Below are 57,671 nucleotides of genomic sequence, written 5' to 3' on the forward strand. Positions count from 1 at the left end.
TCGCGGCCGGTTGGACGGTCGCGGTGGCATCGACGTCGGCCGAGGAGTTCGGTACGGGCGGTGCTCGCGAACGCCGTGGGCGGACCGGCCGCCGCCCGGATCCCGGTGTTCGCCGGCGACATCGTGCCGGCGAAGAAGCCGGACCCGGCGATCTACCGGCTGACCGCCGACCGGCTCGGCCTGGACCCCGCGGCGACGCTCGTGGTCGAGGACTCCCGCAACGGGCTGCTCGCCGCGACCGGCGCCGGACTGCGCTGCCTGGTGACGGTCAACGGCTACACCCGCGACGAGGACTTCGGCGAGGCGGCGCTGGTGGTCTCGGAACTGGGCGACCCGGGCCGGCCTCCGGTCGAGGTGCTGGCGAACCGGAGCGAGGCCCGCCCGGGCGCCTACCTCACGCTCGCGGACCTGCGCGCCTGCCTGAAGGGACCGTCATGAGGGGGAACGCGTTGCCGGGCGCCGAGCTGGTGGTCCGCGCGATCGCCGAGACCGCGATCGAGAACGAGAAGTACTTCGGCGACCTCGACGCCGTCGTCGGCGACGGTGACCTCGGCTATTCGCTGGCCCGCGGGTTCGAGAAGGTCATCGACGGCTGGGACGGCATCGACCGCAGCGACGCCGGGACGTTCCTGAAGCGCAGCGGGATGATCATCGCCTCCCGAATCGGTGGCACGTCCGGGCCGCTCTGGGGCACCGCCTTCCTGCGCGCCGGGGCCGCCGCCGGATCGGCGGAGGATCTCTCCGGCGAGCAGGTGGTGGCGATGTTGCGGGCGGCCATCGAGGGGATCAAGGCGCGCGGGCAGTCGGACGTCGGCGACAAGACGTTGCTGGACGTCCTGGTGCCGATGACCGACCGCCTCGAGCGCGACTTCGCCGCCGGCGCCGGCGCCGGGGAGGCCCTGCGGGTGGCCGCGGTCGTCGCCCGGGAGGCGGCCGAGGCGACCAAGGAGATGGTCGCGAAGCGCGGGCGCGCGGCGTACACCGGCGAGCGCAGCAGAGGTTCGGTCGACGCGGGCGCCACCGCGGTCGCGGTCATCGTCGAGCGGATCAACCAGACCTGGCAGCAGCGAGGAGCGGCGTCATGAAGAAGTTCGTCAACGACCCGAAGAACTACGTGGCCGAGATGCTCGAAGGCGTCGCCCTGGCGAACCCGGGCACGCTCCGGTACGTCCCGGCCTACAACCTGATCATGCGTACGGACGCACCCCGCGACGACAAGGTGTCCATCGTGCAGGGCTCGGGATCGGGCCACGAACCGGCGCACGTCATGGTGGTCGGCCGCGGCATGCTCGACGCGGCCTGCCCCGGCGATGTCTTCGCCGCCCCGCCGATGGACTACGTGTACGAGACCGCGAAGCTGCTCGCGTCGCCGAAGGGCGTGCTGCTGCTGGTGAACAACTACACCGGCGACCGGATGGCGTTCGACATGGGCAAGGAGATGGCCGAGGCGGAGGGCGTACGCGCGGAGATCCTGACCGTCAACGACGACGTGGCCGTGCAGGACTCCACCTACACGGTCGGCCGGCGCGGTGTGGCCGGCAACTTCTTCGTGATCAAGGCCGTCGGCGCCGCCTCCGAGCAGGGCGCTGACCTGGACGAGGTGCTGCGGATCGGGCGCGAGGTCAACGACGTCACGCGCACCATGGGCGTCGCGCTGACCGCCTGCACGCCACCGGCGAAGGGCTCGCCGCTGTTCGAGCTGGGCGGCGACGAGATCGAGTTCGGGGTCGGCATCCACGGCGAGCCCGGCCGGGAACGCCGCACGATCAAGGACGCGGACGCGATCGTCGACGACATGCTGGCGGCCGTGGTCGGCGACCTGCCGTACTCCTCCGGCGACCGGGTCGCGCTGATGATCAACGGGCTGGGCGGCACGCCGATCAGCGAGCTGTACATCCTCTACCGGCACGCGCACCGGCAACTGGCCGGGCGCGGCATCACGGTCGGGCGCAGCTACGTCAACGAGTACTGCACGTCGCTGGACATGGCCGGCGCCTCGCTGACGCTGGTGCGGCTGGACGACGAGATCGACAGCCTGCTGGCGGCGCCGGCCGAGGCGGCCGTACGGGTCTTCTGAGCGACCTTCGCCGGCCCGGAACAGCCCCGTGGCTGCTCCGGGCCGGCGAAGGCTCGAGTGGGTCCGCGGCGTCAGGCCTTGATGTGGCTGGCCACCTCCACGGCGATCGCCAGCGCCTGCGCGCTCGTCAGCGGGGTGGCCTGCCGGGCCGCGCCATCGCCCGCGGCGCCGTAGTTGTTGTTCACGGTGATCCGGAGCGCGCGGCCGCCCGGCAGGGCCACCTCGGCGGTGTACACCCGCACCTTGTTGTCGAAGGCCTTGCTCAGCACGATCGTCGGCGCCCCGTTGGGCGCGACGCCCGCCGCACACTCGCTCCCCGAGGGCGGGCAGGTGCCGGCCTTGCGCTGCGGCGTGCCGTCCTCGCCGATGCCCTCGGCGGCATTGACGCCCAGGCGCAGGCTGCCCTTGCGGCCCTCGTTCAGCACGCCGCTGCCGCCGTGGAACAGTTCCTGGGACTTCTTCGAGGCCCCGTCCACCACCACGTACGACAGCTTCGGCGGCTGGTCGTCGGGCCCGGTCTGACCCGGGATCTCGGGATCGAAGATCCACCTGGCGCCGGGCGCCTCCTTCCGGAACGCCGCGTCGAGGGCCGCGCCCAGCCGCTTCGCCGACGCCGCGGCCGACTCCTCGTTGTTCGCGACGAGGACGAACCGGGTGTCCGGCGTGCCGCTGCCGGCCGGGGCCGACCCGCCGGCCACCGACGGTGGTGACGACGTGCCGGTGCCGGTGGTCATGTTGAGGCCGATCGCGGTGGTCACCGACAGTGCCACCACCGCCGTCGCCACCCCGGTGACCCGCCGGGCCATGCTCCGGCGCTTCTCCCGCCGTACGATGGCGGCCACGTCCACCGACGTGGGCGGAACGTCGCCGATCAGCTGGTCGAACAGTTGGGTTCCCATCTCTGCCTCCGTCTCAGTTGCCGGGCGACACGGCGGCCGCACGCAGCGTTTCCAGCCCGCGGGCTGACTGACTCTTGACCGTCCCGGCCGAAATGCGCAGGATGTCGGCGGTCTCCTCGACGGAATAGTCGAGGTAGAAGCGCAGCACCAGCACGGCGCGCTGCTTCGGGCCGAGCGCCTTCAGCAGCCGGGCCAGCGACTCCCGGTCAACGATCCGGTCCGGCACCGACCAGCCGACCTCGACCGGCTCCGACTGGGTCCACTCGCGGCGCGAGGCCCGCCGGGACTCGTCCAGCCAGGTCCGGCTGAGCACCCGCTGGGCGTACGCATCCCGGTTGTCCGCCGTGCGAACCTTGCGCCAGTTCCGGAACAGCTTGGTCACGGTGATCGACACCAGGTCGTCCGCGGTGTGCCAGTCCTGGCACAGCAGATACGCGGTTCGTCGCCACCGTTCCAGCCGTCCCGACACGTACGCGTGGAAGTCGTCCTCGTCGGCTCGCTCCACGTGCCACCCTCCTCGAAGTCATTGGACGGCTGTACGACGACAGCGCCCGCGCCCGAGGTTGCATGGCCGGAGAAATCCGTGTGCCGGCGCCGTCAGCGGACGGTGCGCCGCCCGGCCGGTCGCGCCGACCCGAAGGACGGCGGGCGGACCACCAGGTAGCACAGCACGGCGGCGACGATCAGCAGCACTGGCACCAGCCAGACCCACACGCTGGAGTCTTCCGGGGCCGGCGCCGCCGCCCTCGGCGCGGGCGCTGACGGGCCGGCCGCGGCGGCGAGCAACTCGGCCTTCGGCTGGTCGGCGGGCGCCTGCCAGCCGGGCGGCGCGGGGGTGGCGGCACCGCTGTAGGTGAACCGGAACTCCCCTTTGACCTGGTCGCCGTCGGAGGCCACGGTGTGGTACGCCACCACGTAGCTGCCGGGCGCCGGCCAGTGGGTCACGGCCACCTTGACCGGGAAGCCGGTGGGGTAGAGCTGCGGCTGCCACACGCCATCGGTGAGCTGGTATTCGGTGACCGGTTTGGCGAGCCGGACCGGCTCGGCGTTCGACCAACCGTTGTCGACCCGGACTCCGGTGGGCGCGGTGACGGTGAAGAACGCGAACGGTGCGGGTTTCTCGGTGAACGTCAGCGACACAGCCTCGACCGGGTCGGCCACCGCGCTGCCGTTCGCGGGGACGGTGACCACGAGCCCCCCGTGGGCCAGCGCGGGCGACGGTGCCGCCGCCGCCCCGGCGAACAGGCCCACCAGCAGGACAGCGACCCATCGACGCGCAACGGTACGGCCCATCGCCGAAGGTTAACTTCTTTCGCTCATGATGGACAGACTTTTGACGCGGCAGACAGAAGTCCCGGAATCGCGACCGTGAGATGATCACCTCGTGAGGCACCCGGGTTCCGGCGCGCTCGCGGACCTGACCGAGCGCTGGTTCGTCCGCCAGGGCGTCCCGTCGATGATCGAGGGGTACGGCTTCGTCAGCCACGTGCTGCCCCGGATGCTGCCGTCCCTGGCCTTCGTGGCGCTGGCCAGCCTGGGCTTCCTCGTCCCGCTGCGGGCCGCGGCTCCTGGCGCTGGATCCTGCTCGCCGGGGTGATCCTGGTGACCGTCGTCGTCCGCGTCGTCGTCGCCCTGTTCGTCCGCCGCCTGCCGCACTTCTCGCGGGTGACCACGATCGCGATCCTCGCCTCGTACGTCGCCATGCCGGTCGCCGTACCGCTGCTGCAGCTGGCCGTGGACGGCACCATCACACCGCCCGGTGGTCACGTCGTCGGCCTGCTGGGGTTCGTCATCTTCTTCGCGGTCGCGTTCGTCGCCACGCTGCTCGCGACCACCTACGGTCTCGGCACGCTGGTGCGCCGGGCGGTCCAGCACGCGGTCTACGACCTGCGCAACAGCGTGCGCCTGCTCGGCCGGGCGCTGCCCGTGCTGCTCTTCGTCACCCTCTTCCTGTTCTTCACCGGCGAGCTGTGGCAGGCCATGAACCGGCTCGACTGGTGGCGGCTCGCCCTGGTCGTCGCCCTGTTCGCCGCCGTCACCGTGCTGGCGGCCGCCGCCCGGCTGCGCGACGAGATCGGCCGGGTCGAGCAGGACCTCAGCGCGCCCCGGCTCGAGGCGGCGGGCCAGGGCACGCCGCTGGCCGAGGTCGCCGTCGCGGACATCGCGCCCGGCGGTCTGCTGCCCGCCGTGCCGCTCAACGGGCGCCAGGAACGCAACCTGCTGGTGATGCTCGCGACCCGCCAGCTCGTGCAGGCCGTGATCGTCGGAACCGCGCTGTTCACCTTCTTCCTCATCCTGGGCGTCATCGTGGTCACGCCCGAGACCGCGGAACAGTGGATCGGCGGCACGCCGGCCCGGTCCGGCCTGCTGCCCGGGGTGCCGGTCGCCCTGCTGCGCAACGCCACGCTGCTCGCCGGCTTCGGCAGCATGTACTTCGCGGTCACCTCGATGAGCGACGCGGACCACCGGCGGCAGTTCTTCGCCCCGATCATCGACGAGATCGAGCGCATCCTCGCGGTCCACGCGACCTACCTCGCGGTGCGCGAGGCAGACCGGCCTTGATGTGCGTCCATTCATCCTCCCGACACTGAGCGTTGTCGGGAGGCACACCTGAGTAGGCCACGGTGAGACCCGTGATGGGTTTCGTCCTGGGGGTTCTCTCGGTGGGTGCCGGGATACTCCTCGCCGCCTTCGACAGACCTCAGCCGCTCGACAAGACCCCCGTCAAGGACGGGGATTGCGGCGCATGCGCAGCCCGGCGAGGCTCCCGGCCAGCAGCGTGACGCCCGCGACCAGCAGCACGCCGCTGGCGCCGAGCGAGCCGTCGGTCACGTCGTACAGGAATTCCGGCACCACGAGGGTCGCCCCGACGACCCCGCCGGCCAGCACTACCCAGTCGCGGGTCCACGCGTACGCCGCGAAGCAGACCCCGGCCACCAGCGCCGTCAGGGCGTACCCGAGGAAGTTGGCGGCTTCGGCGCCGTCGGCCACGACCAGCTGCGCACCGATCAGTCCGAAGGTCACCGCGAGCGCGAGCGCGAAACGGCGTTCCGCGACCAGCCGCTGCCAGGCCAGCAGCGCCCAGACCGCGCCCAGTGCGAGCGTGCCGAGGCCGAGGGCGGCCACGTCGTCGCCCCCCAGCAGGTCCAGCAGCGTGGCGTACACCGCCCACGCCGCCACGGCGATGCCGAGCTGGCCCACCGCGCTGCGGGCGATCAGATACCCGACGATCACCACCGCGAGCCCGGTGACCGACGCCACGAACCCCGCGCTGTCCGCCGCCAGCTGACCGTCGGCCTGGGCGGCGCGCTCCAGGCTCACGTAGGCCGCGAAGCCGGCGGCAGCCGCGGCGCCGGTCAGCAGGGTGCTCGACAGCCGACGGCTGACGTTGTCCCCCGGCCGGTGGCGCCACCACGCGGAACCGCGCGGCGCCGCCCGCCAGCGGATCGCCAGACCACTGCCGCCGAGGATCGCGGCCATCGCGGCGAGGATCCAGAACCGTCCCACCCGGCCGAGAACCTCCCATTCCTCGCCGAGGAACAGGATGGTCGCCCCCACCACGAACGAGGCGCCGAGGTATCCGGCGATCTCGCCGAAGAGCCGTCCCAGACCTTGCGGTCGCGGCGGTCGTGGCGGCGCGGCGAGCTCCGCCAGGACCTCGCCGGCCTGCGAGCGGTCGAGCACGCCACGCTCGACCAGACGGTCGAGGGCGGCGCTCACCTGCCCCGGCGGCGGCACGGACGGGTCACTGGGCAGTTCCACCTTGGGCCTCCTTGAGATACCGCTGAACACCCACAGGCTGCACCGCGGCGACCGGGCCGACCAGAGTTCTCGTACTCAGACCCCACCGGAGCAGAATCACCACGCCACCCGCCGCGACGAGCAACTGGATCGGTGCGGGCGGGATCGTCTGGACCCTCAGGATGCTGGTCATCGCGGATCCTCCAACGGCGGTCGATCGGGCAGATGTCCGGGACTACGCGGCCCGGGCCGCGGGCGTCTCCAGGACCGAGCGGGTGACCAGCTTGGCGATCGCGGTGACCATCCGGCGGGGGCGCCGGGGCGTGAGGTGCGCGTTGAGGGAGTTGCCGAGGCCCGGCACGACGTACGCCCGGTCCCGGTCGAGGGCGACCAGCGCCGCGCGGACGACCGCTCGGGCGGGCATCAGCTTGCCGCCGAGGGCGGCCCGTTCGCCGACGGTGTCGAAGAAGGACGTCCGGGTCGGCCCCGGGCACAGCGCCAGGACGCGCACGCCGCGGCCGCGGTATTCCGATCGCAACGCGAGGCTGAAGTTCAGCACGAACGTCTTGCCCGCGCTGTAGGTGGCGAAGTAGGGCGAGGGCTGAAAGCCCGCCGTGGAGGCGACGTTGACGACCGCGCCGTGGCCCCGGGCGAGCATGCCGGGCACCAGCGCGCGGGTCAGGCCGACGAGGGCCACGACGTTGACCATGAGCTGCTCCCGGTCCCGACCGTCGGTGATCTCCTCGAACCGGCCGGCGGTGCCGAAGCCGGCGTTGTTGACCAGGAGGTCCACGGTCAGCCCGGCCGCGGCCACGGCCGCGCTGATCCGCGCCGGGGCGTCCGGCTCGGCGAGGTCCTGGGCGATGACCTTCACCTGTACGCCGTGGGTGGCGCGCAGGTGCTCGGCGTGCCGCCGCAACCGGTCCGCGGAGCGGGCCACGAGCACGAGGTGGTGCCCGCGCTCGGCGAGCTGGGTGGCGAACTCGGCGCCGAGTCCCGCGGACGCTCCGGTGACCAGGGCGGTGCGGTTCTGCTCCTGGGTTTCCATCAGCTTCTCCATCCGACTAGAGGTACGACGGAACAGTAGCGGTTAATCAGGTATCTGCAACAGAGGTGTAGCAGATAGCGGAAAAACGGCGACGGTCATGTACCGTCGAGGCTGACCCGGTACAGAGGAGAGCGCGATGACCACCAAGCCGTTGCGGGCCGACGCCGAGCGCAGCATGCGCGCGATCCTGGTTGCCGCCGAGCGGGTGCTCAGCGGCAACCCGGCCGCGTCGATGGAGCAGGTCGCCGAGGCGGCCGGGGTGGCCCGCACGACGATCCACCGGCGCTTCGCCAGCCGGCAGGCGCTGGTGGACGCCATGGCCACCACGGCGGTGCGGCAGCTGCTCGAGGCCATCGAGGCCGGCCGGCCGGAGACAGCGCCCCCGCTGGTGGCGTTGCACCAGATCACCGTCAACGTCCTGCGGACGAAGGTCAGCTGGCAGTTCGCGCTCGGGCAGCCGGCCGCCGCCGACTCGGTCGTCGCCGAGATGCAGCAGCGGGTGGCGCGGCGTTGCCTGGAGCTGTTCGGCCGGGTGCGGAGCCTCGGCGTGCTCGACGCGGAGGCCGATCTCGACTGGACCCGGCGGGTGTACTACGCGCTCATCGGCGAGTCCCTGCACGGCGACGACGCCGGGACCGACCCCGACGTCCTGGCCGGCCGGATCATCGACACGCTGCTGCGCGGCGCCGGACCGCGCCGGCCGGATTCCCCGCCGCCCGGCCGGTAGCGAGCAGCCCCGTGCTCACCACCGGGCGATGCTGAAAAGGCGCCGCATCCGTACTAACGCCGATGCGCATCCCGCGCCGCCGGCTTGTCAGCCGGCTATGTAGATCCCCGGCGCCCCGCCCACGAGTCTTTCGGCACGCGCCCGTAATCCCCACGGGCCGCAGGATGGGAGGACTCATGAGGTGGAGATCGGCGGTCCGGGTGCTCGGCGCGCTCTGGGTGGGCGCGGCCGGCGTGACGGCGGTGGCCCAGGCCCCGGCCGCGACGGCGAGCGCGGCCTGCACCGCGCCGGAAAGCGCCGTCTACACCCCGCCGGCCTCGGTCGGCGGCGCGCCCGGGACGGTGCTGGCCTGCCGGACCACGGCCCTGCCCGAGGTGCCCGGCGATATCGCGATGAACGCCTGGCAGATGCAGTACGTGTCGACGAACGTCGACGGCAAGCCGGTCGCCGTGTCCGGCTTGGTGGCGGTGCCGAAGGCCGCCTGGACCGGCCCCGGCACCCGGCCGGTCGTCTCGTTCCACTTCGGCACCCTGGGCCTCGGCTCGCAGTGCGCGTTCTCCAAGCAACTGGCCGGCGCCTATCAGGACGAGTATGAGGGCGACCAGATCGCGGCGATCCTGAAGGCCGGCTGGGCGGTGGCGGCCACCGACGACGTCGGCTACCTCACCGGCCAGACGCACACCTACGTGGTCGGCCGCAACGCGGGCCACGCCATGCTCGACGCGGTCCGGGCGGCGTTCCAGGTTCCCGGTTCCGGCCTGAGCGGCGGCACCAAGGTCGGCGTCTGGGGCTACTCGCAGGGCGGCGCGGCGTCGCTGTGGTCGGCTCAGCTGGCCGCCTCGTACGCTCCCGAGCTCAAGCTGGCCGGGGCGGCGGCCGGCGGCGTTCCCGCCGATCTGCGGGCGGTCGCGAAGGGCTCCGACGGCGGCCCGTTCGCCGGCTTCAGTGTGGACGCGACCATCGGGTTGCGCGCGGCGTACCCGAAGCTGCCGTTCGAGTCGGTGCTGAACGACCGGGGCCGGCAGCTGGCGACCGATCTCCGGGGCCTGTGCCTGGTCGGCACGGTCGCCCGGGGCGCCGGCGTCAAGGTCGAGGATCTCACCGTGGGCGGCCTGAACTACGACCAGCTGTTCAAGCTGGCCGGATCGGACGGCGTGACCTGGGGCGAGGTGGTGGACGCGCAGAAACTCGGCGTGGACATCGGGCCGGCGACCTCCACCGCGCGATTCCGGATCGGCTTCCCGGTGCTGCAGTACCACGGCCTGCTCGACGAGGTCATCCCGACGGACGTCGAGAACGCCGTGCGTACCGCGTACTGCCGGGCCGGGATCACCACCCGGCAGCGGACCTACCTGTCCGAGCATCTCCTGGCCGACAACCAGGCGATCGGCGACGTGGTCTCCTGGTTCACCGACCGCTTCGCCGGCCGGCCCGCGACGGGCAACTGCTGATGGCCGGGACCCGCAGGCGTGCCCTGTTGCTGCTGCCCGTCCTGCTCGCGACGGGAGCGGCCGTGGGTGTGGGCTCCGCGGCCCACGCCGCCGCCGTCAAGGTGGTGTCCGAGCGCTGGCTCGGCCCTCGCACGGTGGACCTGACGGTCGAGTCCCCCGCCAACAACCGGTCGCTACCGGTCCGCGTCATCGTGCCGGCGGGCTGGTCCCGCGACGCGACGCGCACGTGGCCGGTGCTGTATCTGCTGCACGGCGGCAACGACGACTACACCTCCTGGACCCGGGAGACCGACATCGAGCGGCTCAGCGCCGACGCGCAGGTGCTGATCGTGATGCCGGAGGCGGGGCGCGACGCCACGTACGTCGACTGGTTCCGGCCGGACGGCGGCCCGAACGCCGGGCTGTGGGAGACCTTCCATCTCACCGAGCTGTGGCAGGTGCTGCGTTCCGGCTACCGGGCGGGTGACGCCCGCGGCGTGGCGGGCATCTCGTCGGGCGGGACGGGCGCCATGACGTACGCGGGACGGCATCCGGGCACGTTCCGGGCCGCGGCCGCCTACAGCGCCCCGCTGAACCTCTTCGATCCGCTGCTGCGGACCGTGCTGCTGCGGACCGCCGCCGACAACGGGGACGACCCGAACGCCATGTGGGGCTCCCCGATCCTGCAGGCTGCCAACTGGCGGGCGCACAACCCGCTGGACCTCGCCCCGAACCTCAAGGGCACCAGCGTCTACCTGTCCAGCGGCAGCACCGGGCTGCCCGGCGACCTCGATCCGAACGGGTTCTGGAGCCCGGTGCAGTTCGGTGAGATCCCGGTCGGCCTGAGCACGTCCATGATGGCCCGGCGGCTGTCAGCCGCGGGCATCCCGGTCACCCTCCACAAGTATTTCAACGGCACCCACTCCTGGCCGTACTGGCAGCGGGAACTCCACACCTCCTGGCCGCAGCTGATGGGCGCGCTCGGCGTCGCCGTCGGCTGACCCCACGCGGCTGCTCCCGGCGCCCGGACCCGGCAGGGTCCGGGCGCCGATGAGTACGCCGAGCCAGACCAGCCCGGCGGCGGCGCACAGGCCCAGCCGGTATCCGCCGGCGAGGTCGCCGTGCGCCGCCACCACCACGCCGACGCCGGCGATGCCGAGCACGCCGGAGGCCTCCCGGGCGACGGCGAAGACCCCGCCCGCGACCCCCGCCTGCCCGGCGGGCGCGGCGGCCAGCACCACAGCCGCGAGCGGCACGGTCAGCGCCGAACCGAACCCGATCACAGCGAACGCCGCCAGCAGGACCGGGGTGACGGCGCTGGCGAGGGCGACCGTACCGATGCCGGCGCCGACCAGGAACAGACCCAGGGCGACCGTCCGCCGCGCGCCGTACCGCAGCACCAGCCGCGGGGCGAACGGCGCGCCCAGCGCGACCGCCGCGGCCACCGGCAGGAAGGCCAGGCCGGCGGCGGCGGGCGGGAAGCCGCGGACCTCCTGCAGATACACCGCGGTGTAGAAGTACACGCCGTTGACGCCCAGGCCCCACAGCACCTGCACGGCCACTCCGCCGCGGTACGCGGGCCGCGCGAACAGCCGCGGGTCGAGCACCGGAACGCGGCTGCGGCGCTCCGCGACCCGGAAGGCGCCCGCCGCGACGACCGCCACCAGGACCGCGGCCGGCACCGCGGGCGTGCCCCAGCCGTGCGCGGTGCCGCTGGTCAGCGCGAAGGTGACCGCGGTCAGCGCGATCGTGGCGGCGCAGACCCGGGCCAGGCCCAGGGTGGCCGGTCGGTGCCGGGCCGGTTCGCGCACCGCGTACCCGGCGGTGAGCATGGCGGCCAGCCCGACCGGCACGTTGAGCAGGAAGATCCACGACCAGTGCAGGTGCTCGCTCACCGCGCCGCCGACGACCGGGCCGGCGGCGAGCGCGACGGCGCCGGAGACGGTCCAGGCCGCCGCGCCGCGCAGGCGCTCCCGCTCGCCGGCCGCCGCCACGGCCGCGAGGGTCGCCGGCACCAGCAGTGCGGCACCGGCGCCCTGCGCGGCGCGGGCCACCAGGAGCGGGACCAGGTGGGCGGCCAGCCCGGCCGCCAGCGACGCGGCGGTGAACAGCGCGAGCCCGGCCAGGAGCACCCGGCGGATGCCGTACCGGTCGGTGAGCCGCCCGCCGGCCAGCAGCAGGCCCGCGTACGGCAGCATGTAGCCGGTCGCCACCCACTCCAGCGAGGGCAGCCCGACGCCGAGGTCGCGGGCGATCGAGGGCGCGGCGACGGTCACCACCGTGTTGTCCAGCATGGTGAGGAACGCGGTGGCCACGACGACGGCGAGGACCGCCCGGCTCCGGCGTCCGCCGGGCGCCCGGCTCACCCGATAGCGGCCGGCACGAGCGCGCTGGCCTCGCGGAACAGTCCCAGCCGGCGCTCGCCGATCTCCGCCCGGCGCACCGGATCGGACACCCCCAGCCCTGGCTCCGGCGCCAGGCAGAGCACGCCGACCTTGCCGAGATGCTCGTTGCGCTGCACCGTCCGCGTCGCCTCGCCCACCTCGGCGAGCGGGTACACCCGGGACAGAGTGGGCGTCAGCCGGCCGAGGCGCAGCAGCCGGTTGACCTCCCACGCCTCCTGATAGTTGGCGCCGTGGCTGCCGATGATCCGCTTGAGTCGCATCCACAGGTACCGGTTGTCGTACTGGTGCTCGTAGCCGCTGCTGGAGCCGCACGTCACCACGGTCCCGGCGGTGCGGGCCAGGTAGACCGACGCGCCGAAGGTCTCCGCGCCGGTGTACTCGAAGACGATGTGCGGATCCTCGCCGGCCGTCGCCCGGATCCGCTGGCCCAGCGCCCGCCAGGTGGCCGGGTCACGCATGCCGTCCGGGCCCGCCGGCAGCGTGTTCCGGTCGACCACATGGCGGCAGCCGAGCCGCTCCAGCAGCTCGGCCTTGGCCGGCGAGCCGACCACGGCCACCGGGATGCCGCCGCCGGCCAGCACCAGCTGGACGGCGTACCCGCCCAGGCCGCCGGCGGCGCCCCAGATCAACACCACGTCGCCCTGCTTCATCAGGGCGCCGCGCGGGCTCACCAGCATCCGGTACGCGGTCGAGGCGCACAGCGTGCTGGCGGCCGCCTCCTCCCAGGTCAGGTGCTCCGGCTTGGGCAGCAGCTGGCTCGCCTTGACGACGGCGAAATCGGCCAGCCCGCCGAAGTTCGTCTCGAACCCCCAGGCCCGCTGGTCCCCGGTCATCGCGTCCTGATGGGTAACCGGATCCTCACTGTCCACATAGGCCGGCGCGACCACCACCCGCTCGCCGACCGACCAGCGCCGCACGCCGGAACCCACCCGCACCACGACGCCGGCCGCGTCCGAGCCGATGACGTGGTACGGCTGGTCGTGCCGCGCACCCCACGGATCCTGGCGGCCCAGCCGGGCGAGGAAGGCGAAGGTGGGCACCGGCAGGAAGGTCGCCGACCAGACCGTGTTGAAGTTGATGCCGGAGGCCAGCACGGCGATCAGCACCTCGTCCGGGGCGAGCCGCGGCATCGGCACCTCGCCGACGTGCAGGGAACGACGGACGTCCGGGTCGTCGTCACCGGAGAAGATGCCGACGTCCTCCCGTCGCAGGTGCGCGGCGCGGATCCGCGCGGGCACCGGGCAGGCGAGCAGTTCCGCCGCTGACGCATCGGCCAGCACGGCTTCGGCGAGTTCGGACATGTGCGACTCCTTGCTCGGATGCGGAACGCCGGTCACAGCAGCCGGCGCAGGTCCGCCGCGATCGTGTCCACCGCGGGCGGGTCGAGGAGATTCAGGTGGTGCCCGGTGACCGGCACGATCCGCAGCTCGGCGCACCAGCGGTCCCAGCCACGGGCGGCGTCGGTGTGCTCATACCGCGGATCCCGCACCGCCCAGGGCGTCGGCAGGGTGCAGCGGTAGAGCGTCACCGGCCCGCGGTACGGCCCGGGCAGGTAGTCGTCGAGCGCCCGGGTGTCCAGGTGCGAATCGATCTGGTGGCGCAGCACGGCCGGCGGCAGGCGCTCGGTCAGGCCCACCCGGTCCATCTCCGCGAGGACGACCTCGAACTGCTCGTCACCGGGCAACCCGCGCAACCGGGCCGGTGCCACGTCGACGGGCACCCGGTAGGTTTCCCGCAGATAGCGCAGGAAGCCGAGGAACCGCTCGGTGAGCAGGTGCGCGGCCCGCTCGGCGGACACCGGCGCCGGGAGCCCGGCGTCGATGAGAACCAGCGCGTCCACCCGCTCGCCGGCGGCGACGAGCAGGCGCGCCGTCTCAAAGGCGAGCACGCCCCCGAACGACCAGCCCCCCAACCGGTACGGGCCGGCCGGGCACACCTCGCGGATCAGGCCGGCGTAGCGGGCGGCGCGCTCGGGCACCGACCCCCCTTCGCCGAACCGCTCCAGCCCGTACACCGGCTGGTCCGGGCCGAGCAGCTCGGCCAGCTGCCGGTACACGAAGGTGCTGCCGCCGGCGGGATGGGCCAGGAACAGCGGCGGGCGCCCGCCGCCGGCGACCCGCAGGGGGCGAACCGGGCCGCTCGCACCGACCTCGGCCTGCTCGGCCGCGCGCAGCGGCACGGCGAGGGCCCGCGGGGTGGGGTCGGCGAGCAGTTCGGCGAGTCGCACGTCGGCGCCGTAACCGGTCCGGGCCGCCTCGGCGATCCGGACCAGGTCCCCCTGCGGTACGACGGCACGCCAGCCGATGCCCGGCACGGCCCGGCCGAGGACGGTCTCGAACAGCCGGATCGCCGCCCGTTCCGCGGCGTCCCGGGCGTCGACCCCGCCGGCCTCGGCCGGCGCACCCTCGGCCGAAGCCGCCTCGGGCCGGGCATCCTGGGCCGGAGTCTTCTCGGGCCGGGCGTTCTTGGCCGGGGTCTTCTCGGGAGGGTCGCCGGCGACGAGAGGCGCCTCGGGCGGGGCGTTCTCGGCCAAGCGCGGGTGCGGAGGTTCTGTCCGGAATGGAACTCGCGGGGTGGGCGGGGTGTGGTCCGGTTCGTGGGTCGCCTGGTCGGTGGATCTTGTCGCGGGTGGCGTTGCCGGGTTGCTGCTCAGATCTTGGAGCGATGCGGTGCGCTCCGCACCCCAGCGCTCCAAGGTCTCGCCAGGCGGCGGGGGTATGAGCTGTTTGCGAGGTTTGGAGCCGGAGTGCGGGACCGGCTGCTCAGAATGTGGAAGTGATGCTCGATATGCGGGAGGGTGCCCATGAATTGGACGTGGTTCCCGAATGGAGAGACCGTCAGGGGCGGAAGTGGCGGGCCTCGTCGCGGGAGGCGATTCCGACGAGTCGCTCAGGACCTCCGGGTCGGGGGCCGCTTCGAGCGAGGCACTCTCGGATAGGGCCTCCTCGGAGGATGCCGCCGGAGGCGGGGACGGCGCGGTGCCGGGCGGGCGCTCGCCCGGGGCGATCCCGAGGGCGGCGGTCAGGGCTGTCGTCAGGTCGGCCAGCGTGGCGCCACGGACCAGGGCCGCGGTGGGCAGCGCGGCGCCGAGGTCCAGCTCGACCAGGCTCTTGATCCGGATCGCGGCGAGCGAGTCCAGGCCGGCGTCCACCAGCGGCGCGTCCGGCGAGGGCGCCTGCGGCATGCCGAGCACGGCCGCGACGTGGTGGGCGAGCCGATCGCCGATAGCGCGCACCGCCTCGGCCGGTGGGAGGGCCCGGATCCGTTCGGCGCCGGGCCACCCCGGCTTCCCGGCGGGCGGCCAGCCACCGCCGGATGCCACCGACGCCGCGGTCAGCCCGGCTGTCCCGGTCAGCGCGGCTGCCGCCGTCAGCCCAGGTCCTCCGGTCAGCCCAGGTCCCCCGGTCAGCCCAGGTCCCCCGGTCAGCCCAGGTCCCCCGGTCAGCCCAGGTGCCCCAGCCAGCGTGGCTGCCGCTCGCGATTCGGCTGCCGCGGTCAGCTCGGCGAAGAACGGCAGGCGGCCGGCCTCCGGGAAGACGGCCAGCGCCGCGGCCGGGTCGAAGTGCAGCGCCCCGACGGTGCACGGGGTGCGGGAGAGCAGCCCGGCCAGGGCCGCGATGCCCTCGTCCGGTTCGATCGGGTCCAGCCCGGGCAGGCGCACGCCCGCCGCGCCGCCGAGGCCCGACCAGGTGCCCCAGTTGATCGAGGTAGCGGGCACACCGTGCGCCCGCTGCCACCGGGCGAAGGCGTCCAGCCAGGCGTTCGCGGTCGCGTACGCCACCTGGCCGGGCGAGCCGAGCAGGGCCGCCGCCGACGAGAACGTCACCCACCAGTCCAGCTCGGCGCCCGCCGCCACGACGGCGGTGTGCAGGCGCCAGGCGCCGAGAACCTTCGGCGCCCAGACCTCGGCGAGATGCCCCGCCGCCAGCTGGGACACCAGGCCGTCGCGCAGCACCCCCGCCGCGTGCACGACGCCGGTCAACTCGCCCCCGGCCGCCGCGACCAGCCGGGTGGCCACCCCGTCGTCGGCGAGGTCGCCGAGCAGCACCCGCACGTCGACCCCGGAGCGACGCAACGCGTCGATGGCCCGTTCCGCGTGCCCGGCCGGGCCGGACCGGCCGACCAGCACCAGCCGGCCCGCACCGGCCGCCGCCAGCCACTGCGCGACGCGCAGCCCGAGACCGCCGTAGCCCCCGGTGATCAGGTACGCCCCGCCCGCCCGTACCGGTGGCCGGAAACGCCGGGCCGGCGCCGGAACGCGGGCCAGCCGGGCCGCCCAGCGCTGCCCGTCCCGCCACGCGACCTCATCGTCCCCGCTGCCGGCGGCGAGCTCGGATCGCAGCCGCGCCGCCTGGGTAGCAGGGTCCTCGTCCGGATCGAGATCCAGCCAGGTGGTGCGCGTCAGCGGTTGCTCGAAGGCGAGCGTGCGGACCAGCCCGCGGACCCAGGCGAGGTCCGGCAGGCCCGGCTCGGCCGGTCCAACGGCCGCGCCACCCCGCGTGACCAGCAACAACCGCCGGGCAGCAGCGGCGGCCGCGCGCACGGCCCAGCCGGCGAACCGCAGTGCGGCCGCCGGATCGGGCAGCGCGCCGACGGGCGGGACGATCAGGACCAGGTCCCGGTCCGGCGAGGACTCATCCAGCGCCGCACACCGCACACCGACCGACGCCGGGTCACCCAGGCCAACCGACACCACCGGGTCACCCTCCCCGTCCATGAGGATGGCATCGACCAGTGGGTCGCCGGCCTCGCCGAGCAGCGTGACCGGGCCGGCCACGCCGGCCGGGGGTGCCGGCTGTTCCCACCACGTCGGGGCGAGCAACTCGCCCAGCAGGGCCGGTCCCGCAGCGCCGGCCGGGCCGTCGGGCACGGTCGGCACCTCCTCGATCCAGTGCCGCTCGCCGCGCCACGGCGGTGCCGGCAGGTCGAGGATCGTGGCCGAGGTGGCCGGTACCCGGTGTCCGTTCGCGCAGAGGGTCGCCAGGTTGCGGCCGAAGGCGTCCGGATCATCGCGGCGCAGCGTTCCGGTCACCAGCGGGTCGGCGGTGCCCGCCGCCGCCAGTGTCTGGCCGATCGGGCGGAGCAGCACCGGATGTGGCGAGATCTCCAGGAAGAAGGCGAAGCCGGCGTCGGCCGCGCGCCGCACCGCGTCGGCCAGCCGCACCGGCTTCCGCAGGTTCGCCAGCCAGTATCCGGCGTCCAGCGCCGGCGTCCCGGCCGTGACCGTGGAGTAGAAGGGCAGCCTCGGCTCGCTCGGCCGCAGTCCGCGCAGCGCGTCGTGCAACTCCGGCAGCAGCCAGTCCACCGCCGGCGAGTGCCCGGCGCCCTCCGTGGTCACCGTACGTACCGCGCGGTCCTGTGCCGCCGCCCGCGCGGTCAGCGTGGCCACCGCTTCCGGCGGGCCGGTGACCACGAGCTGGCGGGGTGCGGCCAGCACGGCCACGGACACCTGCGGCAGGTCGCCGGTCAGCTCGCCGAGTTCCTCCTCGGACAGTTCCATGACGGCCATGGCACCCGGTCCGACGCGGGCGAGCAGGCCCGCCCGGGCGGTGATCAGCCGCACGCCGTCCACGGGCGACAGCGCGCCCGCCACGACCGCCGCGGCCACCTCGCCCATCGAGTGGCCGATCACGGCGGCCGGACGCAGGCCGTACCGGCGCCAGAGCGCGGCGAGCGCCACCTGCAGCCCGAACGTGACGGGCTGGGCCAGCGCCACGGACAGCCGGGCGTCACCGCTCAGCGCTTCGCGCAGGCCCAGGCCGAGTTCGGCGTGGAAGGCGGGGGCCAGTTCGTCGACCGCGGCCCCGAATGCCGGCTCGGTCTCCAGCAGCGCGCGGCCCATGCCCGGCCAGTGCGCGCCGTACCCGGAGAAGACCAAGACGCCGCCCTCGGCGGCGCGGTCACCGCCGCCGAGGGCCAGCGCGGGATGGGCCCGCCCGGCGCCGGCGGCGGATAGCCCCGCCACCAGCGTGCCGGTGTCCCGGGCGACCACCACGGCCCGGGCAGGCCCGCGCTCACCTCGCCGCATCAGCGTGCCGGCGACGTCCCCGGGCAGGTCGCGGCCCGGGCGGGCCGCCAGCCAGGCCGCCAGCGAGCCGGCCTGATCGCGGACCCGTTCCGGGTCGCGGTCGGCGACGACACACACCACGGTCCGATCCGACAGGTCCTCCGCACGGACAGGACCCGGCAGGTCCTCCGCACGGACAAGATCCAGCAGGTCCTCCGCACGGACAGGATCCGGCGCCGCCGCCGCGGCCACCCCGGCGTCCGGGAAGCGATCCGCACCAGCGACGCCCTCTCCCGCAGCCGGGAAACAATCCGCACCAGCGACGCCCTCTCCCACAGCCGGGAAACGATCCGCACCAGCGCCCCCTCCCGCGGCCGGGAACGCGCTCGGGTCCGCCGCGGCGGACCGCCCGGCGGCCGGTGACACGCCGGGTGCCGGTGGGAATGCCTCGAGGACCAGGTGCGCGTTGGTTCCGCCGAAGCCGAAGGCGGACACCCCGGCGCGGGCCGGCCGGTCGCCGGCCGGCAGTGGTTGCGCCGCCACCGGCACCCGCAGCCCCCACTCGGCCATCGGGATGTGCGGGTTGGTGCGGCTCGCGTGCAGCGTGTGCGGGACGGTGCCGTGGTGCAGGGCGAGCACGGCCGTGATGAAGCCGGCGACGCCCGCGGCGGCCTCCAGGTGCCCCAGCCGGGACTTGACCGAGCCGATGAGCAGGGGGCCGTCGGCGGGACGGCCGGCACCACAGACCGTGCCCAGGGCGCCGGCCTCGATCGGGTCGCCCAGCGGGGTGCCGGTGCCGTGCGCCTCCACGTAGTCCACCGTCGACGCGGGGCAGCCGGCGTCCGCGTACGCCCGGCGCAGCAACGCCTCCTGCGCTCGCGGGTTCGGCGCCACCAGGCCGTTCGATCGCCCGTCGGAGTTCACCGCGCCGCCGCGCAGCACGGCGAGCACCCGGTCCCCGTCGCGTACCGCGTCGGTCAGCCGCTTGAGCACCACCACGCCGCAGCCCTCGCCCCGGACGATGCCGTCCGCGTCGGCGGAGAACGGCCGGCACCGGCCGCCGGCGGCCACGCCCGCCGGCCCGCCCGAACGCCACCGTGAGGGCTGGGTCGAGCATCAGGCTGACGCCCGCGGCCAGGGCCAGGTCCGTCTCGCCGCTGCGCAGGTCCCGTGCCGCGAGATGGATGGCCACCAGCGACGAGGAGCAGGCGGTGTCGACCGCCAGACTCGGGCCGCGCGCGTCCAGCAGGTACGACAGCCGGTTCGCCGCGATGCTCAGCGCGCCGCCGGTCGCGGTCCAGCCTTCCACCCGTTCCAGCACCGCCGTCGTCAGATGGGCGTACTCGCTGGCGCAGATTCCCACGTACACGCCGGTGCGGCTGCCGCGCAGCGCGGCCGGGTCGAGTGCGGCGTGCGCCAGCGCGTCCCACGCCACCTCGAGCAGCAGCCGCTGCTGCGGGTCCATCAACCGGGCCTCGCCCGCGGCGATGCCGAAGAACCCGGCGTCGAAGCGGGCCACGTCGTCGAGGAAGCCGCCCCACCGCCCGGGGCCCCGCAGCAGGTGGCCGGCGGAGCCCGGCAGTGGGTCGCCGGCGGGCCGCCGGTGCCACCGGTCCGGCGGGACCGTACGCACCGCGTCCCGGCCGTCCATCAGCAGCCGCCACAGTCGTTCCGGGTCGTCGGCGCCGCCGGGGAACCGGCAGCCCAGCCCGATCACGGCGACCGGTTGGTGATCCCGTGCGGCCGCCCCGGCGTACGGCTTCTCCCCGCCCGGCGCGGCGGTCATCGCCCGCACGATCGCGTTGATCGTCGGGTGTTCCCAGAGCAGGGTGGGCGGCAGGGGCCGGCCCAGCCGCAGCTCCAGCCGCCCGGCCAGTTCCACGGCGTCCACCGACGAGATGCCGAACTCCACCAGCGGGCAGTCGCGATCGATCTCGCCGGTGTCCAGGCCGCAGCGGTGCGCCACCCACGCCGCCAGGGCGGCGGCGAGCGGCAAGTCCTCGGGCAGATCGTCAGGCATCGGTGGCACCCCCGCGCCGCGCCGCGCCGCGCACCGTGGCGTCAGCGGGCCCGGCAGGCTCTGTCGCGGCGCCAGGAAGCCCAGTCGCAGCACCGGCAAGCTCTGTCGCGGCGCCAGCAGGCGCTAGCGCGGTGCCGGCGGGCCGGGAGTAGTGCCCGTCCAGATATCGGGTTCGGCACCCGGTGCGGGAGACCTTTCCGCTGGTGGTCCGGGCGAGGCTGCCCGGCTCGGCGAGCACGACGTCGTGCAGCGCCAGGTCGTGGTGCTGCCAGACCGCCAGCCGGACGGCGCGGGTGAGCTCGGCCGGCCGCCAGTCCCCGGCGCCGGCCCACCGGGACCGCTCGGCCACCACGACCGGGCGCTCGCCGTCGTCGGCCGGCACGGTGAAGACGGCCACCCGGCCCAGCGCCGGGCAGGCCTCGGCCACCGTCTCCTCGACGTCCTGCGGGTAGTGGTTGCGGCCGGCGACGATCAGCAGGTCCTTGCGCCGGCCGGTGATGTAGAGCTCGCCGTCGTGGAGCACGCCCAGGTCGCCGGTGCGCAGCCACGGCGCCGCGGGCAGCCCGTCGGGCACCGGGTCGGCGAGCGCGGCGCCGAAGACCTCGGCGCTGCGCTCGGGCCGGCCCCAGTAGCGGTGTGCCACGTTCGGGCCGTGCACCCAGATCTCTCCCACCCGCCCGTCCGGGAGGGCGGTCGCGTGCTCGGGATCCACGATCGCGACGCGCTGGCCGGCCGGGCGGCCGCAGGAGGCCAGCGTGGACCGGTCGGCGTCGGCGCTCACGGGTACGGCCCGCCCGGCGGCCAGCTGGGCCCGGTCGAACGACGCGACGAGGTGCGGCCGGTCGCCGCCGTCGGCGGCGACGAACACGGTCGCCTCGGCCAGCCCGTACGCGGGGCAGAGCGCGTCGGGGGTCCAGGCCGGTGCCGGCCGCGCGCAGCCGGTCCGTGAAGCGTTCGAGCGTCGCCGGGCGGACCGGTTCGGCCCCGTTGAGCCACAGGAACACTCCGCTCAGGTCCAGCCCGGCCAGGTCGTCGGGGCCGAGCCGGCGCAGACAGTAGTCGTACGCGAAGTTGGGCGCCGCCGTGTACGCGCCGGATCGCCCGGACAGCAGCCGCAGCCACCGCTCCGGTCGCATCAGGAACGCGGCCGGGTCGAAGAACACCGCCTCGGTGCCGGCCCGCAACGGCACCGCGACCGTGGCCAGCAGGCCCATGTCGTGGAACAGCGGCAGCCAGTTCACTCCGGTGATCCGCTCGCGGGCGCCGATCAGCCGGTCGCCGATCTGCGTCGCGTTCGCGGTCAGGTTCCCGTGGGTGATCTCCACGCCGGCCGGCGTCCGGGTCGATCCGGACGAGTACTGCAGGTAGGCCACGTCGTCCCGGCCGGCCGGTGCCGGCCGCCAGCCGGCCGGCGGGGGCGGATCGGCGCCGGCCACGATGACCGCCGCCCGGTGCCGCCGGGCGGCGACGAACGCGTGGACGTCGGCGCTGCTCGCGGGCACGGTCACCACGCACGCCGGCGCGCAGTCGGTGTAGGTCAGGACCAGCCGGTCGGCGTGCCCCGGCAGGTTCGGGGCGAACAGCGGCACCGCGACCGTGCCGGCATACCAGGCCGCGACCAGCGCGACCACGTACTCGATGCCGGACGGCGCGAGGATCGCGACCCGCTCGCCCGGCCCGGCGACCTCGCGCAGCCGCCCGGCCAGCGCGATCGCCTGCCGGTGCAGCTCGCCCCAGGTGCAGCGACGGACCTCGCCGTCCGGGTCGGCCAGAAAGTCGACGAACGTGTACGCCGGGGCGTCGGGCCGGGTACGGGCCCAGGTGGCGAGCCGGTCGAGCAGTGGCTCGCCGCTCCGTGCCACGGCCAACGTCATGGTCCCTCCCCAGGGGGTGGCGCCGCCGCCGGCCGATACCGGCGCGCTGGAGATGGACCGTAACGGCGCCGCGCGGAGCCGGGCATCGAGCTCAACTGCGCCTGTTTGGCCGCGATGTTGTCAGCGCGGTGACACTCCGCACACGGGTCGTTCCCGATCGGTGCAAATTCAGTGACGTTCGTGGATATAATCCGCCGACCCGACTCCTGCCAGCGACAACGCAGCGAAGGAGCACCATGGGCACCGCACCGCTCAGCACGGCCGTGCCGGTCGGCCGCATCCTTCAGCGGGCCGCCGCGAACCTGCGCGCGGACATCGACAAGGTCGCCGAAGACACGATGGACGCCATCGGGGCGAGCATCCCGGAGTACGCGCGCCCCGCCGACGAGACCTACCGCCGTACCCTGCGCGCCGGCGTCGAGCAGGCGCTGTACGGCTTCCTGGGCATCCTGGAGAAGCGCGACGACACGACCTGGCGAGACGTGTACCGGGCGATCGGCGTCGGCGAGATGCGCGAGGGCCGCAGCCTGGACGCCCTGCAGGCGGCCATCCGGATCGGCGCCCGGATCGGCCTGCGGCACTTCGTCGAGTTCGCCGAGTCCGAGTCGCTGACCGCGACCACCGTCGGCTCGCTCGCCGACGCGATCTGGGCGCACGTGGACGACCTCGCGGACGCGGCCACCGACGGCTACGCCGAGGCCCGCGCCGCCGAGGTCGGCGAGCTGGACCGGCGCCGCCGCCGGCTGCTCGACCTGCTGGTGGCCGATCCGCCCGCCGCCGAGGAGGCCATCGGCGCGGCCGCGGCCGCCGCCCGCTGGCAGGTGCCGCGGCGGCTCGCGGCGATCGCGCTCGCACCGGGCGAGGTGCACGCCACCCCGCCGATGCTGCCGCCGGACGTGCTCGCCGACCTGAACCGGGTGCAACCGGCGCTGATCGTGCCCGACCCGAAGAGTCCCGCGCAGATCCGCCTGATGGTCAACTGCCTGCGCCGGTTCCAGGTCGCGGTCGGCCCGGCGGTCCCGCCGGGCGCGGCGGGCGACTCGCTGCGCTGGGCCCGGCGGGCCCTCGACCTGGCCGGTCGCGGCCTCATCGCCGGCGACGGGGTGATCTGGTGCGACGACCACCTAGCGACCCTGACCATCTTCCAGGACGAGGCGCTGCTCGCCGTGGTCGTCGAGCGCCGGCTGGGCCCGCTGACGGGATTCCGCGAGAACCAGCGCGAACCGCTGGCCGACACGCTGCTCTCCTGGTTGCAGCACAACATGAACGCCAACGCGGTCGCCGCCGACCTGCACCTGCACCCGCAGACCGTCCGGCGCCGGCTGCGGCAGCTGGACCGGCTGTTCGGCGACCAGATCCACGACAGCGACGCGCGCTTCGAGCTGGAGATCGCCCTACGGGCGGAGCGGGCCGGCCGGGTGCGAAAGGCCCAGCCCACGAAGCCGGCCGAGCCGCCCCAGCCCGTGCGGCAGGCCGAGCCGGCCCAACGCACGCGGCAAACCGACCCGGCCCAACGCACGCATCGGGCCGAGCAGGCCGTCGCACCACGGCATACCGAACCGGCCGAAGCACCACGCCGGACCGAACCAGCCGTCGCACCACGCCGGACCGAACCAGCCGTCGCGCCACGGCGGGCCGAACCAGCCGTCGCGCCACGGCGGGCCGACCGGGTCACCCGCCCGGCTGTTCCGGGCGTACGCCGAGCGCGTTGAGGGTGCCGGCCAGCATCGCGTAGTGGCCGACGAGCAGGCACAGTTCGATGAGCTCTCGCTCGTCGTAGGTCTCGCGCAGCCGTGCCCAGACCGCTTCGTCGAGCGTCCGGTCCGTGCTGAGCTGGTCCGCCGCGCGGAGCAGCGCCCACTGGTGCGTGCTCCAGCCGGGCGCGTCCGGTCCGGCGCCGACCCGTTCGATCTGCTCGTCCGTGAGGCCGGCGCGCCGTGCCAGCCGGACGTGCTGATACCACTCGTAGTCGCTGCCGCAGCCGACCGCGACCCGCAGGATCACCAGTTCCGCGTCGGCCCGGTCCAGCGTGCCGTAGGGCATCAGCCGCGCGGCGAAGCGCAGCCAGGCGCGGAACAACCGGCGATGCCGGCCCAGGGTGGTGAAGACGTTGAGCACCGGGGTGCCGAAGCGCCACGCGGCGGCGCGGCACAGCGCGGCGTTGAGGGCGCCGAGCTCCGCCCGCGTGCCCGGCGGGACGCGCGGGCGCGCCGGGCGGCGGGCCGGCGCCGGGAACGGGATCACTCCGGCTGCCGGGTGGTCAGTGGGGCGGCCTCGGACCGGGCGATCGCCAGCGTCTCCGGCAGGCCGCGCCGGGAGCCGAGGTCGACGAGCCGCTGCGCGACCGTCCGTACCGGCAGCACCGCCGCGACCCAGCCGGGCGCGACCACCCGGCGGGCCCGGCGGGCGACACCGCGCTCGATCGCGTCGACCGCCGCCTCGACCGGCGCCACCCGGGCGAAGGGTAGCTCCGGGAGCCGGCCCGCGGCCTCGGTGCCGAATCCCCGCTCGGTCATGTCGGTGGCGATCTTCGCGAAGTAGGCGACGCCGACCCGGGCGCCGGTGGCGTGCAGCTCGATGCGGAGCGTGTCGGCGAGCGCCTCGACGGCCGCCTTCGAGGCGCTGTAGGCACCGAGCAGCGGCGCGTGCAGCGCCGCGGCCAGCGAGGCCACCGCGAGGGCGTACCCGCCGGGATGGGCGATGTGCGGCGCCGCCGCCCGCAGCGTGTAGTACGCGCCGAACAGGTTGACCCGCACGGTGCGCTCGAAGATCGCCGGGTCTCCCCCGGCCAGCGGCAACTGCGCGGCCACCCCGGCGTTGGCGATCACCACGTCGAGCCCGCCCAGCTCACCGGCGCACGCCGCCACCGCCGCGTCCACTTGACCGCGGTCGGCGACGTCGCATTCGTACCAGGGCGCCCCGCCGCATGCCGCGGCGACCTCACCGAGCCGCTCCGCTTCCAGCCCGGCCAGCGCGACCCGCGCGCCGCGTTCGTGCAACCGTCGCGCGGCCGCCGCGCCGATGCCCCGCGCCGCCCCGGTCAGGAGCACGCGGCGGCCGGCCAACGCCGTCGGGTTCCGCACCATTCCACCATCCTCGGTCAGCGACCGCCCGCCCGCTACCGCGCGGCGGCGAAACGGGCGAGGTTGCCGGAGACGATCTCCGGCCGGCCGGAGTTCTGCACCGGCGCCGCCGTCAGCACGTCCAGGTGCTCGTAGCCCGGTGCGACCACCACGTTGAACTCCGGCGGGAGGGTGCGGCCCGCGAGCAGCCCGTTGCCGGCAAGCAGGGTGATGATCGGACGCGCGGTGAGCCCCGCGGGATGGGCCACGAACCCCTTGATCTGCGGGGCCGTGCTCTGCTGGATGTCGGTGACCAGCTTGGTCGGGAAGTACTGCTCGGTGAAGTCGAGCGGGTGCTCGGCCAGGCTGCGGGCGAGTTGCTGCAGGTCGGTCACCTCCTCGGCGGGGGTGCTGAACAGCCGGCCGGCCGAGGTCCGGTATCCCGGGTCGTCCGGCGCGCCGATCCGGTCGTAGTTTCGCCAGGTGTACAGCGGCCCGCGGGGCTCGTCCGGGATCGCCATCGGCCGGGTGCCGAGCAGCCCGGCGAGCGGGCCCAGCGCCGGGTCCCGCACGACGTCGTTCGGCACCGGGAAGTTCTTGTCGGCGATCCGCCCACCGTCGAAGAAGCCGGTGCTGGCCGTCATGAACGACAGCGGCTGGGAGTTGTCGTCCATCAGGCTGCCCAGCACCGCCGCGTTGGTCAGGTGGAAGTCACGCACCGACGGCGATCCGGTCAGGAACGTGCCGAAGTCCTTCGAGAACAGGATGCGCTGGGTGGTGTCGATGTTGGGGTTCGACGGAAGCGCCGGCAGCAGCGTCTCGCCGTCCGGATCGGTGCGGGCGGCCAGCCCGGTGATCGCGAGCAGGTTCATGGTCTCCGCGTTGATCAGCGTGGGCGCGGAGACGGTGCGGGGCAGCACGCCGCTGATCAGTCCCGCCTGGACGGCCGCGTAGCCCAGGCCCACGTCCGGCAGCGTCCCCTCCGGCATCGACCCGCTCAGGTCGGCCAGCGAGGTCGAGATGGTGGTGTCGAGCGCGAAGTAGCCGGCGCACTGGCGGTATCCGGCGTCGGCCGTCGTGCCGGGGTCGCCGTCGAAGTCCCACACCGCGAAGTAGCCGGTGATGACGCCGCCCAGCGAGTGCCCGCCGCACTGCACCTTGCGCTCGCGCGCCGCCTGGTCCGGCAGTTCGGCGACGAGCAGGTCGTACTGGTCGCGGACGGTCTGCTCCAGGCCGACGCGGGCCAGCCAGGGCAGCCGCGCGTTGTCGAGGAAGCCGGCGAACCGCCGGCCGTCGACGGCCTCGCCGCCGTAGTAGTAGTCGACGGCGACCCGCGAGTCGCCGGCCGCCAGCCCGGCCCGGATGCCGGCGTGGTCCTCGAGGCAGTTGGACCGCCGGTCCAGCGCCCAGAACTCGATGTGGCTGCCCAGCCGGGCGGCCGCCACGATCGTGCCGCGGGCGACGCTGTCGAACGCGCCGGCGCCCTCCAGGATGCCCGGCTGCGCCACGAGAATCCGGTCGGCCCGGGCCGACTGCGCCGGCCCGCCGCGATGGCGGTACCGCAGGTAGCGCAGCCAGTCGCAGCCGGGCGGGTGCGGCCCGGCCGACGCCGGCAGGGGTATCCGCACGGCGACCTCGGTCTCCAGCACGTCGGTGACCGGGCTGCCGCCGGCGACGGGGACTTCCGTACGCGGGACGGCGGCCCGCCCGGCCGGTGCGTGCACCAGCACCCCCGGCAGCAGCAGTGCGAGGACGACCAGCCCTTTCGATGTCGCGTGGCGCATGAGACCTCCCTCTCCGGAACGGTGAGTTCGGTATATCAACGCCATCGACGGCCGTCGTCGTCCTCCGGTGACACCTCCGGGCACCGGCGTTGTCACGCGCCGGTGTGCCCGTACCGGATCGGGCCTTAGCCCGGCTGCCGGACCGGCAGGATGATCGCCGAGGGGTGTGCCGGGCCATGGTGGACGGTCTGGTCGGCGGCGCGCATCGTGGTGGCCGTGGCGCGCGGCTCGCCGGTGCCGGGGTTGCGGGCGTAGCGCGGGAAGGCGCCGCTGGAGACCTGGACCCGGATCCGGTGGCCGCGCTTGAAGCGGTGCGCGGTGGGCCAGAGCCGGACGTCGGCGCGGGTGGTCTCGTCGGCGCCGGTCAGGCCGGTCAGGCCGTCGCAGACGTTTGTCGAACGGCCGCCCGGGTCGACGTCGCAGAGCCGGACGAAGACGTCGGCGTGCGGCAGGCTGGACCGGAACCAGATCTCGGCGCTGACCTCGCCGACGACCTCGACGTCCTCGTCGAGGACCGCGGTGGTGTAGGTGAGCACGTCCGCGCGGGCCTCCAGCGCGGTGTTGTCGACGCGGCCGCTGTCGCGGACCATGCGCACGCCGCCGACCGCGGGCGTCGGGTCCGCCGGGTCGTAGCGGTATTCGTCGGGCGCCGACGCCCCGGCCGGCTCGCCGGACAGCGCGCCGCCGGGCCAGAGGTGGAGCCGCCGCTCCGGGTAGCCGGCCGGTGGCCACGCCGCGAAGTCACGCCAGGCCTCCTCGCCCGTCACGAACAGCCGCACCGGCGCACGCTCCGGTGGCTGCTCGCCGCGGGCGTGGGCGAGCCCGAACTCGACGGCCTCGGTGATCGCCGTGCCGTCACCGGAGGTGTGCGTCCAGGGCCCGATGGTCAGCCGGGCCGGGCGCCCCGCCTGCTGGAGGATCTGGAAGTCGCGGAGCTGGCCCGGCAGGAAGATGTCGTACCAGCCACCGATCGAGCTGACCGGCACGCTCACCTCGGCCACCCGGTGCCGGTGGTCGATGCCGGCCCAGCGCGGGTCGGCCGCATCGTGGGCCAGGATGTCCTGGATGTAGTCGGAGCGATGGCCGATGGCGGCGACGTCGGCCCGGTTGAGCGGAAGCGTGAACAGCGCGCGGCCGGTCTTCTTCGCCTGGACCGGCTGCCGGAGCAGCGCCCAGCGGCGTTCCTGGCCGGCGACCAGCACGCCCCACCCGAACGGGGTCTCCAGCGAGGTGCCGTTCTCGCGCAGGAACTCCAGCGTCAGCGCCGACTCGGTGACCTGCGGGATCATCGCCTTGACCTGCGGCGGCAGCTGGTCGGCGACGGCCCACTGCACGTACCCGAGGTAGCTCAGCCCGACCAGGACCATCGAGTCGCCGAACCAGGGCTGCCGCACCACCCAGTCCAGGGTCGCCAGGCCGTCCTCGCGCTCCTGCCGCATGGGGTCGAGGCTCCCGCCGGAGCCGAAGCCACCCCGGGTGCTCTGGATCAGCACCTGGTAGCCGCGTTCGGCCAGCGGCCGGGCCATGCTCAAGGCGATCAACCCCCGACCGTACGGGCACCGCAGCAGCGCGGTCGGCAGCCCCTCGCCCCCGCCACGTGGCGCCCACCGGTCCGCCAGCAACTCGACCCCGTCGGGCATCGGCACCCGGAGATCCCGCTGCACGACCAGATCCCGGGTCACCGGCGGGGACAGCTTCAGCTGGCGCTGCAGGAGGTGGCTGATCAGATTCACCGGTGGTTCTCCTTGTTCCGCGCGTTGGCCTGCGCGATGGGGGCGGCGGCGACGGACATCATCCGCAGGAGCCGGTCGGCGAACTCGGCGGGATCGAGCGGATCCTCGCCCTCCACCACCCAGGTGTTGAACAACGCGGCCCCGGCACCGGTCAGGCCGACGGCCAGGTCCTCGACCGTCCGCGGATCGAGCCGGTCGCCGAAGAGCCGGTGCACGGCCTGCCGGTTGGCCGGAACGAGCAGCCCGGTCAGTGTCTTGTTCAGCGCGAAGGCGCACGAGCCGGTCAGCATGGCCCGGTAGAACCCCCGGTGGCCGGCGAAATGCCGCGCCATCGCCAGCGGCCGGGCGCGGTCGGTCAACGCGTCGGAGACGTCCACCAGGCAGGGCAGCAACTCGCGGCGCGCGAGGTCGAGCGCGGCCGCCAGCAGCAACTCGTCCCGGTCGCCGAACTGCTGATAGACCAGCTGCCGGCTCACGTCGGCGGCCTCGGCGATGGCCGAGATCGGCACGGCGGTCGTGCCCCGCTCGGCCACGACGGCGATCGCGGCGGCCATGAGAGCGGCCCGCGACCGGCGCACCCGGCGGTCCTGAACGGGAGTCGGCGTCGCCAAGTCGTTGGTCACCCGACAACAATGCAACAGGTGTCAAGAAAAGAGCAAGTGTGAAATTACGGCCGGGCCCGCTGACTGGTCACGGCGCTGCCGACGGCGCCGACGCCCCGCCGCTAGCCGGCTTCGCGGGCAGGACACCGGTCGCTGCGGAGACGGCGGGAGAGTGGCGCAGACGCCCACGCCGGAGGGCCACCCGCATCGCGACGACGCACGCGTCCCGCGCCGTGTCGATCTCTCCGCGCGGATAGGGGTTCGTCAGATTCATCTCGGCGTCCGTGGTGAACGTCGCCTGCCGCCAGGCCACCTCCATCTGACCACCGGCCTGATTCTTCGCCGCCCCCACCAGCAACCGGTACTTGTCGGCGACGCAGGGCGCCTCGATCTGCAACAGTGCCTGGTGATAGGCCAGCCGCGACTGGATCCTGCTGACCTCTTCGGTCAGCTGATGACGCGCCTCGGGTGTGCCGGGCCGGCGGCGAACGCGGTACGGGAGTTCGGCGTAGTCCTCGACGGCGTTCAAGGCCTCGGCGAACCCCTTCGCCTGGCGTTCCCGCTGTGCCGCGCGCTGGCTGAGGACGTACGTGACCGCCGCCGTGATCGCGCTGCCGAGGACCGCGATCACGGCGACGACGACTATCGCCGTCTGCGCGGCCGTCCAGTTGGTCATGTCGGTAGTTCCGTCCACGCCTTTCTCAAGGCGTCGACCGCGAACGTCCCCTGGCGGACAGTCCACTGGTCCGGCCCGGCGCCGTAGATCCGGATCAGACCGTTCTGACAGAGCAGCGAGGAAAACGTCCTGGGATCGTCATGGCAGCATTCGTGCAGCCATTGGAAAGCTCCGTCGACCGCCTGCGGAAGCGTGCCGCACCGGAAGATGCGGTCGGGGACGTTGTACAGAAGACATTCGATGAAATAGGGCGGCACTGCGCTCTTGTCCAACTCCTCCCGCTTGATCGCCCGTCGCCGCAGATGCTTGCAGATCCGGACGACCTGCTTGAACCGGCGGCCGGTGCGAAGGTCCTTCTCATTGCCGTTGTTCAGGTGCTGCTTCGGGAAGTTGACGATGGCCTGCCTGGCCTTGTTCCGGAAGAAGACGCCGTCTTGGTAAATCTCGTGGCCGGGAGCCGGGAAGCCGGAGTAGAGGCGATATTCGATCGCGGGCAGAATATCGGCCGGCACCCGCACCAACGAATCCCAGTCGTGGATACCGGCGCACTTGTCACCCGCCTTGACGAAGAACGACTCGCGCAACGAGGCGAGCACGTCGGTGCGGAATTCCTTCCAGCCGTAGGGATCCTGCTGGTATCGCTCGTTGAAGTTGTCCAGATCATGGTGGTCGAGCGCCGCCACGTTCTCCTCGAAGGGCAACTTGAGGAGCACGACGAGATCCACGTCGCTCGACTGGTTGATGTTGGTCCTGTTCGCGTACGAGCCCTGCAGGAAGACCTCGTAGGGCCGCTCGCCGAGCCGTCGCGCGTATGTCAGCGCATCGCGCAGGACCTCCTCGGTCCAGGAGAGCCTGAACCCGCCGGGCGGCTCGGCCCAGGCGCCCAGGTCCACCGGTTCGAAGCCGGTCACCTTGTCTCCTCACGCCTTACGAGGTCCCGCTTCACACCGGGAAGGAGAGGCGGGCATACCAATCGGGCCGCCCGCGACCGCCGAGCCATCGGTTCCATCGATCGCTCCCGTCGTTGCCGAAGATCACCATCAGGACCGGCGCGCCGTTCGACGCGGCCATCGCTGCCATCGCCCGCTCGTCGTCATCGGACGGCCAGGCGGCGGCCCAGGGATGGGTGTGCCAGGCACCGATGAACTCGACCAGCCGCCGGGTACGGAAGCGCCGATCGTCGGTCGCGTCCCTGGCCTTCGCCGGGTCGAGCACCAGTGCTTCGGCCGAGGCGGTGCTGCCGGCGGGCAGCGCCTGGGCCTCCGTCACCCAGGCGACCCTGGCGGCGTGGTCGATCTGGCCGAGCAGCAGACCACCCGTCTCCACGTCGGCACCTCGCTCTGCGGCCATCCGGATCACCTCGCGACGTACGTCGGCGAAGGCGTGCGGATCGATCCTGACTTCGTAGTGGTTCCTGGTGTCGGTCGACGTCAGCGGTTCGGGCCAGTGCCGGCGATCCGCCGCGCCTCGCCCGGTCGCGGCGGCCGGCGAGCGGACCACCGCCGCCCACCGCTGTGGCGTCGCGGGATGGGCGTCGTCCGGGAGAATCGTCAGCGCCTCGTTGAGCAACGACGAGGCAAAGAACGCCAGGTCAGCGGCCGATCCCCGGTATGTCGGATCCGAGCAGCCCGGCTCCGGCACGAACCTCTCGGTGCGCGGCAGGTCCGGGTGGAACTCGTCGAGCACGTCGGCGAGCATGCTGTCGTCGCTCGCCGAGATGGCGAGCCGCCGCAGGATGTCGTTGCCGGCACCGTTCGCGCCGGCCAGTGCGAGGGTGGCGACCCCGAGCGAGCAGTCGTGGCCCACGACGACCGACAGCAGCGGAGGGCGCGGACCGTCGCGCTCCCAGCGGGTCCGCTCGAGCGCGGCACCGACCGTGTGCGCGGCCGTCGCGTCCACGATCAGATCGACGTCCGGCAGCTCGTCCGGGCGCATGATGACCTCGACCGCGTCCGCGTCGACCGGCTGGATCGACGTGTCCGCGCCCACCCGCGCCAGGTTCAGCGCGAGCACTTGAGCCTTGTTCTGCCCGATGTCGGCCGAGCGGTAGGGCTGGCGCACCAGGATGCCCGGGCGTACGACGCTCTTGTCCACCAGGTGGAGCACCGCAGCGCCGGCACGGACGCAGTACTCGGCTATCGGCCCGCCGAGCCCGCCGCAGCCCAGCAGGAGCACCCGCCGGGATCGCAGCCAGGATACGGGCCGGGTGGTGTCCCGCCGTACGGTATGGGCAGGCCGCTGGTCGTAGACCGGCACCCAGACCACCGGGTCGGTCCGCTTTCCGGCCCGGAATCGGCGATCAGGCGTCTCGACGGTCCACGCCGCCAGGTAGGCGGCACGCGACGGCGCCGCCCGGGGACCCGGTGCGGGGCTGACCATCAGGACCAGTGTCAGCGGTCGGGCATCGGGACGCTCGTCGGCGGTCCACATGCGATCTGTCCGCTCGGCTGCCCACTGGACGGCGGCGTTGAAATCCTGCAGCCCGATCCGCTGATAGGCGATGGCGAACACGAGCCCGCCCCAGCTTCGGGGATAGCTGAACCCGACCTCGTCGGGAAGTCCCAGCACTGTTGCCAGGAACCTCCGGCGGCCGGCACCGCCGGCCGCCGGCAGGGGATCGCCGTGGCTGAGCCAGCCGCGCACCTCGTAGGTATTGCCACCGACGGCCTCGATGACAGCCATCGCGATCCAAGGCCCGCGGTCGGCGGCCAGATGCCTGGGGAGATCGGGACGGACGATCAGCCTCGCCCGCGCCCGGGAGCGCTCGGTGATCGGTGGTTCCAGGACGGGGTCGGCCACGGCAAGCGTGCCGTCTGCCACCGTGCGGAACCATTCGACGAGCCGTTCGGCCAACCCGTGCATTCCGCGGCCCGGATCCCAGTCGTTCTCCGCCAGGTGGAGGCAGATGTTGTCGCCCCAGACCACGTGTGGCAGGCGAGCGAACCTCCGGTGCGGGGTGAACACGAACGGTTGCTGGAGGGGATAGCGGGGTGGCACGAGGATGTTCACCAGCTCGGAAACGCCGAGCGGGACCAACGACTGCCAATCGTCCGGACGCCGGCAGTCGACGACCACACCGATCGCCAGGTATCCGTTGTCGAGAGTGTGTTCGGGCACCTCGACGACCTTGACGCCAGCCTCGGTCAGGCGCTCGACCGCGCGTAACTCTTCGATTGCTTCTCGCTGGCCGGCCGTGGGGAGACCCCTCGCCGCGATCATCGGCAGCCGAAGGTGGCGGGCGCACGTGGGGCTCGGCCCGGTCCGTCGAGCTTCTCAGCGGTGCGTACCAGCCCGACCGCCGCCGCGGCAGCACCCGCACGGACCCCGCTGGTCGAGCCACCGCCCCCGCCGTTTCCTCCGGACGCGCCGCCGCCTCGGCTTTTCCCGCTGCCTACTCCCCCGCCAGATGCGCCTCCGCCGCCGCCTCGACCTCCTCCGCCTCCGCCCCCGCTCCCTCCGGTTGCGCCGCCCCCTCCGAATTTGGGCCGGTTGGATTGCGCGTCCGGGCCAGCGCTGTCAGCACCCGGGCGCCGGTCGCCGGCTGTGTTCTCGCCAGATTCGCCGGACTCTGTCGGGAGCCGACGATATGTCACGGTCATACCTCGATTATGCATTGATCAATTCTTTGTCGAGAGAGGTCAGAATTGACGATCAGTCACGCGCTCGGCCGATCTCCGCATTGCGGCATTGATCATTTGAATTCGATCATCGCGGCCGGATACGCGGCTTTCCTGTCGCGGGCCGCTTGCGGTTCGCGTTCTCCAGGCGGGTCCCGGCAACGTCCCGCCGGACGAGATCGCGGCGCAACTACAGCAACGCCGGGTCTCCGTCGTCCACACTGCGGCGAATGCCATGTCAGGAAGCCGCATAGTGGTGCATCCCACGCTCGGGCGGGGCCTCCCCGCCGTGCGGCGACCGAAGATCGGCCATACGGTCGACGGAAGTTCCGGATCACCGGCAGGCCCGGGGAGGGTTGTCACAGTGCCGATGTATGTACTCCTGACGATTGGCTCGATCCCCGCCGGCCTGCTGGGCACGCTGGCCCTGCTCGCCCGCCGGCGGCGCAGGCAGGCGGGCGAGCCGGCGGGGCGGTCCGTCACGGACGAGCTCGACAACCTGGAGGAACTGGAGGTTCACGCCCGAGCGGTGGCCGTCGCGGCGAAACAGGCCGTCGCGGCAGCCGACGAGGCACATCATCGGGCGGGCCACGCCGTGCGGGTGCTCGACCTGGCGGGATCGCACTACCGCCAGCTCCGCCAGCAGGCGCAGGTCCCCGAACACCCGCTGCGGCTCGTCGAACGGGCAGCGGTGAACGCCTACCGGCACGGCCAACTCTCGGCGGCGGAGCTGAACCGGATCTGGCAGCACACGCAGGCGACGGCCGGTAGCGGCACGCACGGCGCCGACAGCATGCCGGTGGAGTGGGACAGCCGCATGCACGCCGCCCGGCAGCGGTACGAACAAGCCGCGATCGAGGTGACGGACGTGCACAAGCAGGCACAGGTCACGACGATCGCCGCCCGCGTCCTGGCCGAGGAGGCCCGCGCCGCGGAGGCTCACCTGACCGCGGCTCAGCGTTCGACGAGCACCGGGTTGGCCGCGCTCTTCCTGGCCGAGTGAGCCACTCCCCTCCCAAGAGCCGCCTGGCCCGGCTTCTGACTTGACCCTCGACCCGGTCGAGGGCCCACATTGTCTGGGCGACGTCCGGTGGGCGTCTACAAGCGAGGGGGTCTTCCCGTGATTGACCTGGAAGTGCTGCGGCCGATACTGCGAGCCGGCTGGGGAGCGGACACCTGCGACCCGCACGATCTGCATGATTGGCACCAGGACAACCCGGCCCGTGGTCAATGTGGAGTGACGGCGTTGATCGTTCAGGACCTGCTCGGCGGAGAGTTGGTGCTCGGCGAGGTCTTCGTCGGCGAGGCCCGGGTCGGGCACCACTACTGGAATCGGTTGCCCGACGGCCGCGATGTCGACCTCACCGCCGACCAGTTCCACCCGCGAGAAGTCATCGTCGGCGGTCAGGTGCAGCAGCGTCCGCCGGACGCTCCCCGGCGATGCCGCCAGCAGTACGAAACCTTGAGACAGCGCGTCCTCGCCGCGCTGGAGGGCAGCGCCGCATCGGCGACCGCCGAGGGGTGACAGCGCGCGCCGGCCGCGCGCGGCAGCCGGGTCAGAGACCGGCGCGGGAGGTGGGCAGGGTGGCCAGGAGCGCGGGCAGGCCGGCCATGTCGGTGAAGGTGTGCGTGGCGCCGGCCGCCAGCAGCACCTGCGGGGCGCTGTGGGACGGGCTCTCCGGCGGGCAGTAGCCGAAGACCGTGGCTCCGGCGGCCACTCCGGCGCGGACGCCGGTCGGGGTGTCTTCGATCACGGCGGTGCGGGCCGGGTCGACGCCCAGGGCGGCCGCGGCGGCCAGGTAGACGTCGGGTGCCGGCTTGCTGCGGGGTGTCTCCATGCCGCTGAAGATCTTGCCGGCGAACACGGTGTCCAGGCCGACCTTGGCGAGCTGCAGCTCGACCTTGTGGCGGTCGGCGCCGCTGGCGCAGGCCAGGTTGCCGTGCAGGATCCGGTCGATCTCTCGGGCGGCGGCGACCGCGCCGGGGATGGGCAGCAGATCGAGGGTGAGGGCGTCGTTGCGGCGCTTACGGAAGTCGCCGAGCCACTCGTCGGTCACGGTGAAGCCGGTGTGCGCGGTGATCACGGCAGCCTCGTCGCGCAGCGCACGGCCGACGAAGAGCCGGAAGCAGTCGGCTTCGGAGATCTGCCAGCCGAGCTCGTGCAGCATCGCCCGGAGCACGGCGTTCGTGATGCGTTCGGAGTCGACGAGCACCCCGTCGCAGTCGAAGAGCACGGCGTCGAACGGGAGCGCGGCGGTTTCCAGCATGGCGGTGACCCTAACCGCGCATGAATCCGAGGGCCATGACCGAGCGCACACCAGCACGGGCGGTGGGTTGCGGTCGGTCCTGCGCCCGCCCTGGTAGACAGGGCGGGCACGGACACGTCAGCTGGAGCGGTGCCGGATCCACCAGAAGCCGAAGGCGGTCAGCAGGAGGGTGACTCCGAGGTACGCGGAGAGCTCGATCCACTGGAACGGCCAGTAGCGGCCCGCCGGCTGGTACGTGTAGCTGAAGTGCAGATTCTGGCCGGCCGTGCAGGCCATGTTCTCCACCTGCGAACTCTTCTCGCACGCCTTCGCCTGCTGGAGGGTGTACGGGGTGCCGTCGGCGTTGAGCACCTTGGCGTCATCCGTCAGGGACCAGGTGCCGGCCATGGTGTAGCCCATGATCGTGGCGCCGCGGTCGTTGATGCCGAAGGTGTCCGACCGGCTCATCGCGTCCTCGTCGAATGCCACGGTGGTCGTGACGGGCGCCATCAGGTGCTCGCGGAGCACGGTGGGCACGAGCAGCTGCACGATGGCGAACACGGCCAGGGTCAGGGCCATGGCCACCAGCGTGCGGCGGGCGACGAGGCCGATGACGGTGCCGAGGACGAACGCGAAGGCGGCGTAGCCGAGCGGGACGACGTTGCGGGAGGCGAAGCTCACCGCGCCGAAGCGGTCGCCGAGGAACTGGTCGTAGCGGCTCGCGCTCCAGGTGAGCAGGAGGCTGAACAGGCCGGTGACCGCGGCGCTGGCGAGCGTGAGGAGCACCAACTTGGTCGTCAGCCAGCGGGTACGGGTCACGCTCTGGTTCCACACCAGGCGGTCGGTCCGCTCCTCCAGCTCCCGCGTGATCAGCGGCGCGCCCCAGAAGATGCCGATGACCGCGGGAACGGCGATGAGCAGCAGGCCGACGATCAACAGCGGACCGGTGTACGACTCGTCGAAGGCGTGACGCGCGGTGACGCAGTCGCTGGGCTGGCAGCCCAGGACGCCGGCGTAGTCGTCGCGGATGCGGGAGCCGAGGTACACCAGGTAGATCGCGACTGCGATCAGGGCTCCGGCGGCGACCACGGCCTGGGTGCGGAACTGTCGCCAGGTCAGCCAGATCATGCCGCACCGCCGATCGACGCGACCGCGGCCCGGGTCATGTACGCCATGCCCAGGTCCTCCAGGTCGACCGGTTGCGCGCCCGGCGGCGGCGCGGCGTCGGAGCGCACTACGTCCTCGTGGATGCGCTCGGCGCCGGCCGGCACTGCGCCGGCTACCCGGTGGTGCACGGCCAGCAGGTCGTCGACGTCGCCGGCCAGCTGGACCCGGCCCGCGGCCAGCACGATCAGGTGGTCGCAGACCTGTTCCAGATCGCCGAGCAGATGTGAGGACAGCACCACGCTGACGCCGAGCTCGGCGACGAAATCGAGCAGGTCGCGCAGGAACGCGTGGCGGGCCAGCGGGTCGAGCGCGGCGACCGGCTCGTCGAGGATCAGCAGTTCGGCGCGTTTGGCGGCGGCGACGGTGAGGGCGAGCTGGGCCCGTTGCCCGCCGGAGAGCCCGCCGGCCTTCTGCGCGGGGTCGAGGCCGAGCCGCTTCACCCTCCCCTCGGCCAGCGGCTGGTCCCAGCGGGGGTTGAGCCGGGCGCCGAGTCGCAGGTGGTCGCCGACCGACAGGGTGCGGTAGACCGGGGCATCCTGCGCGACGAATCCGACCTTGGCCAGTTGGGCCGCGCTGCCTCCCGGGCGGTTGCCGAGCACCTCGATGCTGCCCGTGGTGGGCGCGATGACCCCGCAGGTCAGGCCCAGCAGCGTGGACTTGCCCGCGCCGTTGGGCCCGACCAGGCCGACGATCCGCCCGGCCGGTACGCGCAGGGTGCAGCCGGCCAGGGCGGTGGTGCGGCCGTACCGTTTGCCGAGCCCCCCGGTTTCGATGACCGGCGTTGTCGCTGTGCTCACGGAACGATCCCCTATCTCGAATGGATGTGGGGGCCAGTTCTAGCCAGGCGGCGGTCACGGCACGGTCAGGGTGTGACCGCGCCGTGACCGTTGTGCGGATAACCTCGCCCGATGAGGGTGCTCGTGGTCGAGGATCAGGTGGTACTCGCCGACTCGGTGGCGCGGGCTCTGCGCCACGAGGGGATGGCGGTCGACGTGGTGTACGACGGCGCCGCCGCACTCCAGCGCGCCGAGGTGCTCGACTACGACGTCGTCGTGCTCGACCGCGACCTGCCCGGCGTGCACGGCGACCAGGTGTGCCGCACGCTGGTCGCCCGGGAGTCGCCCAGCCGCGTGCTGATGCTGACCGCCTCGGGCACCGTCGCGGAGCGGGTCGAGGGCCTCGGCCTGGGCGCCGACGACTACCTACCCAAACCCTTCGCGTACGCCGAGCTGGTGGCCAGGATCCGCGCGGTCGCCCGGCGCTCCCACCCGGCCACCCCACCGGTCCTCGTGCACGGCGACCTGCGGCTCGACCCGCCCCGGCGGATCGCCACCCGTGCCGGGACGCAGCTCGCGCTGAGCCCGAAGGAGTTCGCGGTCCTCGAGCACCTGCTCACCGCCCGGGGCCGGGTGGTCGCCGCGGAGGAACTGCTCGACCGGGTGTGGGACGAGGCCGCCGACCCGTTCACCACGACCGTCAAGGCGACGATGAACCGGCTGCGGGCCAAGCTCGGCGACCCGCCGCTGATCGTCACGGTCGCCCGCGCCGGCTACCGCATCTGACATGCTGGTCAACCGGCTCCGGCGACGCCTCACGCTGCTGTACTGCGCGGCGTCGGTCGCCTCCGGCGTCGTGCTGCTCTTCATCATCACGACGCTGTCCGCCGGCCTGCCGCCTTCCGACGTGCCGGCGCCGGAGGGCGTCTCCGTCGAGCCGGGACACCTGCCCGACTCCCTCCTGGCCCAGCTCAAGGCCTACCGGTCGGACATCCTGCTCCTGCCGGGCGCCGCGCTGGCCATCATGGCCGTGCTCTCGCTGGCGGTGGGCTGGGTGATCGCCGGCCGGATCCTGCGCCCCGTGCGCACGATGACCGGACGCCTGCGGCAGATCTCCGCCCGCAACGTGCACGAGCGGCTCGCGATGACCGGTCCCCACGACGAATTGAAGGATCTCGCCGACACCGTCGACGAGTTGCTCGGCCGGCTGGAGACCGCGCTGGACGGCCACAAACGATTCGTCGCCAACGCCGCACACGAGCTGCGTACCCCGTTGACCGTCGAGCACGCCCTGCTCGAGGAGCCGCTCGCCACGAACGCGACCATCGAGCGGTACCAGGCCAACTTCGAGAGTCTGATCGCGGTCAACCGGGCGCGGGGCCGGCTGCTCGAGTCGCTGCTGACCCTTGCCGGCAGCGAGCACGGCCAGGGCCGGGCGGAGCCGGTCGACCTCGCCGGGCTCGCCGAGCAGGCGGTCCGTGACCGAGCGGCCGAGCTTGACCGGAACGGGCTACGGGTCAAGGCGATGATCAGGCCGGCCACACTGCTCGGCGATCCGGCGCTGATCGGGCGGCTGGTGGCCAACCTGTGCGACAACGCCGTGCACTACAACGTTCCCGGCGGTGTGGTCGAGGTGGCCACCCGCCGCGCCGCGGACCAGGCGCTCCTGGTCGTCACGAACACCGGCCCGGTCGTGCCGCCCGACGAGGTGGACCGGCTGTTCGAGCCGTTCCTGCGCCTGCGGCGGGTGGCCGACGACGGACACCACGGGCTGGGCCTGTCGATCGTACGGGCGATCGCCGTCGCCCACGGCGCCGCGCTCACGGCCCACGCGCACCCCGAGGGCGGGCTCACCGTCGAGATCAGGTTCCTGGCCACACCGTGACTGACGTTGTGGCGCGGTTCCTGCTCGATCCTGAGGGGACATCGACGCCGAGGAACGAGCACGGTGGGTCGTCGTTCTGGCCGACACCCCATCACGACGTCGGCGGGTCCGCCGGCCTGGCGCGCTGCGGGTGGATCGTCTCGTGCCGGGCCAGCATCGCCACGCACTCGACGATCTTCCGGGTGCGCGTCTCGGCCCGCTTGACGGCATTGACCCGGCTGATGAGGGCGAAGCGGTTGGTCTTGCTGAGCACGTCGAACATCGCCTGCGCCGCCGGGTCGGCGGCGATCGCGGCGCGCAGGTCGGCCGGCACCTCCGCTTCCGACGGCGGCGCATAGGCGGCCGTCCACCGCCCGTCGGCCTTCGCGGCGTCCACCGCGGCGCGGCCGGCGGGCAGCATCAGGCCGGCCGCCTCCAACCGGGCCACGTTGGCGACGTTGCGTTGGGACCAGACGCTGCGAGGCCGGCGCGGGGTGAGCCGCCTCCAGGAACTCCCCTCGTCGCGCTTGCGGGCCTGCCCGTCGATCCAGCCGAAGCACAGTGCCTCGTCGACCGCCTGCTGCCAGGTCAGCGTGGTGACGGAGCCGCCCTTCCTGGTCAGGGCGAGCCACACGCCAGGAGAGGCGGTGTGATTGTCCAGCAGCCACGCGCGCAGCGCCGCGCCGTCGGCCACGATCAACTCGTCCAGTTCGATTCCCGCCACCACCGCAGGCTAGTCGAATGATCATGCTGGGTGGCGAGGTGCCCGCGGAGTGACAGAACGCGAGCGACCACCATCCGACCCCTGAGGAGCCAAGCGGTCTGCCCGAACTCCGCTGATCGAGGCCGGCCCTCCCGCCGCACCTTCTCGCCGGCAGGCGTCGGCCCACGACTATCAAGATTGGAGTTCCCGGCCCTTTCGGGAAGCGCCTTTCGCCCGACGCGCGATGGTCGCGCCCATCCACAGCAGGGCGAGATTGACGAGGAATACGGGGGCTAGGGCCGGACCTAAGTCGACGAGATTCGACACTCCACCCCACAGGATCAGCGCCATCGGGATCGAGGCAAGGTAGCTCCCCACGTCGATCATGAGCGCCACGCCGAACCAACGGGCTCGGCCTTGCCATCGTTCGGGATTCGATCGCATGCCGACTCCGATGGCAACGGCCGCAACCACCGCGAGCAACGCAGCTGCCACGAGGGCAACGGGGCTGGTCGTCGCTGCTCGGGATCACGTGGGCCTCTCGACTTGAACGCGTTCAACTATGGGCGAGTGTAGAGAGTTGAGGTCAGCGTGGGCAAGAGATCCTGGTCCGGGCAGAGATGCGGACACCGGGACCGTCGTCATGACCGCCAGGAAGAAGATGTCCCCCTGTACTGATCCGTCCAGCCTTGGGTGCGTTGCTAGGCTCCGGCCATGGGTGTGCAGGCGCTGATCGGGGGGTTGATCGGGCTGGCCTTGATTGGTTGGGGTGTCCGGGCCCTCGTGCGCGATGACGCTCCCGCGGTCAACGCCGCAGGGCGGGTCTGGCGCAGCGCCTTCGAGGCTGCCGTGTTCTGGTTCCTACTGGGGCTAGCTGTCCTGGTCGGCCCCTTCGTCTGGATAGCGGATGCCGGCGGCTGGATGGGGCCCGATGCTGCCTTCTGGGTCCTCTTGTCGCCGGTCCCGTTGGCCGTCCTCGCCATCACGTGGTTCAGGCCCCGCAAGGCCCCGGATCTACGCAGACGGTAGCTGGGTCGCCGCCTCGCGGCTGGGCGGAGGCAGGATCCTGGCCCGCTCGGGTCGGGGCGGCTGCTCAGTCGAGGCAGAATTCGTTGCCCTCGATGTCCTGCATCGCGAGGCACGACTCGTTGACGCCGTCGGCGCGCAGCAGTCGCACGCGTTTCGCGCCGAGCGGGAGCAGTCGTGCGCATTCGGCCTCGAGCGCGGCCAGGCGCTCGTCCCCCACGAGCCCGGTGCCGACCCGCACATCGAGGTGGAGCCGATTCTTGACGACCTTGCCTTCGGGAACGCGCTGAAAGAACAGTCGTGGGCCCACACCTGTGGGGTCCACGCACGCGAACGCCGATCCCTGCCGCTCCGGCGGCAATGCTCGATCGAAGTCGTCCCACGTGGCGAACCCCTGCGGGGGAGGCGGTACGACGTACCCCAGGACCTCGCACCAGAACCGAGCGACGCGCTCAGGCTCCGCGCAATCGAAGGTGACCTGGAACTGCTTGACCGACGCCATCGGTTCACCATAGAGGCGGGGTCTTTCGCCGGCTCCACGGGCCCCGCATACGGCCGGCGCTATCGGCGGTGCCGGGCGAGGGCCGCGTGCAGGACCACCAGCGGAAGCACGCCGATCGCGTACCACACCAGATCGAGGGCGTCGAAGTGAACGCCCAGCACGAGCCGGGCCACCAGGCTGCGTTCGGACAGCTCCGCCGGCAGGCCCGTCAGTTGCAGCATCTCGACAAGCCAGCAGAAGGCGATCGCCGCGACACCGGCCACCCACGGTTCAGCCTCGGGGACCAGGATGAACACGCCCGCGTAGATCATGGCCGCGTACAGTGCTGTTCCCGAATGCTGCGCCAACGCGCCGGAACTGTCGAGCACGCCACCGCCACCGGCCAGCACCCGGATCCCCAGCCCAACCACCAGAAAACCGCCCGCGGTCGCGAGGGCCACCAACCGTGCCCGCCATGCCATGCTCGCCACGGGGCAAGGCTAGTGTCGCCCGGCAAGGCCCGGACCGAGTCGGCCGATTTCCGCCAGCGCCGGACGGCGACTCGCCGCCAGCATGGATGGGTGATCGACAAGAGAGACTCTCCGCTGCGCGACGCTTCGTTCCGCCGCGTGTGGATCGGCGCGACCGTGTCGGCGGCCGGGGACGCCGCCAGCTGGGTCGCGCTCGTCGCGTACGCCTGGGGTTCGACGGACGGCAGCGTGGCGACCCTCGCCGTGCTGTACACGGCGCCCGTGGCGGTCGGCGGCCTGGTCGCCGGCTGGGCCCTGGACCGGTACGACCGCCGGTGGCTGCTCGCCGTGGACAGCCTGGCGCGGGCGGCGGTGTTCGCCACGATCCCGCTGGCCGCCGCCGGGGGCGGGTTGACCGCCGTCCAGCTCTACCTCGTCGCCGCGGTGTACGGGCTGCTGAAGATGACCAGCCTGGCCGGCTTCCCGGCGCTGATCCCCGAGCTGGTGCCCCCGAAGCAGCTGATGGCCGCCAACGCCCTGGAGTCGGCCGGTTTCGGGATCGCCGGCCTGGTCGGGGCGGTCGGCGCCGGTGTCGCGGTGGCCACCGTCGGGCCGGGATACGTGGTGGCCTTCGACGTGCTGAGCTACCTGCTCTTCGCCCTGTGCCTGCTCTCCGCGCGAGTTGGGCCGAGATCCGCCCGGCAGGCGAGGACGGCGGGACCGGCGAAGACCGCCCGGGCCGGCGGTGGGCTCGGGCCGGTGCTGCGGCTGCTGGTGCGGGAGCCGGTGCTGCGCGACACCACGATCATGTTCGCGCTGTTCAACATCGGCGAGGGTGCCCTGCTGGTCCTGCTCCCGGAGCGGGCCGTCGAATACGGGCTCGGCCCCGGCGGGTACGGCTACCTGATAGCGGCCGTGACCGGCGGCGAACTGCTCGCCGCCCTGGCGCTGCTGCGCTGGTCCTGGCGGCCGTCGCTGACGCGGTCGGTGGTGGCGGCGGCGCTGGTGGCCGCGGTCGCCGTGCTCGCCGTGCTGGTGCCGTCCCCGTGGGCCGCGCTGGTGGGTCTGGCCGGGCTGGGTGGCTGCGCGGCGGCGATGACCACCTGGGCGCAGACGCTGCGCATGGGCGCCGCCCCCGCCGAGGCGCATGGGCGGTTGTTCGCGCTACTGCGGACGCTGATGCAGGCCACCCCGCCGCTGGGCGCCGCACTGGCCGCGCTGACCCTGCGGGACGGCGTCGCCGCCACGGTCCTGGCGATCTGCGCGCTGATGGCGGTGCCCGCGCTCGCCTTCGCCCGGGACCTGGCCGCCGCCGGCGACAGCTATCGGACCATGAAAGGCACGCCGCCGGAACCCGACGCCCCCGCCGCCGGCGACCGCTATCGGACCATCGAAGGCGCACCGCCGGAACCCGACGCCCCTGCCGCCGGCGACCGGTATCAGACCGTCGAGGGCACGCCGCCGGAACCCCACGCCCCCGCCGCCGGCGACCGGGCATGATCGCCGGGATGGACCTCGACTTCGAGCGCTGCTACCAGGCCACCCGCAGTCGCGATCCGCGCTTCGACGGGTGGTTCATCGTCGGGGTGCGGACGACCGGGATCTACTGCCGGCCGAGCTGCCCCTCGCCGGTCTGCCCCAAGCCGGCCAACATCACCTTCTACCGCACCGCCGCCGCCGCTCAGCTCGCCGGCCTGCGCGCCTGCAAGCGCTGCCGCCCGGACGCGGTGCCCGGATCGCCGGAGTGGAACACCCGGGCCGACCTCGCCGGGCGGGCGATGCGGTTGATCGCCGACGGTGTCGTCGACCGCGAGGGCGTGCCCGGGCTGGCCCGGCAGCTCGCGGTCAGCGTCCGGCAGCTGCACCGCCTGCTGGTGGACGAGGTCGGTGCCCCGCCGCTCGCCCTGGCCCGCTCGCAGCGGGCGTATCAGGCGAGGCTGCTCATCGAGACCACCCGGATGCCGTTCGGGGAGGTCGCCTTCGCCGCCGGTTTCGCCAGCATCCGGCAGTTCAACGACACCCTCCGCGCCGTCTTCGACGCCACGCCTTCCCGCCTGCGCGCGGCCGTGCGCAGGCGGGAAGGCGTGCACCCGGGCGGCGGCCTCACGCTGCGGTTGGCCCTGCGGCAACCGTACGACCCGTACGGGGTGGTCGAATGGCTCGCGGCCCGCGCGCTGACCGGCGTCGAGGAGTACTCCGACGGCACGTACCGCCGGACGTTGCGGCTGGCCGGCGGGCCCGGCACCGTGACGCTGCGGCCGGCACCCGACCACGTGCACGCGACGTTCCGGCTGACCACCATGGCCGACCTGGGCGCCGCCGTGGCCCGCTGCCGGCGCCTGCTCGACCTGGACGCCGATCCCGGCAGCCAGCTGGCCGTGCTGGCCGCCGACCCGCTCCTCGCACCGCTGGCCGAGGCGCGGCCCGGGCTGCGGCTGCCCGGCACCATGGACGGTGCGGAGACGGCGCTGCGTATCGTGCTCGGCCCTCACGCGCGGACATTGGTCACCGCGCTCGCCGACCCGTTGCCCGGCCCGGACGGCCGGCTGACCCACACGTTTCCGGACCCCGCCGCCGTCGCGGCCGTCGATCTCGCCCTGCCGGCGGCCCGGGCGCGCACGGTACGGGAGCTGGCACAGCGGCTGGCCACCGGTGAGCTGCGCCTGGACGAGGGCGCCGACCGGGCCGAGGTGCGCCGCGGCCTGCTCGCCGTACCCGGTCTCGGTCCCGCCCTGGTCGAGGACCTCATGCTGCACGCGGTCGGCGACCCGGACTCCTTCCCCGCCGCCGACCACAGCCTGCGCGCCGCCGCCGCGGCGCACCAGCTGCCGGCCGACCCGGCCGGTCTCATCCGGCGCGCCGGCCGCTGGCGGCCCTGGCGCGGCTACGGGGCGCACCTGCTCTGGCGGGCCGCTGGCCCTCCCGCCGGCTCGTCAGGCCAATAGCAGCACGATGGCCAGAGCGAACAGCAGGGAGTCGACCCGGTCCAGCAGGCCGCCGGAGCCGGCCAGCCAGGAGGCGGCGTCCTTGGCTCCGGCTCCTCGCTTGATCATCGACTCGAACAGGTCGCCCAGGGGGGCGCCGATGGTGACGGCCGCTACCAGGCCCAGCATGAGTGGTGTGGGCAGGTCCCGGTGGAAGACGCCGAGGATAGCCAAGGTGCCGGTGGCCGCGGCCGCGCCGGCGAGCGTCCCGCTCCAGTGCTTGGCAGGTGACAGCGGGGACAGGCCGGGACCGCCGAGCCGCCGCCCGGCGACGTAGGCGGCGATGTCGCCGACCGACACCGCGGCGAAGACCACCAATGCGTAGGCACCCAGCGGCACCACCGCGGCCAGCGGCGCGAGCCAGATCAGGCCGAGCATGCCGTTGGCCGCCCGCCGCAGACCACCGGTGGCGTCCGCGGCCAGGACCGGGACGGTGCCGACAAGCAGCGCGCCGGCGCCCGCGGCGTGCAGGACATGCCCGGGGCTGAGCAGTGCCGTGCCGATCAGTGCCGTCAACGCGATGGTCAGCGCGGCTCGATCGGGCCACGGGGCCCGCACCAGCGCGCCGAACTCAACGGCGGCGATGCCGGCGGCCACCGCCGCGATCACGGCAGCGCCCGGCGGGCCCAGCCAGAACGCGGCCGTCACCAGGGGAACCCCGATCGCCCAGGCGCACCACCGGTAGACCATGTCGCGCCGCCGGGAGATGGCGACCGCGATCGCGCCGACGGCCAGCGCGGCGGCGAGGTAGGGAACCAGCGTGCCGACGGTGATCATCGTGTTGCGGCACCCGCGGGGCGGAGGGCGGCTGTCACGGCGGCGCGGTAGGCGGCGACGATCCGGGCGTTGCCGGCGGGGTCTTTCACGGCCACCCGGATGGTTCGCCCCTGGAACGCCGGCGACATCGGGGACAGGTCGCGCAGGTACACATCGTCGCGCCGGCAGGCCGCGACGACCTCGGCCGCGCTCGGACCGCCGTCCGGCAGCGTGATCAGGAGGAAGTTGGCCACCGCCTCGTCGATGACGGCGGCCGGGTCGACCGCGCCCAGCGCCGCCGCGAGTTCGGCGCGCAGCACCGTGGTTTCCGCCCAGCGCGCCGCGTAGTACGCCGGGTCGCGAAGGGCCGCGACGGCGGCGAGCTGCGCGGGCAGGCTGACCGGCCACGGCGGCGTCCACCGGCCCAGCGAGGCCGCCGTGGCCGGGTCGCTGATGAGGTACGCCACCCGCATGCCCGACAGGGCGTACATCTTCGACATCGAGGTGCAGACCACGAGGTTGGGCCGCTCGGCCGCCGATGACGCCAGGGACTGGTCCCAGCCGGCGTAGCCCACGTACGCCTCGTCGACCCAGATCCGGGTGCGCGTCGGCACGCGGCGCAGCATGTCGTGCAGTGCCCGCACCGGTAGCTGCCCGCCCGTGGGATTGTTCGGGTTGACCAGCACCGCCAGGTCGTAGTCCGCCCCGGCCAGGGTGTCGGCGAACCGCTCCAGATCGATGCGCCAGCCGTCGGCCGGGCCGATCGCCAGCCGGTCCACCCGGCACCCGATCACCTCCGTGGCCAGATGGGCGTACTCGCCGTAGCTGGGATCGACCAACAGCACCCGGCTCGCCGGCGTGAGCCACTCGCGGAACGCTCGAAACAGCAGGTCCGAGGACCCGGCGCCGAGAGTGAGCGAGCCGGCGGGCACACCGCGGGCCGCGGCGATCCGCGCTCGCAGCCCGTCCGCGGCGACCGGCGGCGAGGTGCGGGCATGCCACGCCGGATCCTCGGCCAGGATCTCCAGAACGCCCGGTGCCGGGGCGAACCAGGCGTCGAGCACATCCGCCGCGACGATCTCCCGGCGGCGGTGCAGGCGGCGGAAGTCGGCACCGATGCCGTCGAACGACGCCCCGCCATGGGCGCAACCGTCCGATCCGGGGCGCATCGGCGCGTCGAGCTGCCAGTCCACGGCGTCACCGAGGCGGTTCAGCACCGGCGCGTACCGGCGCTGGGTGCGATCAGCCAGCGTGGCGACGTCTCCCGCCAGCACGTCGAACGTCACCGCGCCGGCGACCACGGTATGACCCGTCGGGGACAGCCCGGCGGCGCGGTACATTCCGGCCAGCTCGGCCCGGCCCATCGCCACCACCTGCCGGCCGCCCCGGGACTGCACCCAGCGCAGCGCCGCGTACATGAGCACGGCAGCGGCCCCGGTGCCACGCCAGGGCGCCGCGACGGTCAAGATGCGGACCTCGAACACGTCCGGCGCGTCCAGCAGCGGCAAGTCCACCCGGGACAGGTACTTGTCCAGCGACCAGTGGCCGACCCACGGCGGCGTGATACTGACGAATCCGACCGGTGACCCGTCGCAGGTGGCGACGAGATACCCGACGCCGTGATCGTCCAAGTCGTCGCTGAGCCGCCCGGCGGGATCGGTGGAGTGCTGGCCGAGTTCCTCGGCGTACACCGCGTGCCGCAGCCGGAAGATCCAGTCCCGATCCGCCGATGTGCCCAGCCGGACGCCGAGTCGCTGCGAAACCACGATGACCCACCCCTTGATCCATGATCGGGACGGCTGATCACCATGCGTCGGGCCAGCCGTCAGGAATCTAGCCCGCGGGTGCTCCGGCCCGGGATCGCACGAGTACTCACCACTTCCTGAGTTCCCGTACTCAGCGACCGCAGCATCGGCGGGCGGGCCGAATGTCGATTACCAGACGTTCCGGCCGGCACCTGTGACCTGGGTCATACGATTTCGAGACCGAGGGAACGATCCGAGGAGGCCCTCATGCCCGATGGACGCGTCGAAGCATTTGCCCACATCGCGCGGAGCGCACCACACCGGGCGGGCGACAAGGCGCCCGACCTCGAGCCCGTGCAGGACTTCCTGCGCCGGTTCGGCTACCTTCCCGAGGACGGCTACACCCCGGGCATGCTCGACGCCGAGACTTCCACCGCGCTGGCCGCGTACCAGGCACGAAACGCCGTGCCGGTCACCGGTGATTTCGACGAGTCGACCGCCCAGGCCATGACGACGGCGCGGTGCGGGCTGCCGGACCTCGACGACGGCGTCGCGTTCAGCACCCGGTGCAACTGGAACGGCCGCGGCCTGACCTACGCCTTCGACACCGGCAGCACCGACATCGCCGGCAGCGCGGAGTTCCAGGCGATACGGCAGGCGCTGCGCACTTGGACGGCCGCCACCCAGATCGTCTTCACCGAGGTCGGCACGAACCAGAATCCCGACATCCGGATCGGCTGGCGGCCCGCCAACGACCCGGACCACAGCATGGTCGGCGGGGTCCTGGCCCACGCCGACTTCCCGCCGGACTGCGGCATCATCACCAACAACCTCCCCAAGCCGGTGCACTTCGACGACTCCGAGCACACCTGGTCGATCGGGGCCGCGGCCGGCGCGTTCGACGTGGAGACCGTGAGCCTGCACGAGCTGGGGCACATCCTCGGGCTGCAGCACACGTCGGTCAACGGCGCGGTGATGTTCCCCAGCGTCAGCTCCAACTTCACCCTCCGGGTCCTGCAACCCGATGATCGCTCCGGTGCGGAGAGCCTGTACCCACGGCCTCCGAAGGTGACGTCGTGGGGCGCGAACCGCCTCGACATCTTCGGCCTCGGCACCGACCGGGCGATGTACCACAAAGCCTGGACCGGCAACGCCTGGGCACCATCCCCACTCGACTGGGAACGCCTCGGCGGAGTCTTCACCTGAGGACGAGGAGCCGTTGGCCGGCCGGAGGCCGCCCGTGGAGTCGGGTGGGCGGCCTCCGCTCACCTGAGCCGATGCGGCGCCGGGGTGCTGGTCAAGCGGAGACGACCACGCGGTTCCGGCCGCCCTCCTTCGCCTGGTACAGCGCCCGGTCGGCCCGGCCGAGCAGCTCCGCCACCGACATGTCGGTGTCCCGGGAGGCGACGCCGACGCTGACGGTGACCGTGAGCGGACCGGTGTCGGTCTCGATCGGCCGGTCGCCGATCACGGCCCGGAGCCGTTCGGCCAGGATGCTCGAGCCGTCGTCGCCGGTGTCCGGCAGCAGCACCGCGAACTCCTCGCCGCCGTACCGGCCGAGCACGTCCGTGCCGCGTACCGTGGCGGCCAGCCGCTGGGCGACCGTGGCGATGACCTGGTCGCCGACCGGGTGGCCGTGCCGGTCGTTGATCTGTTTGAAGTGGTCGATGTCGAGCATCACGACGGTCAGCGGGCCCGACCGGCGGCGGGAGAGCGCCAGCTCGCGCAGGGCCAGCTCGAAGAAGTGGCGGCGGTTGAACAGCCCGGTCAGCCCGTCGGTGGTGGCGAGGCGTTCGACCTGGGCGAACAGGCGCGCGTTCTCGTACGCGGTCATGCCCTGCCCGGCCAGCGCCGTACCGATCTCGATCTGGCCGGCGGAGTAACCGGCCGGGTCCGGGCAGGTGAGCACGGCCAGCCCGACGCTCTCGGCGCGCAGGCGAAGCGGGATGGCGACCCACGGGTTACCGGCGGCCGGGCCGAACGGCGCCGGGGGCGCGACGCCGGCGGCACCGGTCACCGGCTCGGCGGCGGTCAGCAGGCGGGCCAGGTCGGGCTCCGCGTCCGGGCCGGCCAGGGCCGCGTCGTGGTGCTCGTCGTGGTCGTCCCAGACCTGCAGTTTGCCGTCGTCGAGGACGGCCAGCCAGGACCGGCCGGCCGGCAGCGCCCGGCGCAGGGTGGCGTGCAGCCGGCGCAGCACGTCGGCCGGGTCGAGCGTGCCGGACAGGTGGGTCACCGCGTCCCGCATGGTCTCGGCGATGTCGCGCTCCCGCCGGGCCGAGCGCACCGCGACGGCCAGTTCGGCCGCCCGCGCGGTCTCCAGCGCCGCCGCCACGTGGGTGGTCAGGGTCATCAGCACGCCGGCGTCGGCGGCGGTGAACATGCCCTTGGCGACGCGGCTGTCCAGATACACCACGCCGAGCAGCCGGCCGTCGAAGAGCAGCGGGGCGACGAGGATGCTGCGCAGCCCGTGCGCGAGCACGCTCTGCGAGCCGAGCGCGATGCCTTCCTCCGTACCGGTGACGACCAGCGCCTCGCGGCTGTGCCGGACCCGCTCGACCAGGGTCGAGCCGTACCCGGTGGGGGTGGTCAGATCGGTGCCGGCCGCGTCGCGGCCCTGATGCGGCACGAGGTGGTCGGTGCCGTCGATGAGGAACAGGTACGCGCGGTCCGCGCCGAGCAGCTTGATGATCTCGTCCAGCGCGACCCTGGTCAGCTCGGCCGGGTCGAGGATGCTCGACGCCACGAGGCTGAGCTGCTCGACGGCCGCGAGCCGCTGCCGGTCGCTGCTGAACGAGCCGGTGGACCCGGACGACGCGTCGCGGATCGTGCCGGTCTGCGAGCCGCCGAGGTCGAACTCGGTGCGGATCCACCGGGCGCGGTGCGGCCACCGCTGCCGCTCGGCCACGGCGAGGGCGGTGGCGGCGTGCGCCGCCGCGTCCTCGTGGCGCCCGAGTGCGGCGAGCGCGCGGGCTCGCAGCCGTACGGCCTCGTAGGTCACCTGGGGCGCGTCCGCCGCACGCAGCCGGTGGTCCGCCGCCGCCAGCGCGGCGAGCGCGCCTTCGTGGTCGCCGCGCAGATGCCGGGTGTACGCGGCGGCGACAAGGTGATGCGCGGTGAGCGTCCGCCCGCCGGAGGCGCCGCGGCGCAGGTGCCGCACCGCCAGGTCCACGGCGGCGAGCGCCGCCGGGCGCCGTTCCGGCGGTGCGGCGAGGCAGGCCTCGATCCGCCCGTACGCGATCGCCGCGAAGATCGCCCGCCGGTACAGCGGCATCACCGCCGGTTTCATGCCCATCGCGGCGAACTCCCCCGCCGCGCGGTCCAGCTCCGCGAAGTCCCGTTGCTCGACCGCCAGCCGGATGCTCGCGTGCAGCCGCGTCTGCAGGTCGCCCGGGTTGGTGAAGGCCGGCGGGTGTTCCTCGGTCTGCTGCCACCGCGCGTCGGCCTCGGCGACGTTCCCCCGGGCGGCCGCCGCGGCGATGCCCCAGACGACCACCGAGTGCTCCGCCAGGTCGTCCTCGGCCACCCGCCGCGCCCCGTCCGCCCGCAGCGTCTCGGCCTCGTCGGTGTACCCGGCGTCCAGCAGCAGGAACAGGCCGCCCTCCAGCATCTTGAGGTAGGTGCTGGTGTCGAGCAGATGAGCCCGGTCGAGCGTGTCCGCCACGAGCCTTCGGATGTCGCCCTGGCCGAGCACCTGGGGCACGCTGCGCTCCAGCCAGGCGACGTGTTCGACGGCGCCCCGCTCGCCGACCATGCTCGCCGCGTGCCGGGCCAGCGCGGCGGACCTGCGCCAGGGCAGCCCGGTCGAGCGCAGCAGCGAGGCCATGTCGATCCGGGCGCGGGCATACTCGGCGCAGATGCCGAGCCGGGTCGCCGGATACAGCGAGCGCAGCGTCAACATGACCGTGTTCAGCGGATCCATCATCAGGATCGCGCTGACCGCCGAGGTGTTGTAGAGCCGGGTCCGCAGCCGGTATCCCGCTCGCCGGCGCGGAGCCGCGGTGCCGAAGCCGATCCGGAACCGCTCCACGCACAGGCCCGCCACGAAGCTGAGCAGCGTCGACACGACCAGCATCAGCGGGTTGGCCGGCAGCGGGCGGCCCAGCTCGGCCAGCGCCCGGCGGGCCGTCGCCAGCGACGCCGCGATGTCGCCCATCGCCTGCTGGATCTCGGCGATCCGGCTCAGCAGCCGCGCCCGGTCGAGCCGCGTCGGCACGCCCGCCAGCGCGCGGGACAACACGCGCTGGGCGTCACCCAGGTGCCCGGCTTGGTAGTACGCGGCGCCGAGCAGCTCGTCCACCTCGTGGGCCACCAGCCACGCCTCGCGGCCGGCCAGCCGTTCCACAGCCGCCAGGCACTCGACGGCCTCCGCCGGGGCGTGACTGGCGAGCGCGAGCCGGCCGGCCGCGAGACAGGCCACAGCGAGCCGGTCCGGCGTGCGCTCGACCTCGCCCAGCAGGTAGTGACGGGCCAGCGCGTGCACGTGTTCGGGGTCGTCGGAGGGTTCCTGGTCGAGCGCCTCGGCGAGGCTCTGGTGCAGCGCCCGGCGGCGGTCGTCGTCCAGCCCGGCGAGAAGCGCGGTACGGATGCCGTCGTGCACGAACGCCAGCCGGTCGCCCCGGTGCTCCACCACCCGGCACGCCAGCGCCTCGTCCAGCGCCTCGTCCAGGGCCTCCGCCAGGGCCTCGTCGGCGGTGGGCTCGGGTGCCGCGTCCACGGCCGCGGCGGCCATCCGGTTCGCGCGAGCGGCCAGGTCGGGGGCGAAAGCCGGGCCGATGGCCGCCGCGACGGTCAGCAGGCGCCTGGTCGCGGGCGCCAGGCCGTCGAGGCGGCTCAGCATCAGCTCGTACACGTCGCCGAGGAGCGGGACGTCGTCCAGGCCCTCGGTGTCCAGCGCCCAGCTGCCCCAGGCCGGTGCGAGCAGGCCGGCGTCCACGACCGCGCGCACGTACTCGACGACCTCGAACGGGCTGACGCCGCCGCGCGCCACCAGGCGCTGCACCAGCTCGTCGTCGGCCGGCAGGCCACGGACGCAGGCGGTGACCAGCGCGGCGACGGCCGCCGGGTCCAGCGGGCCGAGCGTGACGGCCTGCGAGTCGCCGAAGACGGCCCGCACCGGGGCCGGTGCGCTCCCGTCCCCGGTCGCGGTGCCGAGCACCAGCAGCGGGCACGCGTCGAGCTGGCCGACGAGCTGGCGGAGGACGGTCAGGCTGGCAGCGTCCGCGGCGTCGACGTCGTCGAGGCACAGCAGCGCGCCGCCGGCGTCGCGGGCCAGCCCGGCCAGGAATCCCGCGATGCCCTGGCCGAGCGCGTCGGGCCAGGCCGGCTCGTCCCAGCCGGCCGGGCCCGCAGCAGCGCGATCCGACGCGGCCAGGCCCGGGGCTGCGCGATCCGAGGCGGCCAGACCTGCGGTGGTCGGGTCCTGGGTAGCGCGATCCGACGCGGTCGGGCCTGCGGCGGTCGGGCCTGGGGCGGCTGGGCCTGGGGCGGCTGGGCCTGGGGCGGTCGGGCCTGCGGCGGCTGGGCCTGGGGCGGTCGGGCCGGCCAGCAGCGGCGACAGCCGGCCGACGGCGGTGGCGGTGCCGGTCGCGACGGCCACCGCGCGGAGCTGGTCGGCGCGGGCGGCGCGATCGGGCTCCGCCGGGTGCAGCGCGTGGTATTCGACGGCCTCGCGCAGCGCGGCCAGCGGCGCCGCTCCCGCCGCGCACCGGGCGTGCAGCACCGGTACGCCGTCGGCCAGCGCCCGGGTGACGAGCTCTTCCGCGATCCGGGTCTTGCCGGCACCGGGCCCGCCGGTCACGAGTACGGTGCCGCCCGCGCCGGACCGGACCTGCTGCCAGGCCTCGCGCAGCGCCTGCCACTGCGGATCCCGGCCGGCGAGCGGGAGCCGGCCCGCCTCGGTGTCGTCGTCCCCGGCGGGAGCGCCGTCCACCGCGCCCAGGGCGGCGAGCAGGAGCGGCACGCTCTGGTAGCGATCGTCGGGATCCTTGGCCAGCAGTGTGGCCACGATGGCGCACAGCTCGGCCGGGGCGTCCGGGCGGTGCTCGGCGAGCGCCGGGGCGGGCGTGGCGGCGTGCATGCGCAGCAACTCGCCGGCGTCGTCGGCGACGAACGGCGGCGTTCCGGCCAGGCACTCGAAGAGCACGGCGCCCAGCGCGTACAGGTCGGCGCGGCCGTCGACCCGGCGCTTGATCATTCCGGTCTGCTCGGGCGCCGCGTAGCGGAACGTGCCGGCGGCCGCGTCGCCGGTTTCCCGGTCGGTCCGGACCGCCATCCCGAAGTCGATCAGCCGGGCGTGCCCGCCCGGCTCGATCATGATGTTCGGCGGCTTCACGTCCCGGTGCACCAGGCCGATCCGGTGCACCGCGGCGAGCGCCTCCGCCACCGCCCGGCCCAGCCGCACCACCGCCTCCACGCTCAGCGGACCGGCGGCGAGCACGTCGCCCAGCGGCCGGCCGGCCACCAGATCCATGATCATGTAGGCCCGGCCGTCGACCTCGCCGACCTCGTGCACGCGGGGCAGGCCGGGATGGTCGACCCAGGTCAGCAGCGCCGCCTCCCGGCGCAGGACCAGCAGGGCGGGCCGCCCGCCGCCGGGTGTGCGGGCGTACACCTTCATCGCCCAGTCCCGCCCGTCCCGGCGCACCCGGTACGTCACCGCGTTCGCACCACGACCCAGCTCGTCCAGCACGGTGACGCCCGGCACCCGCGGCGCGCCGGAGGGCGTGGAGTTGGCCGCCACGTAGGTCACAACGGTCCGATCGGCACTCCCCCGTGGCAGCTGAGCCGCTTCGTCGCCAGCCGATCAGTCGAGGCCCAGCGCCGTGCGCAGAAAACTCAGCTCGAACTCCCAGAGGTTGTCCGCGGAGGCGGCCATGTGCGTGCCGGCGGGCAGCGGCAGCACGGTGTGCGGGCGGCCCGCCGCGAGCAGTGCCGCGGACAGCTTCATCGTGTGCACCGGCAACACGTTGTCGTCGAGCATGCCGTGCACGAGCAGCAGCGGACGGCGCAGATTCGGGGCGTCGGCGAGCAGCGAGGCGTGCGCGTACCCGTCGGGGTTCTCCGCGGGCAGGCCCAGCGTGCGCTCCTGCCAATGGGAGCTGTAGAGCAGCTGGTCGGTCACCGGAGCACCGGCCACCGCGGCGTGGAACACGTCGGGACGGCGCAGCACCGCCAGGGCCGCCAGGTAGCCACCGGCCGACCAGCCCCGGATACCCACCCGGTCCAGATCGAGGTCGGCGAACCGCTCCGCGGCGGCCCGCAACGCATCGACCTGGTCCTGCACCCGTGGCCCGGCGTGGTCGCCGCCGCGGGCGCGTTCCCAGCGGGGCCCCCGCCCCGGGGTGCCGCGGCCATCCGCGACGATCACCGCGAAACCCTGGTCGGCGAACCACTGGGAGGCCCAGTACCGGGAGCGGGCCGCGACGGCCCGCTGCCCGGCCGAGCCACCGTACGGGTCCATGAGCACCGGCAGCCGTGCCGAACCCGGGACGTGGCCGGTGGGAAACAGCACCGCCGTCCGCAGCTCGCGCTCCCCCAGCGCCATCAGCTGCGGCAGCGGGCGGATCGACGGCTCGGCCGCGAGGCTCCGCAACTCGTGTCCGTCCACGCTCACCGCCTCTCCGTCGAGCGTCTGCGCGTCCACAACGGTCACGCCGCCGGCGCGACGCCCGCCGTACAGCCCGGGCGTGCCGGTGACACGGACCGTCCCGGCCGCCGGCGACCAGGTCCACAGGTGCCGCTCGGCCGGCTCCTGCCGTCCGGCGAACAGCACGGTCTCCCCGTCGACCGAGAGCACCTCCTCCATCTGCAGGCCGGGCGGCGTGACCGGGACGCCGTCGACGGTCAGCCGCCGGGTGTCGCCGTCGTCCACGGTCCACAGCAGCGCCCCCGACGCGGTGTGCGCGGGCACACCCTCGACGATCGTCGTCCACGCCGGGTCGGTGTCCTCGCGCAGCACCGCGGTCCGGCCGGTCACCGGATCGGCGGTCAGCACCCGCATCGTCGTCTGGCGCCGGTTCTGCACGACCACCAGCAACCCGGCCGCGTCCCAGGTCACCCGGGTCACGTATTCGAACGCGGCACGGTCCCACTCCACCGGCGTCCGGCTGCCGTCCAGGCCCAGCACGCACAGGCCGACGTCCGCGTTCGGCGTCCCCGCGGACGGGTAACGCAGCGCGGCCGGTGGCCGCTCCGGGCGAGCGGGGTCGGCGACATACCAGACCCGCACCGGCGCGTTGTCCACCCGTGCCGCGACCAGACTCCGGCCGTCCGGCGCCCACCAGTAGCCCTCGAACCGGTCCATCGACTCGGACGCCTCGTGCTCCGCCAGCCCCCACGTCACCTCGGGGCCGTCCGGCTCCGCCAACGGCCGGTCGTCCTTGCCGTCGCGCCCGACGACCCGCAACTCGGCCTCGCACACGTAGGCGACCGTCCGGCCGGTCGGGTCGATCCGTGCCTCGGCGGCCGGCTCCCGCGCGCCCAGCTCATCGACCTCGGCCGACAGCACGTCCACCGCGTACAGCCGTCCGGCCACCGTGAACACCGCCGTGCGGACGGCGGCGTCCGTGGCGTACGAGCCGATCCCGGCCGACCGGTCCCGCGCCCGCTCGCGCCGGGCCCGCTCGCGCTCGGACGACGGTGCTTCCCCGGCCGCGCCCAGTGCCGCCGCATCCACCAGCAGCCGCTCCACCCCGGTGGCGACCTCGTACGACCAGAGGTGGCCCACCGGGTCCATGCCCCCGCTCGACCGCAGAAACAGCACCCGCGATCCGTCCGGGGCGACCACGAACCGGCGCGGGCGCCCGAGCATGAAATTCTGGCTACGGGCGACCAGCCCGGGAAACGAAGAACTCATGCGCCCAGTCTTCAGCAACGGTAGCCACGCCGACAGTGCCGGCGCCCGTCGTGGTAAGCGACGGCATCGCTATTGAGGTCAGGCGAAACGGGGCCACGGTGGCTTCGCTCTGCCGGCACCGGACGTAAACCGATCCGTCACCGGTGACTCAGACCGGCGGACCGCCCTTGCAGACGAAGTGCGCGAGATCGGTTGCCTGCGCACCGCCGGCATCGGTGATGACCACGGAGATCCGGTACGCCTTCGCGGGGTTGCACCTGCCCACGGCGGCGGTGGTGAACGTCTCGGTGAATGTCGCGCCGCTCCACGTCGTGCTGTACGGAGCGGTCCCCCCGGCGATCCTGAGCTGGCACTCGAAGATGCTGGCGCCCTGGGGAACACAGATCAGGTCTCCGGTCGGCGCGACGGTGTCGGCCGTCGCGGCGGCGGCCGGCAGGCCCGCGAACGCCGCTCCCGAAGCCAACGCCGCGGCCGCGACACGCCACGATGACATTCGGCGTTGAGCCATTTTCGTCTCCTTCGATGCGGGTCGAACCGACCGTGGGCCGATCCCTGGCACGGACGAATCAACCACACCTGGGCGGCTTCGACCGGCCATCCTGGACAAGGTTGGACAGCGACGCGGCTACGGCCGCTCCGGCGACAATGGCGACGCTGGTCAGGCGGCCGGCAACGTGCGGTCCGGCCGGCCGGCCGCCCGCGCCGCCAGGTCCGGGTAGACGTGCAGGACGTCGCCGTGGCGCTCGACGCGCGGGTCGGTCCACAGCTCGTCGGGGCGCGGCACGAGCAGGTGCGTCGACGACTGGTCGGCGTCGTGGATCAGCAGTGAGACGATCGCGGTGACCAGGTCGCTCAGCACGTACCGCTGCGCCGGGTGATCGTCCGGGCCCGCGACGT

General features: G+C 73.5%; 46 protein-coding genes and 4 pseudogenes (1 of these 50 running past the window's edge). 17 read left to right on the forward strand and 33 right to left on the reverse strand.

What is annotated here, in order from left to right; translation table 11 throughout:
- Positions 1–60 precede the first annotated feature (60 nt).
- The 3 genes from DMB66_RS24005 to dhaK are packed head-to-tail and all read left to right on the forward strand — an operon-like array spanning position 61 to position 2,077.
- Positions 61–438, forward strand: a complete 378-nt coding sequence (locus tag DMB66_RS24005) for an HAD-IA family hydrolase (RefSeq protein WP_233624803.1) — start codon at positions 61–63, stop codon at positions 436–438.
- Positions 435–1,085 (forward strand): dihydroxyacetone kinase subunit DhaL, encoded by a 651-nt coding sequence (gene dhaL / locus DMB66_RS24010; RefSeq protein WP_125806381.1) that lies wholly within the window; start codon positions 435–437, stop codon positions 1,083–1,085. Before DMB66_RS24005 ends, dhaL begins: the two co-directional genes overlap by 4 nt.
- A complete protein-coding gene (gene dhaK, locus DMB66_RS24015) occupies positions 1,082–2,077 on the forward strand; it encodes a dihydroxyacetone kinase subunit DhaK (protein WP_125806382.1) in 996 nt (331 codons plus the stop codon). The genes dhaL and dhaK overlap by 4 nt, the downstream gene beginning before the upstream one ends.
- Positions 2,078–2,148: 71 nt before the next feature.
- Here dhaK and DMB66_RS24020 read toward each other — a convergent pair whose 3' ends face one another.
- The 3 genes from DMB66_RS24020 to DMB66_RS24030 form a co-directional block, all read right to left on the reverse strand.
- On the reverse strand, positions 2,149–2,976 hold the full coding sequence (locus DMB66_RS24020) for a hypothetical protein (RefSeq protein WP_125806383.1): 828 nt from the start codon (positions 2,974–2,976) through the stop codon (positions 2,149–2,151).
- A gap of 13 nt (positions 2,977–2,989) precedes the next feature.
- Positions 2,990–3,481: a SigE family RNA polymerase sigma factor gene (locus DMB66_RS24025; protein WP_125806384.1), complete on the reverse strand. Its 492-nt coding sequence runs from the start codon at positions 3,479–3,481 to the stop codon at positions 2,990–2,992.
- A 92-nt stretch (positions 3,482–3,573) separates the two neighbouring features.
- Positions 3,574–4,269: a copper resistance CopC family protein gene (locus tag DMB66_RS24030; RefSeq protein WP_125806385.1), complete on the reverse strand. Its 696-nt coding sequence runs from the start codon at positions 4,267–4,269 to the stop codon at positions 3,574–3,576.
- 91 nt (positions 4,270–4,360) lie between these two features.
- Here DMB66_RS24030 and DMB66_RS24035 point away from each other — a divergent pair, with 91 nt between their 5' ends.
- Entirely contained in the window at positions 4,361–4,573 is a 213-nt protein-coding gene (locus DMB66_RS24035) for a hypothetical protein (RefSeq protein WP_125806386.1), read from the forward strand.
- Between the two features lie 5 nt (positions 4,574–4,578).
- Positions 4,579–5,538, forward strand: a complete 960-nt coding sequence (locus DMB66_RS24040; RefSeq protein WP_125806387.1) for a hypothetical protein — start codon at positions 4,579–4,581, stop codon at positions 5,536–5,538.
- 162 nt (positions 5,539–5,700) lie between these two features.
- On the opposite strand, the gene DMB66_RS24045 is transcribed toward DMB66_RS24040, so the two are convergent.
- Genes DMB66_RS24045 through DMB66_RS24055 form a run of 3 tightly spaced genes read right to left on the reverse strand, consistent with a single transcriptional unit; the run spans position 5,701 to position 7,765 of the window.
- Positions 5,701–6,738, reverse strand: a complete 1,038-nt coding sequence (locus DMB66_RS24045) for a DUF2157 domain-containing protein (protein ID WP_125806388.1) — start codon at positions 6,736–6,738, stop codon at positions 5,701–5,703.
- Complete coding sequence (locus DMB66_RS24050) at positions 6,722–6,910, reverse strand: hypothetical protein (RefSeq protein WP_125806389.1); 189 nt, start codon at positions 6,908–6,910, stop codon at positions 6,722–6,724. The genes DMB66_RS24045 and DMB66_RS24050 overlap by 17 nt, the downstream gene beginning before the upstream one ends.
- Positions 6,911–6,952: 42 nt before the next feature.
- A complete protein-coding gene (locus DMB66_RS24055; protein ID WP_125806390.1) occupies positions 6,953–7,765 on the reverse strand; it encodes an SDR family oxidoreductase in 813 nt (270 codons plus the stop codon).
- Between the two features lie 136 nt (positions 7,766–7,901).
- Here DMB66_RS24055 and DMB66_RS24060 point away from each other — a divergent pair, with 136 nt between their 5' ends.
- From DMB66_RS24060 to DMB66_RS63985, 3 genes are all read left to right on the forward strand, one after another.
- A complete protein-coding gene (locus DMB66_RS24060; RefSeq protein WP_125806391.1) occupies positions 7,902–8,492 on the forward strand; it encodes a TetR/AcrR family transcriptional regulator in 591 nt (196 codons plus the stop codon).
- Positions 8,493–8,668: 176 nt separating this feature from the next.
- Positions 8,669–9,943 carry a lipase family protein gene (locus DMB66_RS24065; protein WP_199752596.1) on the forward strand — a complete coding sequence of 425 codons (1,275 nt, stop codon included), beginning with the start codon at positions 8,669–8,671 and terminating at the stop codon, positions 9,941–9,943.
- Complete coding sequence (locus DMB66_RS63985) at positions 9,943–10,923, forward strand: alpha/beta hydrolase family protein (RefSeq protein WP_125806393.1); 981 nt, start codon at positions 9,943–9,945, stop codon at positions 10,921–10,923. Before DMB66_RS24065 ends, DMB66_RS63985 begins: the two co-directional genes overlap by 1 nt.
- A 165-nt stretch (positions 10,924–11,088) precedes the next feature.
- Here the strand turns inward: DMB66_RS63985 and DMB66_RS24075 are convergent.
- The 6 genes and pseudogenes from DMB66_RS24075 to DMB66_RS66015 form a co-directional block, all read right to left on the reverse strand.
- A pseudogene (locus DMB66_RS24075) lies at positions 11,089–12,288 on the reverse strand (MFS transporter); the annotation flags it as partial.
- Complete coding sequence (gene ccrA, locus DMB66_RS24080) at positions 12,285–13,628, reverse strand: crotonyl-CoA carboxylase/reductase (protein ID WP_125806395.1); 1,344 nt, start codon at positions 13,626–13,628, stop codon at positions 12,285–12,287. The pseudogene DMB66_RS24075 and the gene ccrA, both read right to left, overlap by 4 nt.
- A 32-nt stretch (positions 13,629–13,660) precedes the next feature.
- Positions 13,661–19,405 (reverse strand): type I polyketide synthase, encoded by a 5,745-nt coding sequence (locus tag DMB66_RS62695; RefSeq protein ID WP_199752597.1) that lies wholly within the window; start codon positions 19,403–19,405, stop codon positions 13,661–13,663.
- A gap of 16 nt (positions 19,406–19,421) precedes the next feature.
- Positions 19,422–20,354: pseudogene (locus tag DMB66_RS66010) on the reverse strand (beta-ketoacyl synthase N-terminal-like domain-containing protein); the annotation flags it as partial.
- A pseudogene (locus DMB66_RS62710) lies at positions 20,347–21,249 on the reverse strand (AMP-binding protein); the annotation flags it as partial. The pseudogenes DMB66_RS66010 and DMB66_RS62710, both read right to left, overlap by 8 nt.
- Before the next feature lie 97 nt (positions 21,250–21,346).
- Positions 21,347–22,228, reverse strand: a pseudogene (locus DMB66_RS66015) (AMP-binding protein); the annotation flags it as partial.
- Between the two features lie 236 nt (positions 22,229–22,464).
- Between DMB66_RS66015 and DMB66_RS24115 the strand changes: the two are divergent.
- Positions 22,465–23,940 carry a helix-turn-helix domain-containing protein gene (locus DMB66_RS24115; RefSeq protein WP_199752598.1) on the forward strand — a complete coding sequence of 492 codons (1,476 nt, stop codon included), beginning with the start codon at positions 22,465–22,467 and terminating at the stop codon, positions 23,938–23,940.
- Here DMB66_RS24115 and DMB66_RS24120 read toward each other — a convergent pair.
- The 8 genes from DMB66_RS24120 to DMB66_RS24155 all read right to left on the reverse strand — a co-directional run bounded on the left by DMB66_RS24120 (position 23,900) and on the right by DMB66_RS24155 (position 33,202).
- Positions 23,900–24,472 carry a carboxymuconolactone decarboxylase family protein gene (locus DMB66_RS24120; RefSeq protein ID WP_199752599.1) on the reverse strand — a complete coding sequence of 191 codons (573 nt, stop codon included), beginning with the start codon at positions 24,470–24,472 and terminating at the stop codon, positions 23,900–23,902. The genes DMB66_RS24115 and DMB66_RS24120 overlap by 41 nt on opposite strands.
- On the reverse strand, positions 24,469–25,314 hold the full coding sequence (locus DMB66_RS24125; protein ID WP_125806396.1) for an SDR family NAD(P)-dependent oxidoreductase: 846 nt from the start codon (positions 25,312–25,314) through the stop codon (positions 24,469–24,471). Before DMB66_RS24125 ends, DMB66_RS24120 begins: the two co-directional genes overlap by 4 nt.
- A gap of 32 nt (positions 25,315–25,346) precedes the next feature.
- Positions 25,347–27,074, reverse strand: coding sequence for a hypothetical protein (locus tag DMB66_RS24130; protein WP_125806397.1), 1,728 nt, complete (start codon positions 27,072–27,074; stop codon positions 25,347–25,349).
- A gap of 125 nt (positions 27,075–27,199) precedes the next feature.
- The gene (locus DMB66_RS24135) at positions 27,200–28,807 is read right to left on the reverse strand and encodes a CocE/NonD family hydrolase (protein ID WP_199752600.1); all 1,608 of its coding nucleotides are present in this window, start codon (positions 28,805–28,807) and stop codon (positions 27,200–27,202) included.
- On the reverse strand, positions 28,804–29,430 hold the full coding sequence (locus DMB66_RS24140) for a TetR family transcriptional regulator (RefSeq protein WP_199752601.1): 627 nt from the start codon (positions 29,428–29,430) through the stop codon (positions 28,804–28,806). The genes DMB66_RS24135 and DMB66_RS24140 overlap by 4 nt, the downstream gene beginning before the upstream one ends.
- Before the next feature lie 67 nt (positions 29,431–29,497).
- Positions 29,498–30,085 carry a hypothetical protein gene (locus DMB66_RS24145; protein ID WP_199752602.1) on the reverse strand — a complete coding sequence of 196 codons (588 nt, stop codon included), beginning with the start codon at positions 30,083–30,085 and terminating at the stop codon, positions 29,498–29,500.
- Positions 30,082–30,978: a nucleotidyltransferase gene (locus DMB66_RS24150; protein WP_158647342.1), complete on the reverse strand. Its 897-nt coding sequence runs from the start codon at positions 30,976–30,978 to the stop codon at positions 30,082–30,084. Before DMB66_RS24150 ends, DMB66_RS24145 begins: the two co-directional genes overlap by 4 nt.
- 49 nt (positions 30,979–31,027) lie before the next feature.
- Positions 31,028–33,202, reverse strand: coding sequence for a ThiF family adenylyltransferase (locus DMB66_RS24155; protein ID WP_233624805.1), 2,175 nt, complete (start codon positions 33,200–33,202; stop codon positions 31,028–31,030).
- A gap of 870 nt (positions 33,203–34,072) precedes the next feature.
- On the opposite strand from DMB66_RS24155, the gene DMB66_RS24165 reads away from it, so the two are divergent.
- Both DMB66_RS24165 and DMB66_RS24170 read left to right on the forward strand, forming a co-directional pair.
- A complete protein-coding gene (locus tag DMB66_RS24165; RefSeq protein ID WP_125806401.1) occupies positions 34,073–34,705 on the forward strand; it encodes a hypothetical protein in 633 nt (210 codons plus the stop codon).
- Between the two features lie 117 nt (positions 34,706–34,822).
- The gene (locus tag DMB66_RS24170; RefSeq protein WP_125806439.1) at positions 34,823–35,227 is read left to right on the forward strand and encodes a hypothetical protein; all 405 of its coding nucleotides are present in this window, start codon (positions 34,823–34,825) and stop codon (positions 35,225–35,227) included.
- A gap of 31 nt (positions 35,228–35,258) precedes the next feature.
- Here DMB66_RS24170 and DMB66_RS24175 read toward each other — a convergent pair whose 3' ends face one another.
- The 3 genes from DMB66_RS24175 to DMB66_RS24185 form a co-directional block, all read right to left on the reverse strand.
- Positions 35,259–35,969, reverse strand: coding sequence for an HAD family phosphatase (locus tag DMB66_RS24175; protein WP_125806402.1), 711 nt, complete (start codon positions 35,967–35,969; stop codon positions 35,259–35,261).
- A 117-nt stretch (positions 35,970–36,086) separates the two neighbouring features.
- A complete protein-coding gene (locus DMB66_RS24180) occupies positions 36,087–37,076 on the reverse strand; it encodes an ABC transporter permease subunit (RefSeq protein WP_125806403.1) in 990 nt (329 codons plus the stop codon).
- Complete coding sequence (locus DMB66_RS24185; protein ID WP_125806404.1) at positions 37,073–37,912, reverse strand: ABC transporter ATP-binding protein; 840 nt, start codon at positions 37,910–37,912, stop codon at positions 37,073–37,075. The genes DMB66_RS24180 and DMB66_RS24185 overlap by 4 nt, the downstream gene beginning before the upstream one ends.
- Positions 37,913–38,023: 111 nt before the next feature.
- On the opposite strand from DMB66_RS24185, the gene DMB66_RS24190 reads away from it, so the two are divergent.
- A complete protein-coding gene (locus tag DMB66_RS24190; RefSeq protein WP_125806405.1) occupies positions 38,024–38,677 on the forward strand; it encodes a response regulator transcription factor in 654 nt (217 codons plus the stop codon).
- A 1-nt stretch (position 38,678) separates the two neighbouring features.
- On the forward strand, positions 38,679–39,776 hold the full coding sequence (locus DMB66_RS24195; protein WP_199752603.1) for a HAMP domain-containing sensor histidine kinase: 1,098 nt from the start codon (positions 38,679–38,681) through the stop codon (positions 39,774–39,776).
- Between the two features lie 91 nt (positions 39,777–39,867).
- Here DMB66_RS24195 and DMB66_RS24200 read toward each other — a convergent pair whose 3' ends face one another.
- The gene (locus tag DMB66_RS24200; protein WP_125806406.1) at positions 39,868–40,479 is read right to left on the reverse strand and encodes a YdeI family protein; all 612 of its coding nucleotides are present in this window, start codon (positions 40,477–40,479) and stop codon (positions 39,868–39,870) included.
- A 171-nt stretch (positions 40,480–40,650) separates the two neighbouring features.
- Positions 40,651–40,953 (reverse strand): hypothetical protein, encoded by a 303-nt coding sequence (locus DMB66_RS24205; protein ID WP_125806407.1) that lies wholly within the window; start codon positions 40,951–40,953, stop codon positions 40,651–40,653.
- A 219-nt stretch (positions 40,954–41,172) separates the two neighbouring features.
- On the opposite strand from DMB66_RS24205, the gene DMB66_RS24210 reads away from it, so the two are divergent.
- Positions 41,173–41,487, forward strand: coding sequence for a hypothetical protein (locus tag DMB66_RS24210; RefSeq protein WP_125806408.1), 315 nt, complete (start codon positions 41,173–41,175; stop codon positions 41,485–41,487).
- Positions 41,488–41,551: 64 nt separating this feature from the next.
- On the opposite strand, the gene DMB66_RS24215 is transcribed toward DMB66_RS24210, so the two are convergent.
- Together DMB66_RS24215 and DMB66_RS24220 are read right to left on the reverse strand one after the other, a co-directional pair.
- On the reverse strand, positions 41,552–41,986 hold the full coding sequence (locus tag DMB66_RS24215) for a VOC family protein (protein ID WP_125806409.1): 435 nt from the start codon (positions 41,984–41,986) through the stop codon (positions 41,552–41,554).
- Between the two features lie 59 nt (positions 41,987–42,045).
- Positions 42,046–42,426 carry a DUF2809 domain-containing protein gene (locus tag DMB66_RS24220; protein ID WP_158647343.1) on the reverse strand — a complete coding sequence of 127 codons (381 nt, stop codon included), beginning with the start codon at positions 42,424–42,426 and terminating at the stop codon, positions 42,046–42,048.
- A 120-nt stretch (positions 42,427–42,546) separates the two neighbouring features.
- On the opposite strand from DMB66_RS24220, the gene DMB66_RS24225 reads away from it, so the two are divergent.
- Complete coding sequence (locus DMB66_RS24225; protein ID WP_158647344.1) at positions 42,547–43,935, forward strand: MFS transporter; 1,389 nt, start codon at positions 42,547–42,549, stop codon at positions 43,933–43,935.
- Between the two features lie 8 nt (positions 43,936–43,943).
- Complete coding sequence (locus tag DMB66_RS24230) at positions 43,944–45,380, forward strand: DNA-3-methyladenine glycosylase 2 family protein (protein ID WP_125806412.1); 1,437 nt, start codon at positions 43,944–43,946, stop codon at positions 45,378–45,380.
- Here the strand turns inward: DMB66_RS24230 and DMB66_RS24235 are convergent.
- Positions 45,369–46,196: a phosphatidate cytidylyltransferase gene (locus DMB66_RS24235; RefSeq protein ID WP_125806413.1), complete on the reverse strand. Its 828-nt coding sequence runs from the start codon at positions 46,194–46,196 to the stop codon at positions 45,369–45,371. The two genes, DMB66_RS24230 and DMB66_RS24235, sit on opposite strands and share 12 nt — an antisense overlap.
- Complete coding sequence (locus DMB66_RS24240; protein WP_199752604.1) at positions 46,193–47,941, reverse strand: aminotransferase class I/II-fold pyridoxal phosphate-dependent enzyme; 1,749 nt, start codon at positions 47,939–47,941, stop codon at positions 46,193–46,195. Before DMB66_RS24240 ends, DMB66_RS24235 begins: the two co-directional genes overlap by 4 nt.
- A 246-nt stretch (positions 47,942–48,187) precedes the next feature.
- Here DMB66_RS24240 and DMB66_RS24245 point away from each other — a divergent pair, with 246 nt between their 5' ends.
- Positions 48,188–49,126: a matrixin family metalloprotease gene (locus DMB66_RS24245; protein ID WP_125806414.1), complete on the forward strand. Its 939-nt coding sequence runs from the start codon at positions 48,188–48,190 to the stop codon at positions 49,124–49,126.
- Between the two features lie 91 nt (positions 49,127–49,217).
- Here the strand turns inward: DMB66_RS24245 and DMB66_RS24250 are convergent, their stop codons facing one another.
- From DMB66_RS24250 to DMB66_RS24265, 4 genes are all read right to left on the reverse strand, one after another.
- Complete coding sequence (locus DMB66_RS24250) at positions 49,218–54,668, reverse strand: diguanylate cyclase (RefSeq protein WP_125806415.1); 5,451 nt, start codon at positions 54,666–54,668, stop codon at positions 49,218–49,220.
- A gap of 54 nt (positions 54,669–54,722) precedes the next feature.
- The gene (locus tag DMB66_RS24255; protein WP_125806416.1) at positions 54,723–56,774 is read right to left on the reverse strand and encodes a S9 family peptidase; all 2,052 of its coding nucleotides are present in this window, start codon (positions 56,772–56,774) and stop codon (positions 54,723–54,725) included.
- Positions 56,775–56,922: 148 nt separating this feature from the next.
- Positions 56,923–57,282 carry a hypothetical protein gene (locus DMB66_RS24260; RefSeq protein WP_125806417.1) on the reverse strand — a complete coding sequence of 120 codons (360 nt, stop codon included), beginning with the start codon at positions 57,280–57,282 and terminating at the stop codon, positions 56,923–56,925.
- A gap of 150 nt (positions 57,283–57,432) precedes the next feature.
- Positions 57,433–57,671 carry the end of a hypothetical protein gene (locus DMB66_RS24265; RefSeq protein WP_125806418.1) on the reverse strand. Its footprint extends 475 nt past the window's final position, so only the last 239 of its 714 coding nucleotides appear in the window; its start codon lies off the right edge, out of view; it ends in the stop codon at positions 57,433–57,435.

It is taken from the genome of Actinoplanes sp. ATCC 53533, assembly GCF_003947245.1.

Coding starts and splice junctions, on each gene's coding strand:
- dhaK (WP_125806382.1), top strand. CDS start 1,082: ATGAAGAAGTTCGTCAACGACCCGAAGAACTACGTGGCCGAGATGCTC.
- DMB66_RS24230 (WP_125806412.1), top strand. CDS start 43,944: ATGGACCTCGACTTCGAGCGCTGCTACCAGGCCACCCGCAGTCGCGAT.
- DMB66_RS24190 (WP_125806405.1), top strand. CDS start 38,024: ATGAGGGTGCTCGTGGTCGAGGATCAGGTGGTACTCGCCGACTCGGTG.
- DMB66_RS24215 (WP_125806409.1), bottom strand. CDS start 41,986: ATGGCGTCGGTCAAGCAGTTCCAGGTCACCTTCGATTGCGCGGAGCCT.
- DMB66_RS24115 (WP_199752598.1), top strand. CDS start 22,465: ATGGGCACCGCACCGCTCAGCACGGCCGTGCCGGTCGGCCGCATCCTT.
- DMB66_RS24195 (WP_199752603.1), top strand. CDS start 38,679: ATGCTGGTCAACCGGCTCCGGCGACGCCTCACGCTGCTGTACTGCGCG.
- DMB66_RS24030 (WP_125806385.1), bottom strand. CDS start 4,269: ATGGGCCGTACCGTTGCGCGTCGATGGGTCGCTGTCCTGCTGGTGGGC.
- DMB66_RS24125 (WP_125806396.1), bottom strand. CDS start 25,314: ATGGTGCGGAACCCGACGGCGTTGGCCGGCCGCCGCGTGCTCCTGACC.
- DMB66_RS24165 (WP_125806401.1), top strand. CDS start 34,073: ATGTATGTACTCCTGACGATTGGCTCGATCCCCGCCGGCCTGCTGGGC.
- DMB66_RS24210 (WP_125806408.1), top strand. CDS start 41,173: ATGGGTGTGCAGGCGCTGATCGGGGGGTTGATCGGGCTGGCCTTGATT.
- DMB66_RS24145 (WP_199752602.1), bottom strand. CDS start 30,085: ATGACCAACTGGACGGCCGCGCAGACGGCGATAGTCGTCGTCGCCGTG.
- DMB66_RS24055 (WP_125806390.1), bottom strand. CDS start 7,765: ATGGAAACCCAGGAGCAGAACCGCACCGCCCTGGTCACCGGAGCGTCC.
- DMB66_RS24065 (WP_199752596.1), top strand. CDS start 8,669: ATGAGGTGGAGATCGGCGGTCCGGGTGCTCGGCGCGCTCTGGGTGGGC.
- DMB66_RS24255 (WP_125806416.1), bottom strand. CDS start 56,774: ATGAGTTCTTCGTTTCCCGGGCTGGTCGCCCGTAGCCAGAATTTCATG.
- DMB66_RS24050 (WP_125806389.1), bottom strand. CDS start 6,910: ATGACCAGCATCCTGAGGGTCCAGACGATCCCGCCCGCACCGATCCAG.
- DMB66_RS24260 (WP_125806417.1), bottom strand. CDS start 57,282: ATGGCTCAACGCCGAATGTCATCGTGGCGTGTCGCGGCCGCGGCGTTG.
- DMB66_RS63985 (WP_125806393.1), top strand. CDS start 9,943: ATGGCCGGGACCCGCAGGCGTGCCCTGTTGCTGCTGCCCGTCCTGCTC.
- dhaL (WP_125806381.1), top strand. CDS start 435: ATGAGGGGGAACGCGTTGCCGGGCGCCGAGCTGGTGGTCCGCGCGATC.
- DMB66_RS24130 (WP_125806397.1), bottom strand. CDS start 27,074: ATGCGCCACGCGACATCGAAAGGGCTGGTCGTCCTCGCACTGCTGCTG.
- DMB66_RS24060 (WP_125806391.1), top strand. CDS start 7,902: ATGACCACCAAGCCGTTGCGGGCCGACGCCGAGCGCAGCATGCGCGCG.
- DMB66_RS24245 (WP_125806414.1), top strand. CDS start 48,188: ATGCCCGATGGACGCGTCGAAGCATTTGCCCACATCGCGCGGAGCGCA.
- DMB66_RS24020 (WP_125806383.1), bottom strand. CDS start 2,976: ATGGGAACCCAACTGTTCGACCAGCTGATCGGCGACGTTCCGCCCACG.
- DMB66_RS24235 (WP_125806413.1), bottom strand. CDS start 46,196: ATGATCACCGTCGGCACGCTGGTTCCCTACCTCGCCGCCGCGCTGGCC.
- ccrA (WP_125806395.1), bottom strand. CDS start 13,628: ATGTCCGAACTCGCCGAAGCCGTGCTGGCCGATGCGTCAGCGGCGGAA.
- DMB66_RS24175 (WP_125806402.1), bottom strand. CDS start 35,969: ATGCTGGAAACCGCCGCGCTCCCGTTCGACGCCGTGCTCTTCGACTGC.
- DMB66_RS24180 (WP_125806403.1), bottom strand. CDS start 37,076: ATGATCTGGCTGACCTGGCGACAGTTCCGCACCCAGGCCGTGGTCGCC.